Annotated in this window: 53 protein-coding genes, 1 tRNA gene and 1 pseudogene (1 of these 55 cut by a window edge); 21 read left to right on the forward strand and 34 right to left on the reverse strand. The window is 61.8% G+C overall.

The window, feature by feature from the left end; translation table 11 throughout:
• From FW789_RS09915 to FW789_RS09945, 7 genes are all read left to right on the forward strand, one after another.
• Positions 1-1,575, forward strand: the 3' portion of a protein-coding gene (locus FW789_RS09915) for an ABC transporter substrate-binding protein (protein WP_446431389.1). 18 nt of this gene lie to the left of the window's left edge; only the last 1,575 of its 1,593 coding nucleotides appear in the window; its start codon lies beyond the left edge, outside the window; it ends in the stop codon at positions 1,573-1,575.
• 110 nt (positions 1,576-1,685) lie between these two features.
• Positions 1,686-3,062, forward strand: a complete 1,377-nt coding sequence (locus FW789_RS09920) for an OprD family porin (RefSeq protein ID WP_103436137.1) — start codon at positions 1,686-1,688, stop codon at positions 3,060-3,062.
• 70 nt (positions 3,063-3,132) lie between these two features.
• On the forward strand, positions 3,133-4,731 hold the full coding sequence (locus FW789_RS09925) for an ABC transporter substrate-binding protein (protein WP_446431390.1): 1,599 nt from the start codon (positions 3,133-3,135) through the stop codon (positions 4,729-4,731).
• A 101-nt stretch (positions 4,732-4,832) separates the two neighbouring features.
• On the forward strand, positions 4,833-5,843 hold the full coding sequence (locus FW789_RS09930) for an ABC transporter permease subunit (RefSeq protein WP_186697447.1): 1,011 nt from the start codon (positions 4,833-4,835) through the stop codon (positions 5,841-5,843).
• A gap of 9 nt (positions 5,844-5,852) precedes the next feature.
• Positions 5,853-6,779, forward strand: coding sequence for an ABC transporter permease subunit (locus FW789_RS09935; RefSeq protein WP_181108495.1), 927 nt, complete (start codon positions 5,853-5,855; stop codon positions 6,777-6,779).
• 10 nt (positions 6,780-6,789) lie between these two features.
• Positions 6,790-7,758, forward strand: coding sequence for an ABC transporter ATP-binding protein (locus FW789_RS09940; RefSeq protein ID WP_207072434.1), 969 nt, complete (start codon positions 6,790-6,792; stop codon positions 7,756-7,758).
• Complete coding sequence (locus FW789_RS09945) at positions 7,758-8,726, forward strand: peptide ABC transporter ATP-binding protein (protein WP_101316745.1); 969 nt, start codon at positions 7,758-7,760, stop codon at positions 8,724-8,726. The genes FW789_RS09940 and FW789_RS09945 overlap by 1 nt, the downstream gene beginning before the upstream one ends.
• A 236-nt stretch (positions 8,727-8,962) precedes the next feature.
• On the opposite strand, the gene FW789_RS09950 is transcribed toward FW789_RS09945, so the two are convergent.
• The gene (locus FW789_RS09950; RefSeq protein ID WP_101316743.1) at positions 8,963-9,907 is read right to left on the reverse strand and encodes a hypothetical protein; all 945 of its coding nucleotides are present in this window, start codon (positions 9,905-9,907) and stop codon (positions 8,963-8,965) included.
• 234 nt (positions 9,908-10,141) lie between these two features.
• Between FW789_RS09950 and FW789_RS09955 the strand changes: the two genes are divergently transcribed.
• From FW789_RS09955 to FW789_RS09970, 4 genes are all read left to right on the forward strand, one after another.
• Positions 10,142-10,951, forward strand: coding sequence for an AraC family transcriptional regulator (locus FW789_RS09955; RefSeq protein WP_103436132.1), 810 nt, complete (start codon positions 10,142-10,144; stop codon positions 10,949-10,951).
• A gap of 63 nt (positions 10,952-11,014) precedes the next feature.
• On the forward strand, positions 11,015-12,421 hold the full coding sequence (locus tag FW789_RS09960; protein WP_103438703.1) for an NAD(P)/FAD-dependent oxidoreductase: 1,407 nt from the start codon (positions 11,015-11,017) through the stop codon (positions 12,419-12,421).
• Between the two features lie 33 nt (positions 12,422-12,454).
• Positions 12,455-12,796, forward strand: coding sequence for a cupin domain-containing protein (locus tag FW789_RS09965; RefSeq protein WP_103436131.1), 342 nt, complete (start codon positions 12,455-12,457; stop codon positions 12,794-12,796).
• 57 nt (positions 12,797-12,853) lie between these two features.
• A complete protein-coding gene (locus tag FW789_RS09970; protein WP_186697445.1) occupies positions 12,854-13,933 on the forward strand; it encodes a polyamine ABC transporter substrate-binding protein in 1,080 nt (359 codons plus the stop codon).
• 38 nt (positions 13,934-13,971) lie between these two features.
• On the opposite strand, the gene FW789_RS09975 is transcribed toward FW789_RS09970, so the two are convergent.
• Together FW789_RS09975 and FW789_RS09980 are read right to left on the reverse strand one after the other, a co-directional pair.
• Entirely contained in the window at positions 13,972-15,555 is a 1,584-nt protein-coding gene (locus FW789_RS09975; RefSeq protein WP_103436129.1) for a peptide chain release factor 3, read from the reverse strand.
• A 165-nt stretch (positions 15,556-15,720) separates the two neighbouring features.
• Positions 15,721-16,296, reverse strand: a complete 576-nt coding sequence (locus FW789_RS09980) for a hypothetical protein (RefSeq protein WP_146047317.1) — start codon at positions 16,294-16,296, stop codon at positions 15,721-15,723.
• A 396-nt stretch (positions 16,297-16,692) separates the two neighbouring features.
• Between FW789_RS09980 and FW789_RS09985 the strand changes: the two genes are divergently transcribed.
• From FW789_RS09985 to FW789_RS10005, 5 genes are all read left to right on the forward strand, one after another.
• Positions 16,693-17,379, forward strand: a complete 687-nt coding sequence (locus FW789_RS09985; protein ID WP_189691561.1) for an ABC transporter permease — start codon at positions 16,693-16,695, stop codon at positions 17,377-17,379.
• A 13-nt stretch (positions 17,380-17,392) separates the two neighbouring features.
• Positions 17,393-18,319 carry a glycine betaine ABC transporter substrate-binding protein gene (locus FW789_RS09990; RefSeq protein WP_207072430.1) on the forward strand — a complete coding sequence of 309 codons (927 nt, stop codon included), beginning with the start codon at positions 17,393-17,395 and terminating at the stop codon, positions 18,317-18,319.
• Positions 18,316-18,969, forward strand: coding sequence for an ABC transporter permease (locus FW789_RS09995; RefSeq protein ID WP_101316729.1), 654 nt, complete (start codon positions 18,316-18,318; stop codon positions 18,967-18,969). The genes FW789_RS09990 and FW789_RS09995 overlap by 4 nt, the downstream gene beginning before the upstream one ends.
• On the forward strand, positions 18,966-20,123 hold the full coding sequence (locus FW789_RS10000) for an osmoprotectant ABC transporter ATP-binding protein OsmV (RefSeq protein ID WP_101316727.1): 1,158 nt from the start codon (positions 18,966-18,968) through the stop codon (positions 20,121-20,123). Before FW789_RS09995 ends, FW789_RS10000 begins: the two co-directional genes overlap by 4 nt.
• 573 nt (positions 20,124-20,696) lie before the next feature.
• Positions 20,697-21,860, forward strand: a complete 1,164-nt coding sequence (locus tag FW789_RS10005) for a type III PLP-dependent enzyme (protein WP_101316725.1) — start codon at positions 20,697-20,699, stop codon at positions 21,858-21,860.
• 52 nt (positions 21,861-21,912) lie between these two features.
• Here the strand turns inward: FW789_RS10005 and FW789_RS10010 are convergent, their stop codons facing one another.
• Both FW789_RS10010 and FW789_RS10015 read right to left on the reverse strand, forming a co-directional pair.
• The gene (locus FW789_RS10010) at positions 21,913-22,665 is read right to left on the reverse strand and encodes a tetratricopeptide repeat protein (RefSeq protein WP_103436125.1); all 753 of its coding nucleotides are present in this window, start codon (positions 22,663-22,665) and stop codon (positions 21,913-21,915) included.
• A gap of 2 nt (positions 22,666-22,667) precedes the next feature.
• A complete protein-coding gene (locus FW789_RS10015) occupies positions 22,668-23,348 on the reverse strand; it encodes a Fe2+-dependent dioxygenase (protein ID WP_186697442.1) in 681 nt (226 codons plus the stop codon).
• Positions 23,349-23,567: 219 nt separating this feature from the next.
• Between FW789_RS10015 and FW789_RS10020 the strand changes: the two genes are divergently transcribed.
• Both FW789_RS10020 and FW789_RS10025 read left to right on the forward strand, forming a co-directional pair.
• Positions 23,568-25,862 (forward strand): TonB-dependent receptor, encoded by a 2,295-nt coding sequence (locus FW789_RS10020; RefSeq protein ID WP_446431391.1) that lies wholly within the window; start codon positions 23,568-23,570, stop codon positions 25,860-25,862.
• Between the two features lie 103 nt (positions 25,863-25,965).
• The gene (locus FW789_RS10025) at positions 25,966-28,521 is read left to right on the forward strand and encodes a PepSY domain-containing protein (RefSeq protein WP_446431392.1); all 2,556 of its coding nucleotides are present in this window, start codon (positions 25,966-25,968) and stop codon (positions 28,519-28,521) included.
• A 42-nt stretch (positions 28,522-28,563) separates the two neighbouring features.
• Here the strand turns inward: FW789_RS10025 and FW789_RS10030 are convergent, their stop codons facing one another.
• From FW789_RS10030 to trmJ, 21 genes are all read right to left on the reverse strand, one after another.
• Positions 28,564-29,355: an amidohydrolase gene (locus FW789_RS10030; protein WP_103436122.1), complete on the reverse strand. Its 792-nt coding sequence runs from the start codon at positions 29,353-29,355 to the stop codon at positions 28,564-28,566.
• Positions 29,343-30,491 (reverse strand): pyridoxal phosphate-dependent aminotransferase, encoded by a 1,149-nt coding sequence (locus tag FW789_RS10035; protein WP_446431393.1) that lies wholly within the window; start codon positions 30,489-30,491, stop codon positions 29,343-29,345. Before FW789_RS10035 ends, FW789_RS10030 begins: the two co-directional genes overlap by 13 nt.
• A gap of 137 nt (positions 30,492-30,628) precedes the next feature.
• Positions 30,629-32,092, reverse strand: a complete 1,464-nt coding sequence (der, locus tag FW789_RS10040) for a ribosome biogenesis GTPase Der (protein ID WP_103436120.1) — start codon at positions 32,090-32,092, stop codon at positions 30,629-30,631.
• 115 nt (positions 32,093-32,207) lie between these two features.
• The gene (gene bamB / locus FW789_RS10045; protein WP_207072425.1) at positions 32,208-33,350 is read right to left on the reverse strand and encodes an outer membrane protein assembly factor BamB; all 1,143 of its coding nucleotides are present in this window, start codon (positions 33,348-33,350) and stop codon (positions 32,208-32,210) included.
• Position 33,351: 1 nt separating this feature from the next.
• Positions 33,352-33,993 (reverse strand): tetratricopeptide repeat protein, encoded by a 642-nt coding sequence (locus FW789_RS10050; protein ID WP_186697432.1) that lies wholly within the window; start codon positions 33,991-33,993, stop codon positions 33,352-33,354.
• A gap of 39 nt (positions 33,994-34,032) precedes the next feature.
• A complete protein-coding gene (hisS, locus tag FW789_RS10055; protein ID WP_446431394.1) occupies positions 34,033-35,322 on the reverse strand; it encodes a histidine--tRNA ligase in 1,290 nt (429 codons plus the stop codon).
• A gap of 24 nt (positions 35,323-35,346) precedes the next feature.
• Positions 35,347-36,456, reverse strand: coding sequence for a flavodoxin-dependent (E)-4-hydroxy-3-methylbut-2-enyl-diphosphate synthase (gene ispG / locus FW789_RS10060; RefSeq protein ID WP_446431395.1), 1,110 nt, complete (start codon positions 36,454-36,456; stop codon positions 35,347-35,349).
• Between the two features lie 3 nt (positions 36,457-36,459).
• Positions 36,460-37,485, reverse strand: a complete 1,026-nt coding sequence (locus FW789_RS10065; RefSeq protein ID WP_446431396.1) for a RodZ domain-containing protein — start codon at positions 37,483-37,485, stop codon at positions 36,460-36,462.
• Positions 37,485-38,243 carry a type IV pilus biogenesis/stability protein PilW gene (gene pilW, locus FW789_RS10070; RefSeq protein ID WP_103436115.1) on the reverse strand — a complete coding sequence of 253 codons (759 nt, stop codon included), beginning with the start codon at positions 38,241-38,243 and terminating at the stop codon, positions 37,485-37,487. Before pilW ends, FW789_RS10065 begins: the two co-directional genes overlap by 1 nt.
• A 14-nt stretch (positions 38,244-38,257) precedes the next feature.
• Positions 38,258-39,403: a 23S rRNA (adenine(2503)-C(2))-methyltransferase RlmN gene (gene rlmN, locus FW789_RS10075; protein WP_446431397.1), complete on the reverse strand. Its 1,146-nt coding sequence runs from the start codon at positions 39,401-39,403 to the stop codon at positions 38,258-38,260.
• A 28-nt stretch (positions 39,404-39,431) separates the two neighbouring features.
• The gene (gene ndk / locus FW789_RS10080) at positions 39,432-39,857 is read right to left on the reverse strand and encodes a nucleoside-diphosphate kinase (protein WP_101316696.1); all 426 of its coding nucleotides are present in this window, start codon (positions 39,855-39,857) and stop codon (positions 39,432-39,434) included.
• Positions 39,858-39,945: 88 nt separating this feature from the next.
• Positions 39,946-40,146, reverse strand: a complete 201-nt coding sequence (gene iscX, locus FW789_RS10085; RefSeq protein ID WP_101316694.1) for a Fe-S cluster assembly protein IscX — start codon at positions 40,144-40,146, stop codon at positions 39,946-39,948.
• Positions 40,147-40,161: 15 nt separating this feature from the next.
• Positions 40,162-40,503, reverse strand: coding sequence for an ISC system 2Fe-2S type ferredoxin (gene fdx / locus FW789_RS10090; protein ID WP_101316692.1), 342 nt, complete (start codon positions 40,501-40,503; stop codon positions 40,162-40,164).
• Positions 40,504-40,506: 3 nt separating this feature from the next.
• Complete coding sequence (hscA, locus tag FW789_RS10095; RefSeq protein ID WP_446431398.1) at positions 40,507-42,369, reverse strand: Fe-S protein assembly chaperone HscA; 1,863 nt, start codon at positions 42,367-42,369, stop codon at positions 40,507-40,509.
• Positions 42,370-42,410: 41 nt separating this feature from the next.
• Entirely contained in the window at positions 42,411-42,923 is a 513-nt protein-coding gene (gene hscB / locus FW789_RS10100; RefSeq protein ID WP_103436113.1) for a co-chaperone HscB, read from the reverse strand.
• A gap of 8 nt (positions 42,924-42,931) precedes the next feature.
• Entirely contained in the window at positions 42,932-43,255 is a 324-nt protein-coding gene (iscA, locus tag FW789_RS10105; protein ID WP_101316686.1) for an iron-sulfur cluster assembly protein IscA, read from the reverse strand.
• A 29-nt stretch (positions 43,256-43,284) separates the two neighbouring features.
• The gene (iscU, locus tag FW789_RS10110) at positions 43,285-43,671 is read right to left on the reverse strand and encodes a Fe-S cluster assembly scaffold IscU (RefSeq protein WP_027619655.1); all 387 of its coding nucleotides are present in this window, start codon (positions 43,669-43,671) and stop codon (positions 43,285-43,287) included.
• A gap of 46 nt (positions 43,672-43,717) precedes the next feature.
• Positions 43,718-44,932, reverse strand: coding sequence for an IscS subfamily cysteine desulfurase (locus FW789_RS10115; protein WP_103436112.1), 1,215 nt, complete (start codon positions 44,930-44,932; stop codon positions 43,718-43,720).
• Positions 44,933-44,974: 42 nt separating this feature from the next.
• Positions 44,975-45,466, reverse strand: a complete 492-nt coding sequence (iscR, locus tag FW789_RS10120) for a Fe-S cluster assembly transcriptional regulator IscR (protein WP_101316682.1) — start codon at positions 45,464-45,466, stop codon at positions 44,975-44,977.
• A 170-nt stretch (positions 45,467-45,636) separates the two neighbouring features.
• Entirely contained in the window at positions 45,637-46,440 is an 804-nt protein-coding gene (cysE, locus tag FW789_RS10125) for a serine O-acetyltransferase (RefSeq protein ID WP_103436111.1), read from the reverse strand.
• Between the two features lie 3 nt (positions 46,441-46,443).
• Positions 46,444-47,199 (reverse strand): tRNA (cytosine(32)/uridine(32)-2'-O)-methyltransferase TrmJ, encoded by a 756-nt coding sequence (gene trmJ / locus FW789_RS10130; protein ID WP_103436110.1) that lies wholly within the window; start codon positions 47,197-47,199, stop codon positions 46,444-46,446.
• A gap of 150 nt (positions 47,200-47,349) precedes the next feature.
• Here trmJ and suhB point away from each other — a divergent pair, with 150 nt between their 5' ends.
• Entirely contained in the window at positions 47,350-48,168 is an 819-nt protein-coding gene (gene suhB / locus FW789_RS10135; protein ID WP_101316676.1) for a type III secretion system regulator SuhB, read from the forward strand.
• A gap of 96 nt (positions 48,169-48,264) precedes the next feature.
• Here the strand turns inward: suhB and FW789_RS10140 are convergent, their stop codons facing one another.
• From FW789_RS10140 to queA, 6 genes are all read right to left on the reverse strand, one after another.
• Complete coding sequence (locus FW789_RS10140) at positions 48,265-48,813, reverse strand: glycine zipper 2TM domain-containing protein (RefSeq protein WP_103438701.1); 549 nt, start codon at positions 48,811-48,813, stop codon at positions 48,265-48,267.
• A gap of 120 nt (positions 48,814-48,933) precedes the next feature.
• A complete protein-coding gene (gene secF, locus FW789_RS10145; protein WP_103436109.1) occupies positions 48,934-49,842 on the reverse strand; it encodes a protein translocase subunit SecF in 909 nt (302 codons plus the stop codon).
• A gap of 10 nt (positions 49,843-49,852) precedes the next feature.
• Positions 49,853-51,715, reverse strand: coding sequence for a protein translocase subunit SecD (gene secD / locus FW789_RS10150; RefSeq protein WP_103436108.1), 1,863 nt, complete (start codon positions 51,713-51,715; stop codon positions 49,853-49,855).
• 65 nt (positions 51,716-51,780) lie between these two features.
• Complete coding sequence (gene yajC, locus FW789_RS10155) at positions 51,781-52,116, reverse strand: preprotein translocase subunit YajC (protein WP_103436107.1); 336 nt, start codon at positions 52,114-52,116, stop codon at positions 51,781-51,783.
• Between the two features lie 56 nt (positions 52,117-52,172).
• Entirely contained in the window at positions 52,173-53,288 is a 1,116-nt protein-coding gene (tgt, locus tag FW789_RS10160) for a tRNA guanosine(34) transglycosylase Tgt (RefSeq protein WP_446431405.1), read from the reverse strand.
• Between the two features lie 14 nt (positions 53,289-53,302).
• Positions 53,303-54,352 (reverse strand): tRNA preQ1(34) S-adenosylmethionine ribosyltransferase-isomerase QueA, encoded by a 1,050-nt coding sequence (gene queA, locus FW789_RS10165; RefSeq protein ID WP_186697424.1) that lies wholly within the window; start codon positions 54,350-54,352, stop codon positions 53,303-53,305.
• A 108-nt stretch (positions 54,353-54,460) separates the two neighbouring features.
• Here queA and FW789_RS10170 point away from each other — a divergent pair.
• Positions 54,461-54,545, forward strand: a tRNA-Leu gene (locus FW789_RS10170).
• A 124-nt stretch (positions 54,546-54,669) separates the two neighbouring features.
• On the opposite strand, the gene FW789_RS10175 is transcribed toward FW789_RS10170, so the two are convergent.
• Entirely contained in the window at positions 54,670-55,617 is a 948-nt protein-coding gene (locus tag FW789_RS10175) for a LysR substrate-binding domain-containing protein (RefSeq protein WP_446431399.1), read from the reverse strand.
• Between the two features lie 106 nt (positions 55,618-55,723).
• Between FW789_RS10175 and FW789_RS10180 the strand changes: the two genes are divergently transcribed.
• Positions 55,724-56,776 (forward strand): Gfo/Idh/MocA family protein, encoded by a 1,053-nt coding sequence (locus FW789_RS10180; RefSeq protein ID WP_446431400.1) that lies wholly within the window; start codon positions 55,724-55,726, stop codon positions 56,774-56,776.
• Positions 56,777-56,854: 78 nt separating this feature from the next.
• Here FW789_RS10180 and FW789_RS10185 read toward each other — a convergent pair.
• Positions 56,855-57,244, reverse strand: a pseudogene (locus tag FW789_RS10185) (surface lipoprotein assembly modifier); the annotation flags it as partial.
• Positions 57,245-57,368: the final 124 nt, after the last annotated feature.

Here is a 57,368-nt window from a genome sequence, read left to right on the forward strand (position 1 = left end):
TATTCGGTTGTATTAGGCCTGGGCCTGCTGACCCAGGCATCGCTCAGCCATGGCAACAGCCTGGTGTTCTGTTCCGAGGGCAGCCCGGCCGGCTTTGACACCGCCCAGTACACCAGCGCCACCGACAATGACGCCGCCGAACCGATCTACAACCGCCTGGTCGAGTTCGAGCGCAGCGGCACCGCAGTGCAACCAGCGCTGGCCGAAAGCTGGCAGGTCAGCGACGACGGCCTGCATTACTCCTTCAAGTTGCGTGCGGGGGTGAAATTCCACAGCAGCTCAACCTTCAAGCCAAGCCGCGACTTCAACGCCGATGACGTGCTGTTCACCTTCCAGCGCATGCTCGACCGTCAGCACCGCTTCCGCCTGGCGTACCCCAGCGAGTTTCCCTACTTCGTCAGCATGGGCCTGGACAAGAACATCGCCAGGATCGAAAGCAACGATCCGCTGAGCGTCAGCTTCACCCTGAATAGCGTCGATGCAGCGTTCATCCAGAACATCGCCATGAGCTTCGCCTCGATCCTCTCCGCCGAGTATGCCGAGCAGCTGCTCGCCACCGGCCGCCCGACCGACATCAACCGCAAGCCCATCGGCACCGGGCCGTTTGTGTTCAGCAAGTATCAGAAAGACTCGCAGATCCGCTACAAGCGCAACGCGCAATACTGGGCGCCTGAGCAAGTGCAGCTGGACAACCTGATCTTTTCGATCAACGTCGACCCGTCGGTGCGAATGCAAAAGCTGCGGCGTAACGAATGCCAGGTGACCCTGAATCCAAGGCCTGCCGACCTGCCGATGCTCAGCACTGACGACAACCTGCAGGTGTTGAGCATGCCGGGCTTCAATCTCGGCTATATCGCCTACAACACCCAGCACGCGCCGTTTGACCAGTTGCAGGTGCGCCAGGCCATGGACATGGCGGTCAACAAGCAGGCGATCCTGCAGGCGGTTTACCAGGACGCCGGGCAACTGGCCGTCAATGCCATGCCGCCGACGCAATGGTCCTACGACACCAGCATCAAGGACGCACTCTACGACCCGGCCAAGGCCAAGCGCCTACTAGACGAGGCTGGGGTCAAGCCCGGCACCGAAATCACCCTCTGGGCCATGCCCGTGCAGCGCCCTTACAACCCCAACGCCAAGTTGATGGCAGAGATGCTCCAGGCCGACTGGAACAAGCTCGGCTTCAAGGTGCGCATCGTCAGCTACGAGTGGGGTGAATACGTCAAGCGGATGAAAAGTGGCGAGCATGACGTCGCCCTGATCGGTTGGACCGGCGATAACGGCGACCCCGATAACTGGCTGGGCACGCTTTACAGCTGCGCCGCCATCGGCAGCAACAACTACTCGCGCTGGTGCGATCGCGAGTACGACCAACTGGTCCAGCAGGCCAAACAGGTCACCGACCCCGCCCAGCGCAGCGCGCTGTATCAACAGGCCCAGCAGCGCCTCAAGCAGCAGGTACCAATTACCCCGGTAGCCCATTCGACGGTCAATCAGCCGCTCAGCACTCGGGTCCAGGGCTTCAAGGTCAGCCCATTTGGCCGCAACGACTTCACTGGCGTCAGCGTCGACTGAGCCGCTGCGCCCGCCCTCTTCGCGGACACCCCGCGTCCTCCGGCAACACCGCAACCACCCGCGCTCACAAGGCGCGGCGATAACTAAAAAAATACAATGGAGCTGTAGTCATGAAACTACCCGTAACCACTGCACTGGCACTGTCGCTAGGTGCGTTCTGCACGGCCGCCCAGGCCGACACGCTCGGCGATGAGTTCTTCACCCTGAAGCTCAGGCCCAGTGCCCAAGCCGAGGCCAGCGGCTTTTTCGACGGCCAAAGCGTCACCGGCAGCACCCGCAACTGGTATGCCCGCGAACGCGCAGCACGCGCGCCGTTGTGGAAGTACAGCAAAAGCGACGGCAGCCGCCACGACACGCATAGCCGCAGCAACTGGCTGCAGGGCAGCATCCTCAACTACAGCTCAGGCTTCACCCAAGGCACTGTCGGCTTCGCCGCAGAAGTGGCGGCCTACAACGCTGTAGCCCTGGAGCGCGACCGCCGCTCGGTGGCCGGCCCCAACAACCGTACCCTGACCCACAGCAATGGCGACCCGCTCGACCAGTGGAGCAAAGCCGGCCTGGCCAATATCAAGGCGCGCATTTCCAACACCACCCTGACCGCGGGCCGCCAGTCGCTCGACACACCGATGCTGGCCAGCATCGGCAACCGTGCTCTGCCCTCGAGCTTTCAAGGCGTCAGCCTGCACAGCGCCGAATTCGACAAGCTCTCGTTCGACTTCGCCAGCTTCGACCGAGTCTCACCACGTACCGAACAAAGCTTGAGCAAGTTCCGCAGCGAGTATGGCGCTGCTGGCCTGGAAACCGACCGCGCCAGAACCGTCGGCCTCAACTATCAGCCGCTGCCCAACCTGAGCGCCAGCCTGTACGCGGCCAAAGTGGATGACTTCTGGAACCAGTACTACTTCGGCGCCAACCATGTGCTGGGAGACAGCGCAAGCCTGAGTCTGACCAGCGCCCTGCACTACTACAAAACAGAGGACGAAGGCCGCAAGAAGCTCGGTAAAATCGATAACGACACCTACAGCCTGTCGCTGGGCCTGACTCATCAGGCGCACAGCCTGACGGCGTCCTGGCAGCAGGTCATGGGCAACGAGTATTTCGACTACCTGCATGAAACCAACGGCATCTACCTGGCCAACTCATTACTCTCGGACTTCAACGGCCCCAACGAGAAATCGCTGCAGCTGGCCTATGTTCTGAACATGGCTTATTACGGAGTGCCCGGGCTCAAGTTCAATCTGTACAACGCCCGCGGCTGGGGCATCGACGGCACCCACTACCGCGGTACGGCCTATGACGTGCGCGGTCTGGACGGCGAGACCCACTACGAGTGGGGTGTCGGCAGCAGCTATGTGCTGCAGAGCGGCCCGTTGAAAGACACCAGCATCCGCGCTACCTATACCACCCACCGGGCCAGCAAGGCGCAGTCCGACGGCAGCCTGGATGAACTGCGCATCGTCACCACCATCCCTTTCAACATCCTTTGACCGTTGCCGCCGCGGCTCGCTGAGGCCGGCCGTGGCGGCTACGCTGGATCATTCATAGCAGGGAGGTTGCATGACATCTCTATCCCTACGCGCTGCCCTGGCAGCCCTGTTGACCCTCGCCGCAGCGGCAAACGTGGCGGCCAAGCCGCTGGTGGTGTGCACCGAGGCCAGCCCGGAAGGCTTCGACATCGTCCAGTACACCACCGCAGTGACTGCCGACGCTTCGGCCGAGACCGTGTTCAACCGTCTGGTCGACTTCAAACCCGGCACCACCGATATCCAGCCAGCGCTGGCCGAGCGTTGGGAGATCAGTGCCGATGCCCTGACCTACACCTTCCACTTGCGCCCAGGAGTCAAATTCCACAGCACCGATTACTTCACGCCGACCCGCGACTTCAACGCCGATGACGTGCTCTGGAGTTTTCGCCGCCAACTCGATCCGAACCATCCCTGGCACAACAAGACCAGTGTCGGTTATCCGTACTTCGAAAGCATGGCGTTCAGCAAACTGATCAAGTCGGTCGAGAAGACCGATCAGCTCACCGTGGTCTTTACCCTCAATCGGCCGGAAGCGCCGTTCCTGCGTGACATGGCCATGGCCTTCACCTCGATCTACTCCGCCGAATATGGCGATCAACTGCTCAAGGCCGGCACCCCCAACCTGCTCAACAGCAGGCCGATCGGCACCGGGCCGTTCATCTTCCAGCGTTATCGCAAGGATGCTCAGGTGCGCTACAAGGCTAACCCGGAGTATTTTCGTGGCAAGCCGGCGGCCGACCCGCTGATCTTCGTGATCGCCACTGATAACAATGTGCGGATACAGAAACTGCGCGCCAACGAATGCCAGGTCGCGCTGTATCCCAAGCCTGATGATGTGCCTTTGATCAAGCAGGACAAACGCCTGAAGGTGGCAGAGCTGGAAGCGCTGGTCACCGGCTACATTGCCATGAATACCCAGCGCAAATACCTCAGCGATGTGCGCGTGCGCCGCGCGATAAATCTGGCCTTCGACCGCCAGGCGCATGTTGACCAGCTGTTCGGCAAAGGCAACGCGCTTATGGCGGTCAACCCTTATCCGCCAAGCATGCCCGGCTTCAATACCGACAACCACAACCCACCTCGCGATCTGGACAAGGCCCGCGCGTTGCTGGCAGAGGCAGGTGTGCCGCCCGGCACCGTGCTCACCCTGTTCACGCGCAACGGCGGCGGCCCGACCAACCCCAACCCGCGCTTGTCTGCCGAGATGCTCCAGGCCGACCTCGCCCAGATCGGCATCAAGCTGGAGATCCGTGTGATGGAGTGGGCCGAGATGCTGCGCCGAGCGAAAAATGGCGAGGCCGACCTGGTCTCTACAGGCTGGGGCAGCGACAACGGCGACCCGGACAACTTCCTCACTCCGCTGCTCAGCTGCGATGCGGCCAAAAGCGGCGAGAACTATGCACGCTGGTGCAACTCTGAGTTTCAGGCACTGATCAGTCAGGCGCGCACCGTGATCGACGAAGATCAACGGGCAAACCTCTATTTCAAGGCCTTGGCGGTGTACGATGGCGACCAACCCTGGATCAGCATGGCCCATCCGAAAATGTTCACGGCCATGCGTGCGAATGTGGAGGGTTACCAGCTCAACCCTCTGACCAACAATAACTTCGCCACAACCCGGCTGGAGTAGCACGACAACAATGACCGCTGGCAGCCTGCACGGGAGCCGGCGGCGCAATCCGGACCAGCCGCCCCGATGGCGGGCTGGCCGGCTGATGAGGTACACCAAGCATGTTGAGTTTTATTGCCCGACGTCTGGGCCTGCTGATTCCGACGTTCTTCGGTATCACCCTGCTGACCTTTGCCCTGATTCGCCTGATCCCCGGCGACCCGGTCGAAGTGATGATGGGCGAACGCCGGGTCGACCCTGAAATGCACGCCCAGGCCATGGAGCGCCTGGGCCTGAACAAGCCGCTGCCGGTGCAGTACCTGGACTACATCGGCCAGCTCGCCCAGGGCGACCTGGGTGAATCGCTGCGTTCTCGCGAAAGCGTCTGGAGCGAGTTCACCACGCTGTTCCCGGCAACCCTCGAACTGGCCCTGGCGGCGCTGTTCTTCGCCGGCGTCGTCGGTTTGCTCGCCGGGGTGATCGCCGCCCTCAAGCGCGGTTCGCTGTTCGATCACGGGGTGATGGGGCTTTCTCTGGCCGGCTACTCGATGCCGATCTTCTGGTGGGGCCTGATCCTGATCATGTTGTTCTCGGTGAGCCTTGGCTGGACGCCGGTATCCGGGCGCATCGACCCCTTGCTGGATATTGAGCCGCGGACCGGCTTCATGCTCATAGATAGCCTGCTCAGTGACGAAGAAGGCGCGTTCAAGGATGCGCTCATGCACCTGATTCTGCCGGCCATCGTGCTTGGCACTATTCCACTGGCGGTGATCGCCCGCATGACCCGCTCGTCGATGCTCGAAGTGCTGCGCGAGGACTACATCCGTACCGCCCGCGCCAAGGGCCTGTCGCCAGCGCGGGTGGTGTTCGTGCATGGCCTGCGCAATGCGCTGATCCCGGTGCTGACGGTGTTCGGCCTGCAGGTCGGCGCGTTGCTGGCAGGCGCGGTCCTGACCGAAACCATCTTTTCCTGGCCGGGCATCGGCAAATGGCTGATCGAAGCCATCGGCGCCCGTGACTATCCCGTGGTCCAGAACGGCATCCTGCTGATCGCCTGCCTGGTCATTCTGGTCAATTTCGTCGTGGACATTCTCTACGGCCTGGCCAATCCACGTATCCGTCACCAGCGCTGAGGCCCCGTCATGAGCAGTAATACACGCAACACCGTGACCGCGCCCAGCCCGGTCGATCAAAGCCTGCTGTACCCGTCACCGTACAAGGAATTCTGGCAAGCGTTCGCGCGCAACAAGGGCGCGGTCGCAGGCCTGGCATTCATGACCCTGGTGGTGTTTTGCGCGCTGTTCGCGCCATGGGTTGCACCGCACAGCCCGAGCGAGCAGTACCGCGACTTCCTGCTGACCCCGCCGGTGTGGCTCGAAGGCGGTACCTGGCAGTTCATCCTCGGCACCGACGAGCTTGGCCGTGACCTGCTGTCGCGGCTGATCCAGGGCGCGCGCCTGTCGCTGCTGATCGGCCTGTCGTCGGTGGTGATTTCGCTGATCCCGGGCGTGCTGTTCGGCCTTTTGGCCGGGTTCTTCCCGCGGATTCTCGGGCCGTCGATCATGCGCCTGATGGACGTGATGCTGGCCCTGCCTTCGCTGCTGCTGGCAGTGGCCATCGTCGCGATTCTCGGCCCTGGCCTGATCAATACCGTGATCGCCATCGCCATCGTTTCGCTGCCGGCCTACGTACGCCTGACCCGCGCCGCGGTGATGGGCGAACTCAACCGCGACTACGTCACCGCTGCCCGCCTGGCCGGCGCCAGCCTGCCGCGGCTGATGTTCGTCACCGTGCTGCCGAACTGCATGGCGCCGCTGATCGTGCAGGCGACCTTGAGTTTTTCCTCAGCCATCCTCGATGCCGCAGCACTGGGCTTTCTTGGCTTGGGTGTGCAACCGCCAACGCCTGAGTGGGGCACCATGCTGGCCTCGGCCCGCGACTACATCGAACGCGCCTGGTGGGTGGTGAGCCTGCCCGGTTTGACCATATTGCTCAGTGTGCTGGCAATCAACCTGATGGGCGACGGACTGCGCGATGCGCTGGACCCGAAACTCAAGAACGCCGCCTGAGGACCACGCCATGTCACTATTGCAGATCAACAACCTCAATGTGCGCTTCGGCGATGCCTCGGCAGTGCCGGTGGTGGATGGCCTGGACCTGGCGGTCGATGCCGGCGAGATCGTCGCCATCGTCGGCGAGTCCGGTTCGGGCAAGTCGGTGACCATGATGGCCCTGATGGGCTTGATCGACGCCCCCGGCTGGATCACCGCAGACACCATGAGCTTCGCCGGCACCGACATGCTCAAGCTCAGTGGCCGGCAGCGGCGCAAGATCGTCGGCAAGGATATCGCGATGATCTTTCAGGACCCGATGACCGCGCTCAATCCCAGCTACACGGTCGGCTTCCAGATCGAAGAAGTACTGCGCCAGCACCTTGGACTGAAAGGCAAAGCGGCCCGACAACGGGCCCTGGAGCTGCTCGAAAAAGTCGAGATTCCGGCTGCCGAAAGCCGCTTGCAGGCCTACCCGCACCAACTTTCCGGCGGCATGAGCCAGCGTGTGGCGATTGCCATGGCCATCGCCGGTGAGCCCAAGCTGCTGATTGCCGACGAGCCGACCACGGCGCTGGATGTGACCATTCAGGCGCAGATCATGGAGCTGCTGGTCAACCTGCAGCAGGAGCGCAACATGGCGCTGATCCTGATCACCCATGACCTCGCCGTGGTGGCCGAAACCGCCAAGCGGGTCTGCGTGATGTATGCCGGTCAGGCCGTTGAAGTTGGTCAGGTGCCTGAACTGTTCGACGTGCCCGCGCATCCCTACAGCGAAGCCTTGCTGGCGGCTATTCCCGAGCACAGCATCGGTGCCGAACGCTTGGCCACCCTGCCCGGCATCGTCCCCGGCCGCTATGACCGGCCGCAGGGCTGCCTGTTGTCGCCGCGCTGCCCGTATGTGCGCGACAACTGCCGCAGCCAGCGACCAGCGCTAGAGCCCAAGAGCCAGAGCCTGGCACGCTGCTTCTATCCACTGAACCAGGAGGTGGCGTGATGACTGCCGTACTCAGCGCACGTGACCTTACCCGCCATTACCAGGTGTCTCGCGGCCTGTTCAAGGGCCATGCCCTGGTGCGGGCACTCAATGGCGTGTCGTTCGAGCTCGAAGCGGGCCAAACCCTCGCGGTGGTCGGCGAGTCGGGTTGCGGCAAGTCGACCCTGGCCCGCGCCCTGACCTTGATCGAAGAACCCACTGCCGGCTCGCTGCAGATCGCCGGCACCGAAGTCACTGGCGCCAGCAAGGAGCAGCGCAAGCAACTGCGCCGTGATGTACAGATGGTGTTCCAGAGCCCGTATGCCTCGCTCAATCCGCGGCAGAAGATTGGCGACCAGTTGGCCGAGCCATTGCTGATCAACACCTCGCTGAGCAAGCAAGAGCGCCGCGAGAGGGTCCAGGCAATGATGCAGCAGGTGGGTTTGCGACCGGAGCATTACCAGCGTTATCCGCACATGTTCTCGGGTGGCCAGCGCCAGCGCATTGCCTTGGCCCGGGCGATGATGCTGCAGCCCAAGGTGCTGGTGGCGGATGAACCAACATCGGCGCTGGATGTGTCAATCCAGGCCCAGGTGCTGAACCTGTTCATGGACCTGCAGAAAGAATTCAACACCGCTTACGTGTTCATCTCGCACAACCTGGCGGTAGTGCGGCATGTAGCTGATCAGGTGTTGGTGATGTATCTGGGCAGGCCTGCGGAGATGGGGCCGAAGGCGGATATCTATGACAAGCCGCTGCACCCTTATACCCAGGCGTTGTTGTCAGCGACGCCGGCGATTCATCCAGACCCGTTGAAGCCGAAGATTCGCATTGTGGGGGAGCTGCCCAATCCGTTGAATCCGCCAGATGGCTGTGCCTTTCACAAGCGTTGCCCGTATGCCACGGAGCGGTGCAGCAAGGAAGTGCCAGCGTTTCGGCAGGTGGGCACGCGGCAGGTGGCGTGTCATTACGCGGAGCAGTTTCTTTAGATAGCTGGGGGCTGCTTCGCAGCCCATCGCGACACAAGGCCGCTCTACAGGGACCGCGCATATCCTGAGGATGGCGCGGTCGGTGTAGGAGCGGCCTAGTGTCGCGAAAGGGCCGCAAAGCGGCCCCGGTTTTATCAGTGCATGAAGATCGCGATCAAAATGATCACAGGGATCGGTACCCCAATCATCCAAAGCAGAATCGAGCGCATGGTAGTTCTCCTGGTCAGTTCAGTTGATTAGCGAATCGGCGCGCTGTTGGTGTGAACGGTACGGCGACCGACATAAGCCGCGTCGTCGACGTCGATCCAGCGAGCCTGATCACGCTGACGGCCACCAAACAGGGCAGCAAGGCAAGCGAAGAACGCGCCGCAAAGCAGGCCGATGAAGGTCCACAGAGCGGTCCAGGCAGCGACCTTGGCGGCGGTATCAGCGGCTTCTTGAGCAGCTACCTTGGCTTTCTGTGCATCCTGCTGCACTTCGGTATAGATCTGATCGACGCGAGCTTCGGCCTCGGCCTGAGTCAGGCGAGTACGCTGAGCGACCAATTGCGCCAGGTAGGTACGGTCATCAGCAGACAGAGCACCATCGTTGGCTACGGCACGGGCAACGATGCGACCGGCAACTGCCGTGGCAGCGTCGTCTGTTACAGGCGCTGGGCCTTCGCTGCGGAACAGGTTGTCGATGTAATAGCCCATTGGGTCAGCATCGGTCTTGCCAACTACTGCGGTCGCAGCGGTAGCGGCGCCGCCCACTGCAGCTGCACCGGCCTGCGCGCCAGCGCTGAGGACGTTGCCGAGCATGCTGACGATCAGCACTGCAGTTACCAGAGTCGCCACGGCCCAGGCCAGGAAGCCATGCGCGGTGTCGCGGAAGTACACTTCATCAGCATGCAGATTGGCCCACTTTACCCGCAGGCGACCGGCAATATAGCCACCGGCGCCCGAAGCAATAATCTGCGTCAGCAGCAGCCAGATGATGGTCGAGATACCCAGCGCCTTGGCACTGGCGCCCTCATGAGCCCATGGCGAAGTTGCAGCGAAGCCCAGGCCCGCGCCCAGGATCATCAGGATCAATGAAAGGGCCGCAGCAGCAGCGGCACCGGCGAAGATCGCCGCCCAGGATACGCCCGAATGGTTCGAGGCATCGGCGACAGTGGGTGATAGCTCGGCAGTGGTAATCATGTGGCAGCGCCTTTTGTAGTTAGCAACGGTTCCGTTTGCTTGCACTTGCACTGGTGCAGACACTGTGCCAATTGCGACAAAAAATTACATTTATATAAATCAAAGAGTTACAAAAAAACGTATAGGGAGGATCGTGCATAAAACCCGAATGACCATATACCGCTCAGGGTTTCTGCAATGGGGCCTCGGCAACGCGCACTTGCCCGGCGCTGAGCGGCCCGGCACCATCACCCCATGACATCGATTACCCTGCCCGACGGCCCCGCCCAGACGCCCGTTACAGCCGACACCGTGCTGCGCTATCACCTATGCTGGAAACACCGCGACCTCGATGGGGTGATGGCCCTCTATCACTCCGACGTCGAGTACCACGACTTCTTTCAGAACCGTGTAATGGGCCATGCCGAGCTGCGCGAATACGTACGCGTCTGCCTGCCCCGTGAAGCAGGCGAAGACATCATTCACAGTGACCGCATCAGGGTCGACGGCTGCACCGCCTTCATCCAGTACGAGGTCACGGTGCAGGGCGGCGATGGCCTGACTGCGTTTCACTCCAGTGAGGCGATCACCGTCAAGGACGGCTTGATCTGGCGGGTCAACGAATACGCCACACTGGTCCGTCAGGGCAGCAAGAGCATCAGCAACGGCGGCCTGCGCCCTGCCACCAGCCGGCTGGGCCTGTCACCGCGTCAGCTGAGCACCATGGCTCAGGATCTTGAGCATTACTTTCAGCGCCAGCGGCCCTACCTGGACCCTGAGCTGGACTTGCAACAAGTGGCCAAGGACAGCGGCTACAGCCGCAATCAGATTTCCTATCTGCTTAATCAGGTGCTCGGCCAGAGCTTCTATCGCTACGTCAACCAGGCGCGTCTGCAGCACCTGCTGGCCGGGCTCGACGGCAGCAGCGGCGGTGCCACCATGGATGCGCTGGCGTTCGGCGCCGGTTTCAACTCACTGTCGGCGTTCTACAAGGCGTTTCGCGAGCACACCGGGCTGTCGCCCAAGGCTTACGTAAAACAACTTTCGCTGCGTGCACGCACGTAAGACAGCCGCCGCCAGCGCAACCTAGGATCAGCCACAGACCTTACCGATGTGGAGCTGCACCTGATGCAACCCTGGCGCACGATCAGCCTTTGGATGGACCAGCTCGACGAGCCCCTCGACGCCCGCCCGGCCCTGGCCAAGGACCTCGATGTCGACGTGTGCATCATCGGCGCTGGCTACACCGGCCTGTGGACCGCTTATTACCTGAAACAGCAGGCGCCGCAGTTGAGCATTGCCATTGTCGAAGCCAACATCGCCGGCTTCGGTGCCTCCGGGCGCAACGGCGGCTGGCTGATGGGCAACCTGCTGGGCGAAGACCGCCTGCTCGCTACCCTGTCGCCGCAGCTGCGCCGCGCCAGTATCGACCTGCTGCATGGCATCCCTGACGAAGTGCACAACGTGCTGCAGCATGAGGGCATCGACTGCGACTACCGCAAAGGCGGCGTACTGTACTGCGCAGCGCGGTATCCGGAGCAGGAGCGCAGCCTGCGTGCCCACCTCGACGACCTCTACCGCCAGGGCATGAACGAAGACGACTACCGCTGGCTGCGTCCTGAACAACTGGATGCACAGCTGCGCGTTAGCAGCCCTTACGGGGCGATCTTCAGCCCGCACACCGCCACCATCCAGCCGGCCAAACTGGTGCGCGGCCTGGCCCGGGCGGTCGAGCGCATGGGCGTGACCATTTACGAGAACAGCCCTGCGCTTGATCTGCAGCCTGGCATGGTGCGCACGCCCCATGCCAACGTCCGCGCTCATTGGCTGGTGCCGGCCGTGGAGGGTTACGCAGCCAGCCTGCCGCCGCTAGGCAAGCACCAATTGCCGGTGCAGAGCCTGCTGGTCGCCACCGAGCCGTTGCCGGAGTCGACCTGGGAGCAGATCGGCCTGAACCAGGGGCAGGCCTTCAGCGAGAACAGCCGCCAGGTCACCTACGGCCAGCGCACCGCCGACAACCGCCTGGTGTTCGGTGCGCGTGGTGGCTATCGCTTTGGCGGCCGCCTGCGCGAAGACTTCAACCTCAAGGACCACGAGATCGAGCTGCGCCGCTATCTGTTAGGCGAGCTGTTCCCGCAGCTGAAAAACGCCCGTATTACCCATTCCTGGGGCGGCAACCTGGGCATGGCCAGGCGCTTCCGCCCGCACATGCTGTGTGATCGTCAGCGCGGCATCGCCCTCGCCGGCGGCTACGGCGGCGAAGGTGTAGGCGCGACCAACCTGGGCGGGCGCACCCTGGCGGCGCTGATTCTTGGCCAGCACAACCAGCTGACCGCACAGCCCTGGGTACACGACAACTGCCCGCTGACGAGCCTGGCGAGCTGGCCGCCCGAGCCCTGCCGCTGGCTGGGCTACAACGCGATCATCCGCAGCTTCGTCCATGAAGACCGCACCCTCGCCAACCCCGCCAGCGCCCCCTGGCGCCGGCGCCTGGCCAGCGGTGTGGCCGACTTCATGGAAGGCTTCATGCACTGACTTGCCCTTTTCTCAACACAGGATTCACTGGTCATGAGCATCACCCAGTTCAAACACACCGACAGCGCCGTACTCGAGGAATCCAACCCGGTCGCCGTGCCGCTCGGTGAGCCAGTCGCCGTGACGTCGGTGACCAGCGTCGAACGCAGCGATGGGGTCGAAACCGGTATCTGGGAGTGCACCCCAGGGCGCTGGCGCCGGCAGATCGTGCAGCAGGAGTTCTGCCACTTCATCAAGGGCCGCTGCACCTTCACCCCTGATGGAGGCGAACCGCTACTCATAGAAGCCGGAGACGCACTGATGCTACCGGCCAACAGCACCGGAATCTGGGACATCGAAGAAACCGTGCGCAAGACCTATGTATTGATTTTCTGATCGCTGATCGCCTCTGCCGTCCTTCGATAACAACACACAAAGCAAGGTACCCCGGACATGCGCACGCTTCTAATCGCTCCCCTGATGCTCGCCGCTTGTGTCAGCAACGCCGCCGAGTCGGTAAAGATCTACAACTGGTCGAGCTACATCGCCCCCGATACCCTGAAGAACTTCCAGCAGGCCAGCGGCATCGTCCCGACCTATGACGTGTTCGACAGCAACGAGACCCTCGACGGCAAGCTGATGACCGGCAACTCCGGCTATGACGTGGTGTTCCCGTCGAACCACTTCATGGCCCGGCAGATCCAGGGCAAGGCCCTGAAGAAGCTCGACAAGAGCCAACTGCCCAACTGGCAGAACCTCAATCCGGTGCTGCTCAAGGCGCTGGAGGTCAACGATCCGGGCAACCAGTATGGCTTCCCCTACCTGTGGGGCAGCACCGGCATCGGCTACAACATCGACAAGGTCAAGGCGGTGCTCGGCGACAACGCGCCGGTCGATTCCTGGGACCTGATCTTCAAGCCCGAGTACATGAGCAAGCTCAAGAGCTGCGGTGTGGCGGTGCTCGACAACGGCCCCGAGCTGCTGCCGATTGCCCTGCACTACCTCGGCCTGCCGCACCACAGCCAGGATCCGAAGGACTACGAGAAAGCCAAAGAACTGCTGATGAAGGTGCGCCCGTACATCAGCTACTTCCACTCATCCAAGTACACCGGCGACCTGGCCAATGGCGACGTGTGCGTGGTGGTCGGCTTCTCCGGCGATGTGCTGCAGGCGAAGAACCGCGCCGAAGAAGCCAAGAACGGCGTCAGGGTTGGCTATTCGATCCCCAAGGAAGGTGCGCCGATGTGGTTCGACATGGTCGCTATGCCAGCCGATGCGCCCGACGAGAAGCAGGCCTACGCCTACATGAACTACCTGTTGCAGCCTGAGGTGATGGCCAACATCAGTAACCATGTGCAGTACGCCAATGGCAATCTCAAGGCCGACACGCTGGTCGACCCTGCACTTAAAAGCAACACGATGATCTACCCGAGCGACGATGTGATGGGCAAGCTGTACGCACTGGAGGCGATGCCCGCCAAGATCGACCGCATTCGCACTCGCCTGTGGACCAGTATCAAAGCCGGTAACTGAACAGCATTGGGGCCGCAGATGCGGCCCCAATAATGAGATCAGTGATGTTCCCGCGTGGCGCGGAATTTCACGTCCGGCCAGCGCTCTTCCATCAGCGCCAGGTTGACCCGAGTCGGGGCGAGGTAGGTCAGGTGACCGCCGCCATCGACGGCAAGGTTCTCCACAGCCTTGGTCTCGAATTCCTCGAGCTTCTTCTTGTCATCGCAGCTGATCCAGCGCGCCGACCAGACCGTGATCGGCTCGTAGCCGCACTCGACCTTGTACTCTTCCTTCAAGCGGCTGGCGACCACGTCGAACTGCAGCACACCGACCGCACCGAGGATGATGTCGTTGCTGCGCAGCGGGAAGAACACCTGGGTCGCGCCTTCTTCGGCGAGCTGCTGCAGGCCCTGGCGCAGCTGCTTGGACTTGAGCGGGTCTTTCAGCCGCACGCGGCGGAACAATTCCGGGGCGAAGTGCGGGATGCCGGTGAAGCCTAGGCTTTCGCCTTCGCTGAAGGTGTCGCCGATCTGGATGGTGCCGTGGTTGTGCAGGCCGATGATGTCGCCGGCAAAGGCTTCTTCCAGTTGCTCACGCTCGGAGGAGAAGAAGGTCAGGGCGTCGCCGATGCGTACGTCCTTGCCGGTGCGCACGTGACGCATCTTCATGCCCTTTTCGTACTTGCCCGAACAGATGCGCATGAAGGCGATGCGGTCGCGGTGTTTCGGGTCCATGTTGGCCTGGATCTTGAACACGAAGCCGGTGAATTTCTCTTCGACCGGCTCGACGGTCCGCTCGTTGGCTACGCGCGCCAGCGGGCGTGGCGCCCAGTCGACCACAGCATCGAGCACATGGTCGACACCGAAGTTGCCCAGCGCGGTACCGAAGAACACCGGGGTCAGTTGGCCGTTGAGGAACTCTTCCTGGTTGAACTCGTGGCAGGCGCCTTGTACCAGCTCCAGTTGCTCAAGGAAGCGATCGTACTCGTCACCCAGGTGCGCGCGGGCTTCATCGGAGTCGAGTTTCTCGATGATCTTGACCTCGGTGCGCTCGTGACCATGGCCTGGGGTGTAGACGATGATGTAGTCGCCGGCCAGATGGTAAACGCCCTTGAAGTCGCGATAGCAACCGATCGGCCAGGTGATTGGCGCGGCCTTGATCTTGAGTACCGCTTCGATCTCGTCGAGCAGCTCGATAGGGTCGCGGATATCGCGGTCGAGTTTGTTGATGAAGCTGACGATTGGCGTGTCACGCAGACGGCAGACGTCCATCAGGGCGATGGTGCGTGGCTCGACGCCTTTACCACCGTCGAGCACCATCAGGGCCGAGTCGACTGCGGTCAGGGTGCGGTAGGTGTCTTCCGAGAAGTCTTCGTGGCCCGGGGTGTCGAGCAGGTTGATCATGTGTTCGCGGTAAGGGAACTGCATGACCGAGGTGGTGATGGAGATACCGCGTTGCTTCTCCATTTCCATCCAGTCGGAGGTGGCGTGGCGGTCGGACTTGCGCGACTTCACGGTACCGGCGACGGCAATGGCCTTGCCCATCAGCAAGAGTTTCTCGGTGATGGTGGTCTTACCGGCGTCGGGGTGGGAAATGATTGCGAAAGTGCGGCGCTTCGCGACTTCGGCGGCCTGGTTGGTCATGGGAAATCGCCTGAATGGGGATCGAAAAAGGGGCGATATTGTACCTGAACTTGGCGGCCAAGCCAAAAGGCCTGCTGACGAGAGCGAACCCGCCCAAAGCATGCCGATCTATCGCTACCTACTAAGCGAGGGCTGCGCCCTGTCAGCCAAAGCGCCGCGGAGCCTTTACTGATCGTCCATCAACTCCTCGCCGATATGCAGCACTTCAAGCCGTACATCCAGCACCTCACCTTTGCTGGTATTCACATAGGCAAACCAGTGATCGGCGACATGCTCGGGCTCCATGGCGCGCAGAGCAAGATTGGAGCGGGTCCAGATCTGCCCGTCGAGCTGCTGGCCTGCCTCGACAATCGAGGTCATGCTGGCCTGGTTACCGTCCTCTTGCCGAGTGATGAACTTCCACAACCTGGCATCTTCAGGCACCTGTGGGTACAAGCCTGGATAACCGTTGTGATTGAAGTCCAGGTGACGATTGCTGGATTGGAAGTCGCGGCCGGTGCGCCGGCTCCAGGACTGGATATCGTAGTACGGCCGTCCCCTGGACTCGTCAAACAGGCATCGGAACCAGAACAGATGCGGCTCGCGTAACGTCAAGGACGTGACGATCATCCAGTCATCCGCAGCGCGGGCAGCCTGCCCTTCGCGCTCTGCCAGTTTGGCGCAATCAAAATAGCCTTCACGCCCAGGCGTGACGCACTGGATGGTGGCGATAAATGACCGATCGTAGCTGTGATTCAACATGATAAAAGCCGCCTTATTGGTAATTTGCATGAGTGCACGACCGCTCGTCGGAGTTGGCCGCGCGCCTTGATTCAATAGGGCTACAGAGCAAAAGTGCATCTGGAAACAAGGGCTTGCGAAGAATAATTGGCTGGCCAAATGCCGCCTCAGATGGGAACCTTTGCGTCCCCGGAGACGTCCACCCCCCGCTGACCATTGCAGTTTGGGGCTGGTAATACCTGCATTTTCGAGCCCGACGGGGCTTGGCTCATGGCATGTCCGCGCAGCTTCGCTGAGCGCCACGCTGCTACTCGCGATCACTCTGCCCGCCGCCTGCACTGGCCGCGCTGCGCAGCACTGTTCGCCGACGACAAGAAAAGGAGTCCACCTGTGGCTAGACGCTACGGAAAAGGGCTGATGGGATGGGCCACCGCGCTTGTCATCCTGGCCCTGCTGATCCACTGGATCGGCCTCGACACGATCGCGCGTTATCGCGACGATCTGTGGTTTTACCTGCAAGCGCACCTTGTGCTGGTGCTGGCTTCGATGGCGGCGGCGTTGGCCGTGGGCATCCCCGCCGGGATTGCCTTGAGTCGACCGCACCGGGTCGACAAAGCCGAGCGCTTCATGCAGTTCTTCAACGTAGGCAACACCATCCCTCCCCTGGCCGTACTGGCCATCGCCCTGAGTGTTCTGGGCATCGGCGCAGGCCCGGCGATCTTCGCGCTGTTTCTCGCCTCCCTGCTGCCGATCGTGCGCAACACCTACGAAGGCCTGAAAAACGTCCCCGCCTCACTCAAGGAAGCCGCTACCGGCATCGGCATGACTCCGCGCCAGCAACTCTGGCAAGTCGAACTGCCCAACGCCGTGCCGATCATTGTCGGCGGCGTGCGGGTTGCTCTGGCGCTGAATGTCGGCACCGCGCCGCTGGCGTTTCTGATCGGCGCCAACAGCCTTGGCAGCCTGATCTTCCCTGCCATTGCCTTGAACAATCAGCCACAGCTACTGCTCGGCGCGGCCTGCACGGCGGCGTTGGCGTTGTTGCTGGATGTGCTGGTGAGTTTCTCCAGCAAGCGCTGGCTGGAACGCGGCCTGGCTCAATAAGTAGAGGGAACCCATGAGAAAAACCATCGCCTTGTTGCTTGGCGCGGGCCTGCTGTTGGCAGGATTTGCCCAAGCGGCGGAAAAACCGCTGATTCGCATCGGTGCCCGGGTGTTCACCGAGCAGACGGTACTCGCCGAAATCACCGCGCAATACCTGCGCGCCAATGGCTTTGCCGTGCGCGTGACCGGCGGCCTGGGCAGCAGCCTGGCGCGCCAGGCGCAAGAGACCGGCCAGCTCGATTTGATGTGGGAATACACCGGTGTGTCGCTGGTCTCGTACAACCATATCGAAGAGCGTATGCCCAGTGCCGAAGCGACCTACGCCAAGGTCAAACAGCTGGACGCGAAAAAGGACCTGATCTGGCTGACCCCGTCGCGGTTCAGCAACACCTACGCCTTGGCCCTGCCCAGCAAGGTCGCCGAAGAGTATCCGCAGGTGCGCAACATCAGCCAGCTCAATCAGGTGCTGCGTGATGAGCACAAGCGCAAGCATCTGGTCGCGCTGGACACCGAGTTCGCCAATCGCCCGGATGGCCTGGTGGGCCTGAAAGAGCTGTACGACCTGCAGGTCGGCCGCGCCAACATCCGCCAGATGGACGCCGGCCTGGTCTATACCGCGCTGCGCAACGATCAGGTGTTTGCCGGCCTGGTGTACACCACAGATGGTCGCCTCAACGCGTTCAATCTGACCTTGCTGGAAGACGACAAGCACTATTTCCCCGATTACACCGCTGCGCCGGTGGTACGTAAAGCGGTGCTCGACGCCAACCCGCAATTGGCCACCCTGCTCAAGCCGCTGGCCGAGCAACTGGACGACGAGACCATGCGCCAGCTCAATGCCAAGGTCGACGTCGAACACCAGAGCCCGTCGGTGGTTGCCGCTGCATTCCTGCGTGAGCATCCGCTGCCCGGCACTGCCGACAAAGAGGTACAGCCATGAGCCTGTTCGATACCTTTGCCCACCTCGACTGGGCGCTGGTGCTGCAGCTGACCTGGCAGCACATCACCCTGGTCGGCATCGCGGTCAGCCTGGCGATTGTCTTCGGCGTGCCGCTGGGCATTCTGATGACACGCTTCCCGGTCCTGGCCGGCCCGCTGCAGGCCAGCGCCACGGTGCTGCTGACCATTCCCTCGATTGCCTTGTTCGGCCTGCTGCTGCCGTTCTACTCCAAGTTCGGCCAGGGCCTGGGCCCATTGCCGGCGATCACGGCGGTGTTCCTTTATTCACTGCTGCCGATCCTGCGCAACACCTACCTGGCCTTGACCAACGTCGAACCGGGCATCCGTGAAGCCGCCCGCGGTATCGGCATGACCTTCGGCCAGCGCCTGCGCATGGTCGAGCTGCCGATCGCCGTGCCGGTGATCCTCGCCGGGGTGCGCACCGCCGTGGTGATGAACATCGGCGTAATGACCATCGCCGCGACCATCGGCGCCGGTGGCCTGGGTGTACTTATTCTGACTTCCATCAGCCGCAGCGACATGTCGATGCTGCTGGTCGGCGCGGTGCTGGTGAGCCTGCTGGCGATTGTCGCCGACCTGCTCCTGCAAGCCCTGCAACGTGCCCTGACTCCACGAGGACTGCGCTCATGATCGAATTGAAGAACCTCAGCAAGACCTTCCATGCCAACGGCAAGGACGTCAAAGCCGTCGACTCGGTCAACCTGACCGTCAACGAAGGCGAAATCTGCGTGTTCCTCGGCCCGTCGGGCTGCGGCAAGAGCACCACCTTGAAGATGATCAACCGCCTGATCACACCGACCTCAGGCCAGGTGTTCATCAACGGCGAGGACACCACCGGGCTGGACGAAGTCAGCCTGCGCCGCAGTATCGGCTATGTGATTCAGCAGATCGGTCTGTTCCCCAACATGACCATCGAAGAGAACATCACCGTAGTGCCGCGCCTGCTCGGCTGGGACAAGCAGCGCTGCCACGACCGCGCGCGCGAACTGATGAGCATGATCAAGCTTGAACCCAAGCAGTACTTGCAGCGTTACCCCCGCGAGTTGTCCGGTGGCCAGCAACAGCGCATCGGCGTGATCCGCGCACTGGCCGCCGATGCGCCGGTGCTGCTGATGGATGAACCGTTCGGCGCGGTTGACCCGATCAACCGCGAGATGATCCAGAACGAGTTCTTCGAGATGCAGCGGGCGCTGAACAAGACCGTGATCATGGTCAGCCACGACATCGACGAAGCGATCAAGCTGGGTGACAAGATCGCTATCTTCCGCGCGGGCAAGCTGCTCCAGCTGGATCATCCGGATACCCTGCTGGCGCACCCGGTGGACGACTTCGTCAGCAACTTCGTCGGCCAGGACAGCACCCTCAAGCGGCTGCTGCTGGTGCGCGCCGAGGACGCCGCCGACAACGCGCCGTCGGTCAGCCCGGAAACACCAGTGGCCGATGCGCTGGAGCTGCTCGACGAGCACGACCGCCGCTACGTGGTGGTGACCGACGCGGCGAACAAGGCGCTGGGCTATGTGCGCCGCCGCGACATGCATCGGCAACAGGGCACGTGTGCTGACTTCCTGCGTCAGTTCAACGCCACCGCTTCGCACGATGAGCACCTGCGCATCCTGTTGTCGCGGATGTACGAGTTCAACCGGGCGTGGTTGCCGGTGCTGGACGCCGAGCAGGTGTTCCTTGGCGAGGTTACCCAGGAGTCGATTGCCGCCTACCTGAGTTCGGGGCGCTCTCGCGGTGCCAAGACCAGCATCGTCTCCCCGGCCGAGACGGTGGCCTCCTGAATCAACGGGGGCGTCTGTGAGCGGGCGCCCCCGCTGTAGTAACAAAAAATTTATGCTTTTTTTGGCCACTCGCAGGCGCTGACTGTGTGGCCATAAATGTGAACACTCCCTGCCTCGACGGGTGACCCAGCGAACCACTGACCAACGGTTTACAGAGCTTACTTGTGGGTTCTTGCAGTGAAATATCACCGACCTGCAATGAACACAGCTTTTCAGGGGTTCGCCGCCAGATCCCTGCCTGTTCCACAATTATTTACGTTTGAGCCTGCTCAGGAACATCTGTCGGTAATACGAGTCGGTTATTCCAGTAACTGCTCGTCGATCCGCGACGAACAGGTGGGGATTGCCTGTTGATCTTGCCTGGTTCACGCCCTAAAGTGCGCGCCGAACGTCCATGCTGGAAACGATCCATCCGGCTCAAGTACTGACGACGAGACAGCAGGCGCAACCATACGGTTGGCCTTTTTGCTTTCGGCGACATGCCTTGGGAAGTAGGCGAACCAAAGTGGGGATACGGAGGGCGTTCAGTTTGCAGCCACTTTCTTTTTCAGTTTGCCCATGGAGTCCTTGAGCATGTCGATCCAAGTCGAAGATTATTTCGCACGTGACACCTTCCAGAAGATGAAGGCGTTCGCCGACAAGCAGGAAACCCCGTTTGTGGTCATCGATACGCAGATGATCAGCAAGGCCTATGACGACCTGCGCGCCGGTTTCGAGTTCGCCAAGGTCTACTACGCAGTCAAGGCCAACCCAGCGGTCGAGATCATCGACCTGCTCAAGGACAAAGGCTCGAACTTCGACATCGCCTCGATCTACGAGCTGGACAAGGTCATGAACCAGGGCGTCAGCCCGGACCGCATCAGCTACGGCAACACCATCAAGAAGTCCAAGGACATCCGCTACTTCTTCGACAAGGGCGTGCGCCTGTACGCGACCGACTCCGAGGCCGACCTGCGCAACATCGCCAAGGCTGCGCCGGGTTCCAAGGTCTACGTGCGCATTCTCACCGAAGGCTCGACCACTGCCGACTGGCCGCTGTCGCGCAAGTTCGGCTGCCAGACCGACATGGCCATGGACCTGCTGATCCTTGCCCGTGACCTGGGCCTGGTACCTTACGGCATCTCCTTCCACGTCGGTTCGCAGCAGCGCGATATCAGCGTCTGGGACGCGGCCATCGCCAAGGTCAAAGTGATCTTCGAGCGCCTGAAGGAAGAAGACGGCATCGTTCTCAAGCTGATCAACATGGGTGGCGGCTTCCCGGCCAACTACATCACCCGGACCAACAGCCTGGAGACCTACGCTGAAGAAATCATCCGCTTCCTCAAGGAAGATTTCGGCGACGACCTGCCGGAAATCATCCTCGAGCCGGGCCGTTCGCTGATTGCCAACGCCGGTATTCTGGTCAGCGAAGTGGTGTTGGTTGCACGCAAGTCGCGTACCGCGGTCGAGCGCTGGGTGTACACCGACGTGGGCAAGTTCTCCGGCCTGATCGAAACCATGGACGAGTCGATCAAGTTCCCGATCTGGACCGAGAAGAAAGGCGAGATGGAAGAAGTGGTGATCGCAGGCCCTACCTGTGACAGCGCCGACATCATGTACGAGCACTACAAGTACGGCCTGCCGCTGAACCTGGCCATCGGTGACCGCCTGTACTGGCTGTCGACCGGCGCCTACACCACCAGCTACAGCGCAGTGGAGTTCAATGGTTTCCCGCCGTTGAAAGCTTACTACCTGTAAATCATAAACGGGGCCGCAAGGCCCCGTTTATGTATGTAAACGCAGCGCTTCGCTAGCCCCGCTCACGCTGGCGCAGCTCCTGCGCAAACTCTGCCGCCTCCTCAGCCAGCAACCGTCCAGCACCTTGCAGGGTCAGCACTGCACTGCGCAGGAAGTTGACGTTGCCTTGCACCCGCGCATGCGCCAGCCAAGGCCGCGCCTCGCCCAACTGGCCACGCTCGATCAGCACCATGGCCAGGCTGAACATGCCGCGAAAATCACCACCCTCGGCCGAGCGCCGATACCAGCGAAACGCCCGCGCCGGGCTGGCAGGGCCGGCGATGCCTTGTTCCAGGTAACGCCCATAGAGGTTCATCGATTTGGCGTGGCCCAGATGTGCAGCCTTCTCGTAGCAGGCCAGCGCCAGCTTCTGGTCAAGCTCGACACCGCGCCCGGTGGCCAACAGGTTGCCCAGGTTGTACCAGCCCCAATCCAGTCCCTGCGCGGCTGCGCGCTGGTACTGCACTGCTGCGCCAGGCAGGTCGGCCGGCCCGCCCCAGGCGTGCTCCAAGCAGCGCCCAAGCATGTTGTGCGCCATGCCGCTGCCGGCGCGGGTGGCAATGCTGAACCATCGCCGCGCCAGCTGCGGATCACGCTCGATGCCGCGGCCATCGAGCAGGATCTGGCCCAGCAACAACTGCGCCTCACTGACGCCCTGCCCGGCCGCTGCCAGGATCGCTTGGGCGGCCTTACCGGGGCTGGCTTCGAGCATGGCTCGCAGCGCTGTGACATCCACGATCTCATCGCGGCGTAACGGATAGGACATGTTCAGACCTCTGCCCAGCGCCGCAGCAAGTTGTGATAGGTGCCAGTCAGTTGCAGCAGTGAAGGGTGATCGGGCAGGTCAGCACTGAGCTGCTGAATGGCATTGTCCATCTCGAACAGCAGCGCCCGCTGGCTGTCTTCACGGACCAGGCTCTGAGTCCAGAAGAACGCCGCGTAGCGCTCACCGCGAGTGACCGGGTTGACCTTGTGCAGACTGGTGCCGGGGTACAGCACCATGTGGCCTGCGGCCAGCTTGATCTGCTGCGGGCCATAGGTGTCCTGAATCACCAGTTCGCCGCCGTCATAGCTGTCCGGATCGCTGAGAAACAGCGTCGCTGACAGGTCGGTGCGCACTCGCTCGGCGCTACCCTTGGGCTGGCGCAGGGCATTGTCGATGTGGAAGCCGAAATTGCCACCCTCGCGATAACAGTTGATCAACGGCGGGAACACCTTGTGTGGCAGGGCCGCTGACATGAACTGCGGGGTCTGCCAAAGACGCTCGATGAGGGCGCTGCCGATTTCCTTGGCCAATGGATGCGCCTCTGGTAGCTGCAGGTTGTGTTTGGCCTTGGCCGATTGGTGGCCTGCGGTGACCTTGCCATCGGCCCAATCTGCCTGCGCCAGCGCTTCACGGATCCGCAAGAGTTCATCGGCGGCGAACAGGCTAGGGATGTGCAGCAGCATGGAAATGGACCGGGTCGGGACTAGGGCGCCAATGATATTGATTCCCTTTTACTCACGGCAAGCCCTTTCACCAGGCCCTAACGAATGAGACCGGAGAAAATGCAGGGTTAAATTGTAAAGAATGTAAATTTGTACCGAATGGTAATATTTCTCAATTGTGACTTACAATTGCTTACATTACTCTTCGCGGCCTTCACACCTTGGGGAAGGTCATAAAAAATGCGCCACGTGCCGTCTGCTGTAAGTTCACCACGCCTGCTCGCCTCAGCCATTGGCGTTGCCATCAGTGCTTCGTCTGCCTATGCCGCAGAGCCCGCAGCCATCACGCTCGACGCGACCAGCGTCAACGGCAAGGCAGAACAGGCCGCAACCGAGTACAAGGTCGACAAAGCCTCGTCGCCCAAGTACACCGCGCCGCTGGTGGACACCCCGCGCTCGGTAACCGTGATCCCGCAGCAGGTGATCAAGGAAACCAACGCGCTGAGCTTGCAAGACGCCCTGCGCACCGTCCCAGGGATTACCTTCGGTGCCGGCGAAGGCGGCAACCCCCAAGGCGACCGGCCGTTCATCCGCGGCTTCGATGCCCAGGGTGATACCTACCTGGACGGCGTGCGCGACACTGGCGCGCAAACCCGGGAAATCTTCGCTGTTGAATCGGTGGAAGTGGCCAAAGGGCCGAACACGGCTGTTGGCGGGCGTGGCGCCGCCGGCGGCACCATCAACCTGGTGAGCAAGCGCGCGCACCTGGGCAACTCGCTGGACGGTGCCTGGACCTGGGGCAGTGACCAGACCCAGCGCTACACCCTGGATGGCAACTACCAATTCAGCGACAGTGTCGCCGGGCGGCTCAACCTGATGACTCACGAGAGCAACGTCGCCGGACGCGACAAGGTCAATTACGACCGCTGGGGGATTGCCCCGTCGCTGGCGTTCGGCCTGGGCACGCCAACCCGGGTCAACCTTGACTACTACCACCTGGAAAGCGACGACCTGCCGGACTCGGGGATCCCCTATTCGATCCCGACCGCGGGCAGCAGCGCGCGCACCTCGGCCCACCCGAGCAAACCGGATGACGGTGGCGACAGCGACAACTTCTACGGCCTGACCGGGCGTGATTTTCGCAAGAGCCGGGTCGACATCGCCACCTTCGCGATCGAGCATGACCTGACCGACGCGCTGACCATCAAGAACACCCTGCGTCATGGCAACAGCATGCAGGACTACATCCTCACGCAGCCCGACGACAGCAAGGGCAACGTCAACAACGGCAGCGTCTGGCGCCGCGCCAACACCCGAGTTGGCAACACCGCTACCACAACCAACCAAACCGATCTGTTTGGCGAGTTCTACCTGGGCGGCATGAAGAACAGCTTCTCCACCGGCATTGAGCTGAGCCGGGAAGAAAGCCAGCGTTCGTCTTACAACGTCAATACCAACACCGGCGGCGCAACAGCATCTACCTGCACCCCGGGCCTGATCGGCCCTAACAGCGGCTACAACTGCACCTCCCTGAGCAATCCCAACCCGGACGATCCGTGGAACGGCGCCATCGCGCGCAACTATGCTGGCACTGACACCAAGAGCAACACCCGCGCGCTGTATGTGTTCGACACGCTTGAGCTGACGCCACAGTGGCTGCTCAACATGGGCCTGCGCTATGACCACTTCGACACCCAGTACCGCGGCTATACCGCCTCTGGCGCTACCGCCGTCAACAGCAAGGGCGTTGCATCCAAGGGCAGTGACACCAGCGAGTTCATCACTGGCCAACTGGGCCTGGTGTGGAAGCCCGCCGAGAACGGCAGCATCTACGTTTCCTACGCCACCTCGGCAACCCCACCCGGCGCGCAGTTGGGCGAAGGCTCCGAAGGCAACCCGCTGGGCAACACCACCGACCGCGCCGGCAACCTGTTGGCCAGCGACATGGAGCCGGAAGAAACCACCAACTACGAACTCGGTACCAAGTGGGATCTGCTCGACGAGCGCCTGTCGCTGACCGCCGCTGTATTCCGCACCGAGAAGGAAAACGCCCGCGTTCAGGTCAACACCACCACCTACGAAAACATCGGCGAGACCCGCGTGCAGGGCGTCGAACTATCGGCCAGTGGCAAGCTCACCGACAAATGGCAGGTGTTCGCCGGTTACACCTACATGCAGGCCCGCCAGATCGACGGCGGTGCGCTGGGTGCGGTCAACGACGGCAATCAATTGCCGAACACGCCGAACAACAGTGCCAGCCTGTGGACCACCTATGCCCTTACGCCAAAGCTGACGGTGGGTGGCGGCGCCTTCTACATGGATGAGGTATACGGCAACATCGCCAACACCACCATGGTCGACAGTTATGTGCGCTATGACGCGATGGCTGCGTACAAGCTGAGCAAGAACGTCGATCTGCAGTTGAACGTACAAAACCTCACCAACGAGGTGTACTACGACAAGGCGTTTTCTACTCACTTCGCCAACCAGGCAGCCGGACGCACAGCGTTGCTGACCACCAGCTTCCATTTCTGACGCAGCAATCGCCAAGCCCCGCTCACGCCAGTGAGCGGGGCTTTCGCGTAGCAAGGCATAATGCCCGCCGGTTGAGTTTGCGCGGCAAGACAAGGTGATCGACGTGCTGAAAAAGTCGCTGTTTCAATTGCACTGGTTGTTTGGCATCACGGCCGGGCTGGTCTTGGCATTGATGGGTACCACCGGGGCGATCTGGTCGTTTCAGGAAGAACTGCTGCGCCTGTTCAATGCCGATGTGCTCAAGGTGCAGGTGCGCGCCGAAGGCGTGCTGCCACCGGCAGAGCTGGTGCGGCGGGTCGAAGCGGCGCACGGCGACAAGGTCGCGATGCTGCGGGTCGACACCCGCGAGGGCAATGCCGCACGGATCTTCTTCACCGCACCACCCGGTCAGCGCCGCGGTGAGATGCGCTATGCCGACCCTTACACCGGCGAGATCAAGGGCGAGGTCGCCGGCCAAGGCTTCTTCGACCTGATGCTCAGCCTGCACCGGTTTCTCGCCATGGGCGAAAGCGGCCGGCAGATCACCGGTGCCTGCACCCTGATGCTGATCTTCTTCTGCCTGTCAGGCCTGTATCTACGCTGGCCCCGCAAAGCGCTGAACTGGCGCACCTGGCTGACCCTGGACTGGGCGAAGAAGGGCCGTGCGTTCAATTGGGACCTGCACGCCGTGTTCGGCACCTGGTGCCTGCTGTTCTATCTGCTGTTTGCCTTGACCGGTCTGTCATGGTCGTACGAATGGTACAGCCGAGGGCTGAACAAGCTGCTCGGCGACGCCCCGGCTGCGGGCCAGCAGCACGAGCGTGGCGAAGGCGGTGGCCGCCGTAACCCGCAGTCGGTCAACCAAAAGGCCCCGCCGCTGCGGGTCGACTACGACGCCATCTGGAGCAACCTGCAGGCTGCGGCCGGACCCGGCCTGGCTGGCTACAACCTGCGCCTGCCGCCGGTTGGCGGGCAGCCGGCGACGCTGTTCTATCTGCTGGACGATGCCGATCACGAACGCGCCTTTGACACCGTCACCCTCGACCCGGCTACCGGCACGTTCACGCGCATCGAGCGTTATGCAGACAAGTCGCTCAGTGCTCAGCTGCTGCAAAGCATCTATGCCCTGCACGTGGGTAGCTATTTCGGCTTGCCCGGGCGGATCATCGTTACCATCGCCAGCCTGTGCATGCCGCTGTTCTTCATCACCGGCTGGCTGCTGTACCTCGACCGCCGGCGCAAGAAACGCCAGATCCGCGCGGCCCGTGGCAGTGTCGACAGCACCACGTCGGCAGGTGACAGCTGGTTGATTGGTTTTGCCAGCCAGAGCGGCCTTGCCGAGCAATTGGCCTGGCAGAGCGCCGGCCAGCTCCAGGCGGCAGGCCTGTCGGTGCAAGTACGCACCTTGGCCGAGCTGGGTGAAGATGACCTGCGCCAGGCACGCCGGGCGCTGTTTGTAGTCAGCACCTTTGGCGACGGCGAGGCACCCGACAGCGCCCGTGGTTTCGAGCGCAAGATACTCGGCCAGGCATGGCCGCTGGAGCATCTGGACTATGCCCTGCTCGCCTTGGGTGACCGCCAGTATCAGCATTTCTGTGGCTTTGCCCGGCGCTTGCAGGCATGGCTTGCCGAGCGCGGCGCCAGCACTGCATTCAGCCCGATCGAAGTTGACAACGCCGACCCAGCCGCGCTCCAGCACTGGCAGCAGCAACTCGCGCAGTTGACCGGCGCCAGCGTCGTCAGCGCCTGGCAACCGGCCGCTTTCAGCAACTGGACCCTGACCGCGCGTACGCTGCTCAACCCCGGCAGCCAAGGCCAGCCGGTGTACCTGCTTGACCTGCAATCCGAACAGGCTGTGCGCTGGGACGCGGGTGATCTGGTGGAGGTACTGCCGCGCAACGCCCCCGCCCAGGTTCAAGCGTTTATCCAAGGCCTGGGCCTGAGTCTGGATACCCCAGTGCAACTTGAAGGTTCGCGCGAAACCCTGGGACAGGCACTGGGCAGTCGGCAACTGCCGGTCAGCCGTGAGCATCTGGTCGGCCTGCACGCGCAGGCGGTTATCGATGCGCTGGTGCCGATCGGCACGCGTGAATACTCGATCGCATCGATTGCCAGCGATGGCGTGCTGCAGCTGATCGTCCGCCAGCATCGGCACACTGACGGCAGCCTTGGCCTGGGCTCAGGCTGGCTTACTGAGGTGCTGCCTCTGCAAGGCTCGCCGAGCCTGCGCCTGCGCCGCAACAGCAGCTTCCACCTGCCAGTGGCCCCAGCACCGATGCTGCTGATCGGCAACGGCACCGGGCTGGCCGGGCTGCGCAGCTTGCTCAAGGCACGCATCAGCGAAGGTGAACAGCGCAACTGGCTACTGTTCGGTGAGCGCAATCGCGCCAGCGATCTGCTCTGCGCCGATGAACTGCAAGGCTGGCTGGCGCGCGGTGAGCTGCGCAAGCTGGACCTGGCGTTCTCGCGTGATCAGGCTGAAAAAGTCTATGTCCAGGACTTGCTGCTGGCGCAGGCCGACGAGGTGCGCCGCTGGGTCGCCGACGGCGCCTGCATCTATGTTTGCGGCAGCCTGCAGGGCATGGCCGCGGCAGTCGACGCGGCGCTCAGGGGCATCCTCGGCGAGGCCATGCTGCAACAGCTGGTCGAAGACGGTCGCTACCGACGCGACGTGTACTGAGTCGGTCGAACGGCCGGGGCACTATGCCCCGGCCGGCAACGCTCAATGCAGGTCGAAGGTATCGGCATCCAGGTTGGCCGGGAAACGGCTGCGGTACGCCGCCAGTTCCGCCGCGCGCAGCTCGACGGTGAATACGCCATCCGCTTCGCCGGCACTGAGCAGGCTCTCGCCCTGGAAATCCAGCACCTGGCTGTCGCCTGAGTAGGCAAAGCCTTTGCCGTCGGTGCCGACCCGGTTGACCGCCGCCACGAAGCACAGGTTCTCGATCGCCCGCGCCGGCAACAGCCGGTTCCAGTGCAGCCGCCGCGCTGCCGGCCAGTTGGCGGTGTACAGCAGCAGATCAGTGTCATGGGCATCGCGGCTCCAGACCGGGAAGCGCAGGTCGTAGCAGATCAATGGGCGGATCCGCCACCCCTTCAGCTCGAACTGCACCTGGCGCTCGCCCGGGGTGTAGTGCTTGTGCTCGCCGGCCATACGGAACAAGTGGCGCTTGTCGTAGTGCAGGATTTCACCGTCCGGGCGCGCCCACAGCAGCCGGTTACGGTGGCTGCCGTCAGCGGCCTGGATGATCACGCTGCCGGTGATCACTGCGTTGAGCTTCTTTGCCTGGGCCTTGAGCCACTTGGCGGTCGGGCCGTTCTCGGGCTCGGCGAGGCGCTCGGACTCCATCGAAAAACCGGTGGTGAACATCTCTGGCAAAATCACCAGGTCAGGGCTGCCGACTTGCTTGAGCAACTCTTCGAAATGGGCGTAGTTGGCCTCGCGGTCATGCCAGGCCAGCGTGGTCTGCACCATGGCAATTTTCAGGTTGGGCAGTGCGGTCAGATCGCGCATAGTTTCTCCGCTGCCTGCAGCAGCGTCTCCTCTCGTTTGGCAAAGCACAGGCGGATCAAGCGTTGCTGCGGGACTGGCGTCTGGTAGAACACCGACACCGGAATACTCGCCACGCCATGCTCGCGGGTCAGCCACAGGGCCATGTCGAGATCGTTCAGATCAGGGCGGATGGCGCTGTAGTCGACCAACTGGAAGTAGGTGCCTGGGGTACGCTTGAAGCTGAAGCGTGAGCCTTGCAACAGATCACAGAACAGATCGCGCTTGGCCTGATAGAAGCCCGGCAATTGCTCGATGTGCTCAGGCTGTTCGGCCATGAAGTCTGCCAGCGCGCACTGCAACGGCGTGACTGCGCAGAAGTTGACGTACTGGTGTACCTTGCGCAGCTCGGCGCTCAATTGCGGCGGCGCGATCACGTAGCCGGTCTTCCAACCAGTGACGTGGTAGGTCTTACCGAACGAGCTGATGACGAAGGCGCGCTGATAGAGCTGTTCATGAGCCAGCACGCTGGCATGCGCCACGCCGTCGTAGATCAGGTGTTCGTACACTTCATCGCTGACCAGGTAGATATCGCGGTCGGCAATCAATGCCGCCAGCTGGTCGAGATCGGCACGGCTGATCAATGCTCCGCTGGGGTTGTGCGGCGAATTGAGCACGACCATGCGCGTGCGCGGCGTGAGGGCATCGCTGAAGCGTTGCCAGTCGATGGCAAAATCGTCGTTGCTCAGCGGCACATGCACGCAGCGCCCGCCGGCCAACTCTACCGAAGGCTCGTAGCTGTCGTAGCACGGGTCGAAAACGATTACCTCGTCGCCCGGATTGATCACTGCCTGGATCGCGCAGAAGATCGCCTCGGTGGCGCCTGGGGTGATGGTGATTTCCTGCTCGACATCCACGCTAACGCCATACAGCCGAGCCACCTTCGCAGCCACTTGCTGGCGCAGGGCCGGCAGACCGGTCATGGGCGCGTATTGATTGTGCCCGGCGGCCACGTGCCGGCCTACGGCATCCAGCAGCGCCTGCGGGCCGTTGAAGTCAGGGAAGCCTTGGGACAGGTTGAGCGCGCCGGTTTGCACGGCCAGCTGCGACATGGTGGTAAAGATGGTCGTGCCGACGTTCGGCAGTTTGCTGCGGATCATGAAGCCCTCTTTCCTGGGGGTATCCGGCACGGACTGGAGTCCGAGCATAGCGGATTGAGCAATCAGGAAAAAGGTTGAAACAATGCACTGATGCAACAGGGGCCGCGCAGCAGCCCCGGTGCAGGGTCAGGCCAGAATCAGCGCTTGTCTTTGCGCTTCTTCTCGGCCTTCTTGTGGTGAGACATCAAGCGTCGCTTCTTGTTGACCTGGCGGTCGGTGAGGGTGTTCTTGTTACCCTCGTACGGGTTCTCGCCGCCTTTGTACTCGATGCGGATCGGCGTACCGACCAGCTTGAGCACGCGACGGTAAGTGTTCTCCAGGTAGCGCGAGTACGAGCGTGGAATCTTCTCGGTCTGGTTACCGTGGATCACGATGATTGGCGGGTTGGCGCCACCCAGGTGAGCGTAACGCAGCTTGATCCGGCGGCCATTGACCAGCGGCGGCTGGTGGTCGCCGATAGCGTCTTCCAGAATCTGCGTCAGGCGGCTGGTCGGCCAGCGGGTGACCGCCGACTTGAACGCGGCCTGCACCGACTTGTACAGGTTGCCCACGCCGGTGCCGTGCAGCGCCGAGATGAAGTGAATGTCGGCGAAGTCGACAAAGAACAACCGGCGCTCGAGCTCGGTCTTGACGTAGTCGCGCTCGCCCGGCTGCATGCCATCCCACTTGTTCAGGGCGATGACGATGGCGCGGCCGGCTTCAAGGGCAAAGCCGAGCAGGTTGAGGTCGTGGTCGACCACACCTTCGCGGGCGTCCATGACAAAGATCACCACGTTGGCGTCTTTGATCGCCTGCAGGGTTTTCACCACCGAGAACTTTTCGACTTCCTCGTGGATCTTGCCGCGCTTGCGCACCCCGGCGGTGTCGATGAAGGTGTACTTGTCACCATCACGCTCGAACGGGATGTAGATACTGTCGCGAGTGGTGCCTGGCTCGTCATAGACCACCACGCGCTCTTCACCGAGCATGCGGTTGACCAGGGTCGACTTGCCCACGTTGGGGCGGCCGATGATGGCGATTTTGATGCCGTCTTTTTCGCTCGGGCCTGGAATCCGAACGGCCTCTTCGCCTTCGGCAACTTCCTGGTCGAGCGCGTCTTCTTCCTGATCGCGCGGGATGTGCCCGAGCAGCTCTTCCATCAGGGCGTTGATACCGCGGCCCTGGGAGCCGGCGACCGGAATCGCGTTGCCCATGCCCAGCGGCGAGAACTCCGCACGTGCCAGGTCAGGATCGATGTGGTCGATCTTGTTGGCGACCAGCACCGCAGACTTGTTCCGCTTGCGCAGGTGGTCAGCGATCATCTGGTCAGCAGCGGTCATGCCGGCACGGGCATCCACCAGGAACAGCACGTAGTCGGCCTCTTCGATGGCCATCAGCGACTGCTCGGCCATCTTCTCGTCCATGCCCACTTCGTCACCGGTGATACCGCCGGTGTCGATCAGGATGTACGAACGGCCCTGCCACATGGCATCGCCGTACTGGCGGTCACGGGTCAGGCCCGAGAGGTCGCCGACAATGGCGTCGCGGGTTTTGGTCAAGCGGTTGAACATGGTGGACTTGCCGACGTTCGGCCGCCCCACCAGGGCGATTACGGGAACCATACGGCTCTCCACTCTTGAATTCTTGAAAATGCAAAGGCCGCTGCAGAGCAGCGGCCGGAGTTCGCGCGGCGCATCATGCGCCACTGCTCGAAGCCTCACGGCTTCAAGCTTAGCCTCAGCGGATGGTCAATGCCTCGAGCTTGCCGCTGTTGCCGAAGACATAAATGGTGTCGCCGACCACCAAGGGGCGGGCGCGCAGGCCATCACTGTCAATACGCTCACGGCCAACGAAGCGACCATCGACCTGGCTCAGCAGGTGCAGGTAGCCTTCGAAGTCACCGACTGCGACGTAGCTGGAGAACACTTCAGGGGCGCTCAGCTGACGGCGCGCCATGGAATCGTTGCTCCACAGTGCGCTCGACGAACGCTCATCGACGCCTTCAACGGTGCCGGAAGCTTCGCTGACGTAGACGTTGCCAAAGCCCTGGGCGACACCGACGTAGCTGGACGCATCACGCTGCCACAGCACGCGGCCGCTTTCCAGGTCCAGACCGGCAACCCGGCCCTGATAGGTACCGACGTACAGGGTACCACCAGACAGCAGCAAACCGCCGTCGATATCGACGACGCGTTCGAGTTCGGAGCGACCTTGCGGGATCGCGACGCGGCTTTCCCAGACCGGCACGCCGTTCTGGATGTCGACAGCAACAACCTTGCCGGTCGACAGGCCGGCAACGGCCATGCGGTTGGTCACGATCGGTGCGCCAGTGCCACGCAGAGTCAGTACCGCTGGAGTGCTTTCGTAGATCCAGCGACGGTCGCCGGTCGCGGCGTCCAGACCAATCAGACGATCGTCCTGAGTCTGCACCACCACCACGTCACCGTTGTTGGCCGGCGGCGCCAGCACCTCGCTGGTCACGCGGGAGCGCCAGCGCTCCTCACCGGTGCTGCTGTCCAGGGCGATCACTTCACCCTTTAGGGTGCCGAGCATGACCAGGCCATAGCCGACGCCGACTGCGCCGGAGACCGGCAGGTCGAGGTCCTGTTTCCAGACGATGTCGCCGGTGTTGCGATCGAGCGCGAAGACTTCGCCGTTGACGTCGGAAGCGTAGATGCGGTCGTTTTCGATGGCCGGCACCAGGGTATTGTAGGTCTCACCCTGACCGTCACCGATCGAACGGCTCCACTGCTTTTTCAGCACGACTTCTTCGGTGAACTTGGTCAGCTCGGCCGGAGGCAGTTCCTTCTTGCTGTTGCTGCTGCAACCCACGACCAGTACGGCCAGGCTCAGCACTGCTGCTTGTTTCCAACCGATCACGTCAAGCGTCCCCTTTGGCCAGGTCATCCAGCTTCAGTTGCAGGCCACCGACCGCTGCTTCATCAGACAACGCGGCCTTGGCTTTTTCGTATGCGCTATGGGCATCGCCAGCGCGGCCCAACTGTACCAGCAGATCGCCTTTGAGCTCTTCGCGGCTGGCCTGGAACGCCTTGTCAGCGTCGCCATTGAGCAGCTTCAGTGCTTCGTCAGCCTTATCCTGAGCAGCCAACACACGGGCCAGACGCTGGCGTGCGATCTCGCCCAGGGTGGCATCGGCAGGTTTTGCCAGCACGCTGTTGAGTTCGCTGGCTGCGTCGTCCAGCTTGCCGCTGTCAACCGCGACCTTGGCCACGAACAGGCTGCCGTACTGGGCGTAGGCGGTGCCGCCAAACTCGCTCTTGAGCTTGCCAGCCAACTCGGCAACCTTGCTTGCATCAGGCTCGCCGGTCGGCGTCAGGGCCGTTTCCAGCAGGTTCTGGTACAGCACCGAAGCGCCTTGTGACTGATTGCTCTGGTACTTGTGCCAGGTCTGCCAGCCAGCTACCAAAGCAGCAGCCAACAGGGCGCCGGTCAGCAGCGGCTTGCCGTTGCGATCCCACCAGTCCTTGGCCGCGCTCAGGCCATCATCATCGGTACTCGACACCCCAATACTCCTATTCAGCAAATTCGGCTGTTGACTGCTTCACGCGTTCGCGAGGGCAGCTTGCAGGTGCTCGGCCAGAGCATCCCAGGCTATGTTCTGTTGTTCGCCCTGGCCACGCAGGGGTTTGAAACCTACCACTTGTTGCGCCAGTTCGTCGTCCCCCATGATCAGGGCAAACAACGCCCCGCTCTTGTCGGCCTTCTTGAACTGGCTCTTGAAACTGCCGCCACCGGCGTTGACCGCCAGGCGCAGGCCCGGTACCTGGTCACGCAACCGCTCGGACAGGCCCAGACCGGCCAGCTCGGCCTGCTCGCCAAAGGCGCACAGGTAAACGTCGATCTGGCGACTGATCGACTCCGGGACCTTGCCCAGGGTGTCCAGCAGCAATATCAACCGCTCGATGCCCATGGCAAAGCCAACGCCAGTAGTCGGCTTGCCGCCCATCTGCTCGACCAGACCGTCGTAACGACCACCAGCACATACGGTGCCTTGGGCGCCGAGCTTGTCGGTGACCCACTCGAACACGGTCTTGCTGTAGTAGTCGAGGCCACGCACCAACTTGGTGTTGATCACGAAGGGGATGCCGGCAGCGTTCAGGCGAGCCTTGAGGCCCTCGAAGTGCACACGGGATTCTTCGTCCAGATAATCTTCCAGCTTCGGCGCGCCGACCAGCACGGCCTGGGTGCCCTGATCCTTGCTGTCGAGAATGCGCAGCGGGTTGCTCTTGAGCCGACGCTGGCTGTCTTCATCAAGCTGCTCAAGGCGCGCCGAGAGAAACTCGACCAGCGCGTCGCGATAGCGTGCACGGGCTTCGCTGGTGCCAAGGCTATTCAGCTCGAGCTTGACCGCGTCCTGAATGCCCAACTGGCCCCACAGGCGCCAGGTCAGCATGATCAGCTCGGCATCAATGTCCGGGCCATCCAGGTTGAACACCTCGACGCCGATCTGGTGGAACTGGCGATAGCGGCCTTTTTGTGGGCGCTCGTGGCGGAACATCTGCCCGATGTACCAGAGTTTCTGCACTTGGCCGTTGCCGGTGATGCCATGCTCGAGCACGGCGCGCACGCAGGCAGCGGTACCCTCGGGACGCAGCGTCAGCGAATCGCCGTTACGGTCCTCGAAGGTGTACATCTCTTTTTCGACGATGTCGGTGACTTCACCGATCGAGCGTTTGAACAGCTCGGTGAATTCGACGATCGGCGTGCGGATCTGGCTGTAACCGTAGCCGTCCAGCAAACTGGCGACCGTGCCTTCGAAGTAACGCCACACTGGCGACTGGTCAGGCAGGATGTCGTTCATGCCACGAATGGCTTGCAGCGATTTGCTCACGAAAAGTCCTTTCGAATCTGTGTATCAGCCGCGGGCGATCAGCGCCGCGTCGGCTTCGACCTTTTCGGCCGCTTTCTGGCGAATGAGCTTTTCCAGCTCCTCGACCAGGTTGTCGTTGTTCAGTTTCTGCGCAGGCTTGCCGTCGATGTAGATCAGGTTCGGCGTGCCGCCCGTCAAGCCAACATGGGCTTCCTTGGCTTCACCCGGGCCGTTGACCACACAACCGATCACGGCGACGTCCAGCGGGACCAGCAGGTCTTCGAGGCGCCCTTCGAGTTCGTTCATGGTCTTGACCACATCGAAGTTCTGCCGCGAACAGCTCGGGCAGGCGATGAAGTTGATCCCACGCGAGCGCAGGCGCAGCGACTTGAGGATGTCGTAGCCGACTTTGACTTCTTCGACCGGGTCGGCGGCGAGAGAGATCCGGATCGTGTCGCCGATGCCTTCGGCCAGCAGCATACCGAGGCCGACCGCAGATTTCACCGTCCCCGAACGCAAACCACCGGCTTCGGTGATGCCCAGGTGCAGCGGCTGGATGATCTGCTTGGAAAGCAGACGGTAGGCTTCAACGGCCATGAACACGTCGGACGCCTTGACGCTGACCTTGAAGTCCTGGAAATCCAGGCGATCGAGGTGCTCGACATGGCGCAGGGCCGACTCGACCAGCGCTGCTGGGGTCGGTTCGCCGTACTTCTTCTGCAGGTCTTTTTCCAGCGAGCCGGCATTGACCCCGATGCGGATCGGAATATTACGATCGCGCGCAGCATCGACCACCGCGCGCACGCGGTCTTCACGGCCGATGTTGCCTGGGTTGATGCGCAGGCAATCAACGCCCAGCTCAGCCACGCGCAGGGCGATCTTGTAGTCGAAATGGATGTCGGCCACCAGCGGCACGCTGACTTGCTGCTTGATCCGGCCGAAAGCCTCGGCGGCGTCCATATCCGGGACCGATACACGGACAATGTCGACACCGGCATCGACCAGGCGCTGGATCTGCCCGACCGTGGCTGCGACATCATTGGTGTCGGTATTGGTCATGCTCTGCACCGCGATAGGCGCATCACCGCCCACCGGCACATTGCCAACCCAGATCTTGCGGGTTTCGCGACGCTTGATTGGAGATTCGCCGTGCATGAGTTACTGCCCCAACTTCAGGCGAGCGGTTTCGCCACTGGTGAACGGTGCAACATCAACGGCCTGGCCGTTGTAGCTGATCTGAGCGGCACGGGCGAAGCCCAGGCGTACCGCGAACGGTGGTGTGCCGGTGACTTCAAGGCTGTCGCCCTTGCGCTTGGTGGCGTTGACCAGCAGCTTGCCGTTGGCATCGGTGACCTGAGTCCAGCAGTCTGCCGAGAACTGGATCGCGACACGGCCACTGCCGGCGGGGACTGGCGCTGCTGCGACAGGTGCGCTGGGGGCTGTGGCGGCAACGGCTGGTGCGCTGACCGGCGCAGCTGGCGCAGGTGCAGTCGGTGCGGTGGCGGCATTATTGGTCGCGGCCGGGGTCACCGGGGCGGCGGCAGTGCTCTCGGCGACCGCCGGGCTTGCCGGAATGGCTTCTTCGTTGGCCGAGCCACTGCTCTCGCCAGTGGCAGCCTGTTCCAATGGCAGCGGCGCACTCTGGCCTTGCTGGGCTTCGCTGACAGCCTGGTCTTCTGGCTCATCCAGCGGGTGAATCTGGGTGGTGCCGTCGGCGCTCTCGACTTCGACGTGCTCCAGGGCGATTTTGCCAAGGTCGCTGTTGCGCAGGCTGCTTTGGTCCTTCCAGAGGAAGAAGCCGCCACCTACTACTGTTACCAGCAGAACAAGGCTGACAACGCGCATGACGTTGTGCGACAGGCGCACCGGTTCTTCGATTCGTCCCAGCGAGTGCACCTGGCTGCCTTGCGCGTGGGTGCCGGTGACCTGGTCAAAGGCGGCGACCAGAGGCGCCTGGTCCATGTCCATCAGCTTGGCATAGGCACGGATGTAACCACGGGCAAAGGTGTGCCCTGGCAGCTTGTCGAAGGCGCCGGATTCGAGATTGTTCAGCGAGCTCAGGGTCAGGTTGAGCTTGCGGGCTACCTCGGCCTGCGTCCAGTCGCGGTTTTCGCGGGCCTGGCGCAAGGTCTCACCGGGGTGCTGGTGAGTCGCTGCTGCTACTTCGGGATGCGCGGCTTTCATCATTGCTCCGACAGGTATTGCTGATATTCCGGCGTACCGGGATAAAGTCGTTGTAGTTGCTGGCCCAGCTCGGCCACCGTTGCCGGTTGCTCGAACACCCGCGCCAGGCGGCTGCCCATCAGCAGGCTGCGAGCATCCGGGGCGCTCAATTGGCTGAAACGATCGTAGTAATCCCGGGCTGGCACATAATGCCTGTTTTCGTAGGACAACTCAGCCATTTCGAACAACGCTCGCGGTTGTCGTGGGTTCAGCTGCAAAGCCTTGTGTAGATGCGCCTGGGCATCATCGCGGCGACCTTGCCTGAGAACCGTCAGGCCAAGGTTTTCAAAGACGCGCGAGCGCTCAGGATACAGGGTATCGGCAGCAGCCAGGCGAAACACTGACTCGGCTTCGGCAAAACGTTCCTGAGCATATAGGAAACTGCCATAGTTGTTGCGAATCCGGGTGTCATCCGGACTTTGCGCCAGCGCCTTGTGGAAATGCTCGGTGGCCAGCGTCGGCTCGCCCTCGGCCTGGAACACCAGCGCGAGCGCGGCATGCGCATCGGCATCACGGCTGTTCAGGGCAAGTGCCTTGACCAGCGGCGCCTTGGCCTGCTCGGTCAGACCTTGCTGCAAATAGCCCAGTCCCAACTGCACATACGCCCTGCCCGCCTCGGCCCGCCCCTGTTGGGTGGCCAAAGGGTCATTGCTGCCGCCCGAAACGCAGCCGGCCAGCAGCAACAGGGTCAGCAGCGACAGCGCTGCGCGCAGGATCATCGCTGCCGGCCCGCTCAGTGACGCGCAGCGTTGTCGGCGATCTGCACGTCGTCATTGAGCTGACGCACAGCGATGTAACGCTCGCTGCGGCGGGTACGGTCCATGACCTGACCAACCAGCTGCCCACAAGCGGCGTCGATATCCTCACCACGGGTGGTACGGGTGGTGACATTGTAACCACCGTGGTGGAGCAGGTCCTGGAAGCGGCGGATTGCATTGTTGCTCGGCCGCTCGTAACCGGAGTGCGGGAACGGATTGAACGGGATCAGGTTGATCTTGCACGGGATATCGCGCAGCAGCTCGATCATCTGCTTGGCATGCTCGGGCTGATCGTTGACGTCCTTGAGCAGGGTGTATTCGACGGTCAGTACACGCTTGCCACCGAGGGTGGCCATGTAGCCCATGCACGACTCGAGCAGCACCTTGAGCGGGTACTTCTTGTTGATTGGCACCAGCTTGTTACGCAGCTCGTCGTTCGGCGCGTGCAGCGACAGTGCCAGGGAAACGTCGATGTGCTTGGCCAGCTCGTCGATCATCGGCACTACGCCTGAGGTCGACAGGGTGACGCGACGCTTGGAAATGCCATAGCCCAGATCGTCCATCATGATCTTCATGGCGGCAATGACATTATCGAAATTGAGCAACGGCTCGCCCATGCCCATCATCACCACGTTGGTAATCGCGCGGTCGACTTTGGCCGGGATGGTGCCGAAGGATTTGTTCGCAAGCCACACCTGACCGATGACTTCGGCGGCGGTGAGGTTGCTGTTGAAGCCTTGCTTGCCTGTGGAGCAGAAACTGCAGTCCAGGGCGCAGCCCGCCTGCGACGATACACACAAGGTGCCACGGTCGTCGGTCGGGATGTAGACGGTTTCGACGCAGCTGCCGGAGGCAACGCGGATCACCCATTTGCGGGTGCCGTCGGCGGAAATGTCTTCACTGACCACTTCCGGTGGCCGAATCTCGGCAACAGCCTCGAGCTTTTCGCGCAAGACCTTGCCGACATTGGTCATGGCGGCGAAATCATCGACACCAAAATGGTGAATCCATTTCATTACTTGACCGGCACGGAAGCGCTTCTCGCCAATGGAGTCGAAGAATTGTTCCATTTCCGGCTGGGTCAGACCCAACAGGTTGATTTTGCCAGTAGATGTCGTCATGGATTCACCCTCACCCGTAAGCTTTCGCTTAGCGAGCGGTTACCTCGGTAGCTGCGAAGAAGTAAGCGATTTCGCGAGCGGCAGCAGCTTCGGAGTCCGAACCGTGAACGGCGTTGGCGTCGATCGATTCAGCGAAGTCAGCACGGATGGTGCCGGCAGCAGCTTCTTTAGGGTTGGTAGCGCCCATCAGCTCACGGTTCAGAGCGATGGCGTTTTCGCCTTCCAGAACCTGAACAACAACTGGGCCGGAGATCATGAAGGCAACCAGATCACCGAAGAAACCGCGCTCGCTGTGCTCAGCGTAGAAGCCTTCGGCTTCGGCTTTGGACAGTTGCTTGAGTTTCGAAGCGACGATTTTCAGACCAGCTTCTTCGAAGCGCGAAGTGATCTTGCCGATGACGTTTTTGGCAACTGCGTCAGGCTTGATGATCGAGAAAGTACGTTGAACAGCCATGGTAACTCCAGAAAATTGAGTATTACGAAAAATTAAACCCGCGAATTATACGCGGGTTCCAGGGGAATGCCTAACCTGCAGGTGACGCTCAGTCGGCTTCTTCGATCCAGGCCCCCTGGATCGCCTCAAGCACCTTCTCTCCGCCGCGTGTCGGATCGTCGCTGAACTCTGGCAGAGCCACTACCCAGCGGTGCAGATCGAGGAAATTCACATAACGAGGATCAACCTCCGGCTTGCTTTCTGCAAGCTGGATGGCGATCTCAAGTACATCAACCCATTTCAGACTCATGCCAGCCTCCAGGCTTCAGTGCGGCGCTTCGGCGGCGTGGTTGAGCGAATACTTGGGGATTTCGATGGTCAGGTCGGTATCACCGACGACCACCTGGCAACCCAACCGGGACTGCGCTTCCAGGCCCCAGGCCTTGTCCAGCATGTCTTCTTCGAGCTCGTCGGCTTCGTCGAGCGAGTCAAAGCCCTTGCGCACGATGCAGTGGCAGGTGGTGCAGGCCTTGACCCCGCCGCAGGCGCTTTCCATCTCGATGTGATGGTCGTGGGCCAGCTCCAGGATGTTGGTCCCGGTTGCGACTTCCACGGTCAGCCCTTCGGGGCAAAACTTCTCATGCGGCAGGAATGTCACCAGCGGCATCGATTACTCCTCGATCTCATTCAGGTTGCGCCCGGCCAGTGCGGCTTTGACCGTCGAATCAAGGCGACGGGCGGCAAATGCATCGGTCACCTGCGACAGACGCTTGGTCTGTTGCTCGATGGCAGGGCCATCGGTGCCGGCCAGCAAATCACGTAGTTGTTGCATCTGGAAGCCAATGGCTTCGCGCTCTTCGGCGCTCAGCAGGCGCTCACCGTCGGCGTCAAGCGCACCCTGCACCGCTTCGAGCAGGCGTTCGCCGTCGACCTGGTGCTCGCGCAACTGGCGGGCCTGCTTGTCGGTGCCGGCGTGCTCGAACGAATCCTTGAGCATGCGGGCGATTTCACCGTCGGTCAGGCCGTACGACGGCTTGACCTGAATGCTTGCTTCCACGCCCGAGCCCAGTTCGCGCGCAGCGACGCTGAGCAGGCCATCGGCGTCGACCTGGAAGGTCACGCGGATCTTCGCCGAGCCGGCGACCATCGGCGGAATCCCACGCAGTTCGAAGCGCGCCAGCGAGCGGCAGTCGCTGATAAGTTCGCGCTCACCCTGCAGGACGTGGATCATCATGGCCGTCTGGCCATCTTTGTAGGTGGTGAATTCCTGAGCGCGGGCCACCGGGATCGTGGTGTTGCGCGGGATCACCTTTTCCATCAGGCCGCCCATGGTCTCCAGACCGAGCGACAGCGGGATCACGTCGAGCAACAGCAACTCGCCACCTTCGCGGCGGTTGCCGGCGAGGGTATCGGCCTGGATCGCGGCGCCAATGGCGACTACCTGATCAGGGTCGATCGAGGTCAGCGGAGCACGGCCGAAGAGGCCACCGACGGCTTCACGCACACGCGGTACGCGAGTCGAACCACCGACCATTACCACTGCAACCACTTCTTCGAGCTCGACCCCACTGTCACGCACGGCGCGGCGGCAGGCCTTGAGGCTACGGGCGATCATCGGCTCGATCATCGCTTCGAAGTCTGCCCGGCTCAACTCACCCTGCCAGTCACCGTGGGCAACGCGCACGCTGGAGGCATCGGTCAGGGCTTCCTTGGCCGCGCAAGCGGTCTGCAACAGTTGACGCTGAGTCGCTGGATCCAGATCAGCCGACAAACCGGCCTGCTCAATGATCCAGCTGGCAATCGCGTGATCGAAGTCGTCACCACCCAGGGCGGTATCGCCACCGGTGGCCAGCACTTCGAAGACGCCCGCAGTCAGGCGCAGGATGGAGATATCGAAGGTACCGCCGCCCAGGTCGAAGATCGCCACCAGGCCTTCAGCGTTCTGGTCCAGGCCATAGGCCACGGCCGCAGCAGTCGGCTCGTTGAGCAGGCGCAACACGTTCAGCCCGGCAAGCTTGGCGGCGTCTTTGGTCGCCTGGCGCTGAGCATCGTCGAAGTAGGCCGGGACCGTGATGACCGCACCGACCAGGTCGCCGCCGAGGGTTTCCTCGGCGCGCTGACGCAGCACCTTGAGGATGTCGGCAGACACTTCGACCGGGCTTTTCGGGCCTTGTACGGTTTCGATGAACGGCATGTGCGACTCGCCACCGACAAAACGGTATGGCAGTTGCTCGCCGAGCTGCTTGACGTCGGCCAGGCCGCGTCCCATCAGACGCTTGACCGAAAGGATGCTGTTGAACGGGTCGCTTGGCGCTGCTTCGCGCGCAGCCTGGCCGACTTCGACAGCCGCCTCCAGGTAGCGCACAGCCGATGGCAGGATGACCTGCCCCTCGGCATCGGGCAGCGGTTCGCTGCGGCCGCTGCGCACGGCAGCAACCAGAGAATTGGTAGTACCCAGGTCAATCCCTACCGCCAGGCGGCGCTGGTGCGGCTGGGGGCTTTGACCGGGTTCGGCGATCTGCAGTAGGGCCATGCTTATCTAGCTACCTTAGGCGTTGTCACGGCAACACCGGGTTAATCGTCGAGGCGCTCTTCGAGCTGGCGCACTTCCTGGGCGAGCTTGTCGAGAAACTGCATGCGGCGCATCAGGCGCTCGGCCTGTTCACGCTGCGCAGCATCATCCCAGCAGGCGGCGAATTCCTCGAACAGCGTATCTTGCGCGAGCTTGAGGCGCTTCTTGAATACCGCGACACCGTCGAGGTCGGTCAGCTCTTCAAGTTCTTCACGCAGCTCCATCTGCTGCAACAGGAAGGCCGGATCATGTACGGTGACTTCCTGCGGCACTTCGTGGCCACTGATGGCCAGCAGATAGCGCGCCCGACGGGGGGCGCTGCGCAAGGTCTGATAGGCGTCGTTCAACGCTGCCGAGTTTTCCAGGGCGACACGCTGCTCGCGCTCGGAAGCATCGGCGAAGCGGTCCGGATGGACCTCACGGGCAAGTTCGCGGTAACGAACGGCCAGTTGCTCGAGGTCCAGGCGAAAGCCCGGCTGCAGATTGAACAGGGCAAAATGACAAGGAGTACCCACATCAAGCCTCAAACATTGAAGCTTTCGCCGCAGCCACATTCACCGCGCACGTTGGGGTTGTTGAACTTGAAGCCTTCGTTCAACCCTTCCTTGACGAAATCGAGCTCGGTGCCGTCGAGGTAAACCAGGCTTTTCGGGTCAATGATGACCTTCACGCCGTGGTTCTCGAAGACCTCGTCTTCGCCTGCCACTTCGTCGACGAACTCCAGCACGTAGGCCAGGCCCGAGCAACCGGTGGTGCGTACGGCCAGGCGAATGCCTTCACCCTTGCCACGCCCGTCGAGGGAGCGCCGCACGTGGTTGGCGGCGGCTTCTGTCATGCTGATAGCCATCGGAACTCCTTAGCGTCCAGTCAAACGACTCAGATCAAGCCTTTTTTCTGCTTGTAATCGCGTACGGCCGCCTTGATGGCGTCCTCGGCGAGTACCGAGCAGTGGATCTTGACCGGTGGCAGCGCCAGCTCTTCAGCCAGCTGGGTGTTCTTGATGGTCTCGGCTTCGTCCAGGGTCTTGCCCTTCATCCACTCGGTGGCGAGGGAGCTGGAAGCGATAGCCGAACCGCAGCCATAGGTCTTGAACTTGGCGTCTTCGATAACGCCCTGCTCGTTGACCTTGATCTGCAGACGCATCACGTCACCGCAGGCCGGCGCGCCGACCATGCCGGTACCGACGTCCGGGTCTTCAGCGTCCATCTTGCCGACGTTGCGCGGGTTTTCGTAGTGGTCGATGACTTTTTCACTGTATGCCATGGTGCAATTCCTTCCTCATCAGGTAGCCGCTCTTGCCGGCGACTGCTTAGTGGGCGGCCCACTCGATCTTGGAGATATCGACGCCGTCTTTGTACATGTCCCACAGCGGCGAAAGTTCGCGCAGCTTGGTGACAGCCTTGCAGACTTCCTGCGCGGCGTAGTCGACTTCTTCTTCGCTGGTGAAGCGGCCGAAGGAGAAGCGGATCGAACTGTGTGCCAGCTCGTCGTTGCGGCCCAGGGCGCGCAGTACGTACGACGGTTCGAGCGAAGCGGAGGTGCAGGCCGAACCGGACGATACCGCGATGTCCTTGAGGGCCATCAGTAGCGACTCGCCTTCAACGTAGTTGAAGCTCAGGTTCAGATTGTGCGGCACGCGCGCAGTCTGGCTGCCGTTGACGTACAGCTCTTCGAGGTTGGAAACCTGCTTGAAGAAGCGATCGCTCAGCGCCTTGATGCGGGCGTTTTCGCTGGCCATCTCCTGCTTGGCGATGGCAAATGCCTCACCCATGCCGACGATCTGGTGCGTAGGCAGGGTGCCGGAACGCATGCCGCGCTCGTGACCACCGCCGTGAATGATTGCCTCCAGACGCACGCGTGGCTTGCGGCTGACGTACAGCGCGCCGATACCTTTAGGGCCGTAGGCCTTGTGCGCGGAGAACGACATCAGGTCGACCTTGAGCTTCTGCACGTCGATCTCGACCTTGCCGGCCGATTGTGCAGCGTCAACATGGAACAGCACGCCGCGGGCACGGGTCAGTTCACCGATTGCAGCGATGTCGTTAATCGAGCCAACTTCGTTGTTGACGTGCATCAGCGAGACCAGAACGGTGTCATCGCGCAGCACCGCTTCAACCATGCCCGGGGTAACGATGCCGTCTTCGCCTGGCTCAAGATAGGTCACTTCAAAACCTTCGCGCTCGAGCTGGCGAGCGGTATCGAGCACGGCTTTGTGCTCGATTTTGGAGGTGATGATGTGCTTACCCTTGGTCTGATAGAAGTGCGCAACGCCTTTGATCGCGAGGTTGTCGGACTCGGTGGCACCGCTGGTCCAGACAATTTCACGCGGATCGGCGTTGATCAGCTCAGCCACCTGGCGACGGCCGTTTTCGACCGCTTCTTCAGCGCGCCAGCCAAACACGTGGGAGCGCGACGCCGGGTTACCAAAGTTGCCGTCGACCAGCAGGCATTCGGCCATCTTCTGGGCAACGCGTGGGTCGACCGGCGTGGTCGCGGAGTAATCGAGGTAGATCGGCAACTTCATTGAATATCTCCTATCAGGCGGTGGCGTCGCTCGTGACCAATGTCAGTCGACGGCGGACGTCTCAATCTTGTCCAGCTGGGCGGATCGACCTGCAACACGGCGCAGGTCCTGGCGATGAGCGACTTCTTGCACCTCACGGCGCTTGACGAGGTCGGCCAGGCTGATGCCACTGAGGAATTCATGGATCTGCTGACTGAGGTCACACCACAGGTGGTGGGTCAGGCAGGTATCACCGGCATGGCAGTCACCCAGGCCCTGGCAACGGGTAGCGTCGACCGATTCGTTGACCGCGTCGACGACCTGGGCAACCTGGATGGTTTCCATGCCGCGCGACAGCTGATAGCCGCCGCCTGGACCGCGCACGCTGGAAACCAGGCTGCTGCGGCGCAGCTTGGCGAACAGCTGCTCCAGATAAGAGAGGGAGATGCCCTGGCGCTCGGAAATATCGGCCAGTGACACCGGCCCATGCTGCGCGTGCAACGCCAGGTCAAGCATGGCGGTCACTGCGTATCGGCCTTTGGTAGTCAGTCGCATGGCGTATGGGTACCACGGGAGTTACAGAATGTGAGCAAGTATGCGATTCCCGAGCATTTAAGTCAACTATTAGACCTACTGCTTTAGTCGGGTTTGCACTCGAAGGGCGGGCGCGAGTGTAGCAGACACTGGCCGCGAGCACACGCCCACGGCTAGCGCCATCGTCGCTGTCAATGTGGCTGGGTGTCGCTCTGCGCCTGCTGCCTTGCCTCGACCGGAGCGACTTCAACGAAATCTTCTTCGGGCAGTGCCGGCAGCGCCTTGCCGTGATAGTCGCTACCCAGCTTGGTCAACGCGCCGCACATGCCCTGCAGACGCTCGTCGACCGCTTGCAGGTGGTCGAGCATCTGGCCAATGGCGCGGGCGACCGGGTCAGGCATGTCGCCACTGACGCCATAGGCATCGAAACCGATCTTCTCGGCCATGGCCTTGCGCTTGGCTTCGACTTCGGAGTCTTCCTGCGCCTTGACGATAATGCGACCGGGGATACCCACTGCGGTGGCGCCTGGCGGAACCTCCTTGGTGACCACAGCATTGGAGCCGATTTTGGCTCCGGCGCCGACAGTGAATGGGCCGAGCACCTTGGCGCCGGCACCGACCACCACGCCATTGCCCAGGGTCGGGTGGCGCTTGCCGGCGTTCCAGCTGGTACCACCGAGGGTCACGCCCTGGTAGAGGGTAACGTCGTCACCGATCTCGGCGGTCTCACCAATGACGATCCCCATGCCGTGATCAATGAAGAAGCGTCGACCGATGGTCGCGCCCGGGTGGATTTCGATGCCAGTCATCCAGCGGCCGAAGTTCGACACCAGCCGCGCCAGCCACTTCAGATCACGCGTCCAGAGGGCGTGGCCAAGGCGGTGCAGCCAGATCGCGTGCATGCCGGGATAGCAGGTCAGTACTTCAAAAGCGTTACGCGCCGCAGGGTCACGATGGAATACGCTTTGGATATCTTCACGCAGACGTTCGAACATTGCTCAATCCTTCCGCTTATGCGACTCACCCCGAGCAACCTTCTGAGTCTCGGTGAGGATGCCGCGTAAAATGCTCATTTCCGTACGCTCTACCGAACTGCGACCGTACAGACGACGCAGGCGCGCCATCAGGTGCTTGGGTTTGTCCGGATCGAGGAAGGCGATGTCCACCAGGGTTTTCTCCAGGTGGTCGTAGAAACGCTCCATCTCGTCCAGGGTCGCCAGTTCGACGGCATCGGCCTTGTCATTGATCGACGGCTCGCCCTGCGCGGCCAGCCAGGCCATCCGCACCTCATAGCCAAGCACCTGCACGGCGGCGGCCAGATTGAGCGAGCTGAAGTCAGGGTTCGAGGGAATGTGCACATGGAAGTGACATCGCTGCAATTCGTCGTTGGTCAGCCCGGCATGCTCGCGACCGAACACCAGGGCGATTTCGTCACCCATGGTGGCACGCTCGACCGACTTGGCGCCGCACTCGCGCGGATCCAGCATCGGCCACGGCAGGCTGCGGTCGCGGGCACTGGTGCCGATCGCGAGACTGCAGCCAACCAGCGCCTCTTCCAGCGAGTCGACCACCAGCGCGCCACTGAGCACGTCGTCTGCGCCAGAAGCTCGGGCGCTGGCGTCAGCTGCCGGAAACTCCTGCGGCTGGACCAGCACCAGGCGCGACAAGCCCATGTTTTTCATGGCACGCGCAGCGCCGCCGATGTTGCCGGGGTGGCTGGTATTGACCAGAACAACACGAATATTTTGCAGCACGGTGGGTGCTCTCAAAGGCAGATATCAGGGCGGTCGATCTTACAGAACCGACGGACGTTACGCCATGAAAGCAAATGCGGCGCTGCCGTTGTCAAAAAACTCTGCTAAAATGGCCGGCTTTCTTCTTTAACATCTCCAGGTGAACCGCCCATGCAGCCTATGCTGACTATCGCCCTGCGCGCTGCTCGCAGCGCCAGTGAACTGATTTTCCGCTCCATCGAACGCCTGGACACCATCAAGGTGGACGAAAAGGACGCCAAGGACTACGTGTCCGAGGTTGACCGCGCTGCCGAGCAGAAAATCGTCGATGCTCTGCGCAAGGCCTACCCGAACCACTCGATCCAGGGTGAAGAGACCGGCTTCCACGCTGGCTCAGGTGAAGAAGGCAAAGACTACCTGTGGATCATCGACCCGCTCGATGGCACCACCAACTTCCTGCGTGGCATTCCGCACTTTGCAGTGAGCATCGCCTGCAAATACCGCGGCCGCCTGGAGCACGCAGTGGTACTGGATCCGGTTCGCCAGGAAGAGTTCACCGCCAGCCGTGGCCGTGGCGCCCAGATCAACGGTCGCCGCCTACGCGTCAGCTCGCGTACCAGCCTTGAAGGCGCCCTGCTGGGTACCGGCTTCCCGTTCCGCGACAACCAGATGGCCGACCTCGACAATTACCTGGGCATGATCCGCGCCCTTACTGGCCAGACTGCCGGCATCCGCCGCGCCGGCTCTGCCAGCCTTGACCTGGCCTATGTAGCGGCCGGTCGTTTCGATGCGTTCTGGGAGTCGGGCCTGTCCGAGTGGGACATGGCTGCAGGCGTACTGCTGGTGCAGGAGGCTGGCGGTCTGGTCAGCGACTTCAACGGTGGCCACGAATTCCTCGAGAAAGGCCACATCGTTGCTGGCAACATCAAGTGCTTCAAAGCCGTGCTGACTGCCATCCAGCCGCACGTGCCACAATCGCTGAAGCGCTAAGCGCCGGTCAGCCACAAAAAAGCACCCCCCGGGGTGCTTTTTTGTGTCCGCAAGAACCGCGCCGCTCATCGTAGGGGCCAGTGATCCTGCGCAGGCTTACTGCCCGTTCTGGGCCTGACTCAGCACCAGCTTGCCATTCTCGTCCAGCGGAATGGTCGAACCTGGCTCGTGGTCCATCTTCACTTTGCCGACCTTGTCGCCAATCGAATAGGTGACGTTGTAGCCAACCACTTTCTCGCTCAGGTCATGCACGGTGTTACAGCGGGTCTGGGTGGTAGTGTAGGTGTCACGCTCTTGCATGCCTTCCTGCACCTTGTTACCGGCGTAGCCGCCGCCGACCGCACCGGCCACGGTGGCAATCTTCTTGCCGGTGCCGCCACCGATCTGGTTGCCGAGCAAGCCACCCGCCAATGCACCGACCACGGTACCGGCGATCTGATGTTGATCCTTGACCGGCGCCTGGCGCGTCACGGTCACGTCCTTGCACACTTCACGTGGAGTCTTGACCTGCTGCTTGATCGGCTGCACGTCGGTCACCTCGGCGACCTCTGGGCCTTTGTTCACCAAGCTGTAGGTCGCCATTGCGCCTGCGGCAGTTACACCGACGGCACCGAGCACCGCACCCACCAGCATTGATTTATTCACGTGAACCTCCTGATCGTACCAGCGGGCCATAACCCGCGCTTGTCCCAGCCTTGGAGCAAAAAAAAAGCCGCGAGTTCAACATTCGCGGCTCTCTTGGGGCCAAACGGCGACGGCTTGCGGTTATGGACGCTCGTCCACACCCTCGGCCTTGACCGGTGGAATCAGGTCTTCGCTGTTCAGGTTCAGCCAGATCAATACCACGTTGGCGATGTAGATCGACGAGTAGGTACCGGCCATGACCCCGATGAACAGAGCCAGGGAGAAGCCGAACAGGTTGTCACCCCCGAAGATCAACAGGGCGGCGATCGCCAGCAAGGTCGAAACCGAAGTGGCGACAGTGCGCAGCAGGGTCTGCGTGGTCGAGACGTTGATGTTCTCGATCAGCGAGGCCTTGCGCATCACGCGGAAGTTTTCCCGCACGCGGTCGAATACCACAATGGTGTCGTTCAGCGAGTAACCGATGATGGCCAGCACTGCCGCCAGCACCGTCAAATCGAAGGTGATCTGGAAGAACGACAGGATACCCACGGTCACGACCACGTCGTGGATCAGCGAGATGATCGCGCCGACGGCGAATTTCCACTGGAAGCGGAAGGCTAGGTAGATGAGTACCCCGCCCAGCGCCAGCAGCATGCCCAGTCCGCCCTGGTCACGCAGTTCTTCACCTACCTGCGGGCCGACGAACTCGACCCGCTTGAGGGTTGCCGGGTTGTCACCGCCGACTTTCTGCAGCGCTGCAGCAACCTTGCTGCCCAGTTGCGGGTCGTCGCCCGGCATGCGCACCAGCAGGTCGGTAGTCGCACCGAAGCTCTGCACGATGGCGTCCTCGAAGCCCGACTGAGCGAGCTCGGCGCGGACCAGCTTGAGGTCTGCCGGACGCTCGTAGGTGAGCTCGATAAGCGTACCGCCGGTGAAGTCCAGACCGAAGTTCAAACCCTTCTGCCACCAGCTGAACAACGCCAGGATGGTCAGCAGGACAGTGACGGCGAACGCAACGTTGCGCACGCCCATGAAGTTGATGGTTTTCATGGTTATTCCCTCAAACCCACAGCTTCTTGATGTCACGCCCGCCGCAGGTCAGGTTGACCATTGCGCGGGTCACCATGACGGCGGTGAACATCGAGGTGAAAATCCCGAGGGACATGGTTACCGCGAAGCCTTTGACCGGCCCGGTGCCCATCGCGAAGAGGATACCGCCGACCAGCAGGCTGGTCAGGTTGGCGTCGATGATCGCGGTGTAGGCACGGCTGAAGCCTTCGTGGATGGCGCGCTGCACCGACATGCCGTTTTTCAGCTCCTCGCGAATCCGCGAGAAGATCAGCACGTTGGCGTCAACCGCCATACCCATGGTCAGCACGATACCGGCGATGCCTGGCAGGGTCAGGGTGGCACCCAGCAGGGACATCAAGGCCAGCAGCAGGATCATGTTGCCGGTCAGGGCAACGGTCGCGATCACGCCAAAACCACGGTAGATGGCGATGATGAAGATGGACACGAACAGCATGCCCCACAGCGATGCTTCGACACCTTTGGTGATGTTGTCGGCACCCAGGCTTGGACCAATGGTGCGCTCTTCAGCGAAGTACATCGGCGCAGCCAGCCCACCGGCACGCAGCAGCAGGGCCAGTTCGGACGATTCACCCTGGCCATTGAGGCCGGTGATGCGGAACTGGCTGCCCAGTGGCGATTGAATGGTCGCCAGGCTGATGATCTTTTTCTCTTCCTGGAAGCTCTGTACGGCAACTTCCTTCTCGACGCCGTCGACGGTCTGCTTGACGTAGCGGGTGATCGGCTTCTGCTCGATGAAGATTACTGCCATGCTGCGGCCGACGTTGCTGCGGGTCGCGCGGCTCATCAACTCGCCGCCATGGCCATCGAGGCGGATGTTGACCTGTGGCCGGCCTTGCTCGTCGAAGCTGGCTTGGGCGTCGGTGACCTGGTCACCGGTGATGATCAAACCACGCTCGACCGGCGCCGAACGGCCGCCGTCACGGAATTCGAAGACCTCGGTGGTGGCCTTGGAGGCACCTGGTTCGGCACCGAAGCGGAACTCGAGGTTGGCGGTCTTGCCGAGGATGCGCTTGGCTTCGGCAGTGTCCTGCACGCCTGGCAGCTCGACCACGATACGGTTGGCGCCCTGACGCTGCACCAGCGGCTCGGCCACACCCAGTTCGTTGACCCGGTTACGCACGGTGGTCAGGTTTTGCTTGATCGAGTATTCGCGGATCTCGGCAACCTTGGCCGGGGTCAGCGCCAGACGCAGCACAGCGAGCTCGTTGCGCTCGGTGGTGGTCAGGTCAAAATCGGTGAAGCTCTTGCGAATCAGGGCACGGGCCTGTTCGCGGGTGGCGTCGTCAGAGAAGCCCAGCACAATGCCGCCATCCTGCTGAGGCAGGCTGCGGTAGCGGATGCGCTCTTTGCGCAACAGGGTCTTCACTTCGCCTTCGTAGACCTTCATGCGCGCGCTCATGGCCTTGTCCATGTCCACTTCGAGCAGGAAGTGCACACCACCGGACAGGTCCAGACCGAGCTTCATCGGGCTTGCACCCAGGTTACGCAGCCACTGCGGAGTGGTCTGAGCCAGGTTCAGGGCCACGACGTAATCATCGCCCAGGGCCTTGCGCACCACATCCTTGGCTGGCAGTTGGTCTTCCTGGTCGGTCAGGCGTACCAAGCCACTGCCCTTCTCGCCCAGGCTAGTGCCCTTCACGGTGATACCCGCTTCGGTCAGCGCCTTGTTGACGCGATCGAGGTCGGCCTGGTTGACCTGCAGCGCCGAGCTGGCACCACTGATCTGTACAGCCGGATCATCCGGATAGAGGTTGGGAGCGGAATAAATGAAACCGATCGCAAGTACCAGCACGATCAGTGCGTATTTCCACAGAGGGTATTTGTTCAGCATCACGCCGCCCGTTCAAGACGCGGGGCGCTTTGCGCGCCCCGACTGGAAAAAGTAAAACCGGTACCTCAGATAGCCTTGAGCGTACCTTTAGGCAGGGTCGCAGCCACGGCGCCCTTCTGGAACTTCATCTCGACGGTGTCGGACACTTCCAGTACCACGAAGTCATCGGAAACCTTGACGATCTTGCCGGCGATGCCGCCGTTGGTGACAACTTCGTCACCTTTCTGCAAGTTGCCCAGCAGGTTCTTCTGCTCTTTGGCGCGCTTGGCCTGTGGACGCCAGATCATCAGGTAGAAGATGACCAGGAAGCCGACCAGGAAAATCCACTCGAAACCACCACCCATAGGGCCGGCGGCAGGGGCTGCGGCGTCCGCGTAGGCGGCGGGGATCAAAAAGCTCATGTGACACTCCAGTTGTTATGTTGCAACGTGTTGGGTTGGCAAACGGTTACAGTCAGTCAGTCCAAAGGCGGCACAGCAAGCCCGCGTTTGGCATAGAAGGCGTCGACAAAGGCGGTCAATTTACCTTGTTGAATAGCCTCGCGTAAACCGGCCATCAGGCGCTGGTAATGACGCAAGTTATGGATTGTATTCAACATGCTGCTCAACATTTCGCCGCACTTGTCCAGATGGTGCAGATAGGCGCGCGAGAAGTTGCTGCAGGTATAGCAATCGCAGGTCGGATCCAGCGGCGAATCATCATGGCGATGGAACGCGTTGCGGATCTTGATCACCCCGGTGTCGATGAACAGATGGCCGTTGCGCGCATTGCGCGTCGGCATCACGCAGTCGAACATGTCGACGCCGCGGCGCACACCCTCCACAAGATCCTCCGGTTTGCCTACCCCCATAAGGTAACGAGGTTTGTCAGCGGGCATCATCGCCGGCAGGTAATCGAGCACCTTGATCATCTCGTGCTTCGGCTCACCGACCGACAAGCCGCCGATCGCCAGGCCGTCGAAGTCGATGTTGACCAGCGCCTCCAGCGAGCGTTCGCGCAAGTCTTGATACATGCCGCCCTGAACGATGCCGAACAGCGCCGCAGTGTTGTCGGCGTGGGCGTCCTTGGAGCGCTGCGCCCAGCGCAGCGACAGCTCCATCGAGGTGCGCGCGACGTCATGCTCGGCCGGGTACGGCGTGCATTCGTCGAAGATCATCACGATGTCCGAGCCCAGATCACGCTGGACCTGCATCGACTCTTCCGGGCCCATGAAGACCTTGGAGCCATCGACTGGCGAGGCGAAGGTCACGCCCTCTTCCTTGATCTTGCGCATGGCGCCAAGGCTGAACACCTGGAAGCCACCGGAGTCGGTCAGAATCGGGCCTTTCCACTGCATGAAATCGTGCAGGCCGTTGTGCTTCTTGATCACCTCGGTGCCCGGGCGCAGCCACAGGTGGAAGGTGTTGCCAAGAATGATCTCGGCGCCGGTGGCCTCGATGTCACGCGGCAGCATGCCTTTGACCGTGCCATAGGTGCCCACCGGCATGAACGCCGGGGTCTCGACCGTGCCTCGGGGGAAGGTCAGGCGGCCACGACGGGCCTTGCCGTCGGTGGCCAGCAGTTCGAAGGACATACGACAGGTGCGACTCATGCTTGATCCTCGGGGCCGCGCGGCGCCGGATTGCGGGTGATGAACATCGCATCACCGTAACTGAAGAAGCGGTAGCCATGCTCGACCGCAGCGGCATAGGCCGCCATGGTTTCGGGGTAACCGGCGAAGGCCGAGACCAGCATCAGCAGCGTGGACTCCGGCAGGTGGAAGTTGGTGACCAGGGCATCGACCACATGGAACGGCCGGCCCGGGTAGATAAAGATATCGGTGTCGCCGCTGAACGCCTTGAGCTGGCCATCACGTGCGGCACTCTCCAGCGAGCGCACGCTGGTGGTGCCGACGGCAACCACTCGGCCGCCACGCGCACGGCACGCGGCCACGGCATCGACTACCTCCTGGCTGACTTCGAGCCATTCCTTGTGCATATGGTGGTCTTCGATCTTGTCGACCCGCACCGGCTGGAAGGTGCCGGCACCCACATGCAAGGTAACGAACGCACTCTCGACGCCCTTGGCTGCGATTTTCTCGAGCAGCGGCTGGTCGAAGTGCAGGCCTGCGGTTGGCGCGGCGACGGCACCTGCGCGCTCGGCATAAACAGTCTGATAGCGCTCGCGGTCGGCGCCCTCGTCCGGGCGATCGATATACGGCGGCAGCGGCATATGGCCGACGCGATCGAGCAGCGGCAGCACCTCTTCGTTGAAGCGCAGCTCGAACAGCGTGTCATGGCGGGCGACCATCTCGGCCTCGCCGCCGCCGTCGATGAGCAACTGTGTACCGACCTTGGGCGCCTTGCTTGCACGCACATGGGCCAGCACCCGGTGGCTGTCGAGCACGCGCTCGACCAGCACTTCGAGCTTGCCGCCCGAGGCTTTTTGGCCAAACAACCGCGCCGGGATCACCCGGGTGTTGTTGAACACCATCAGGTCACCCGGGCGCAGGTGTTCGAGCAGATCGGTGAATTGCTGATGAGCCAGCGCGCCGCTCGGTCCATCAAGAACCAGCAGTCGGCTGCCATGGCGCTCGGCCAGTGGGTGGCGGGCGATCAGGGAATCGGGGAGTTCGAAGGAAAAATCGGCGACGCGCATGATTGTGTTCGGTTCGACAGGGCCGCGAAGTTTAGCCCAAGCTGTGAAAATTCTCCATGAAAGCCGATTGACCGACCCGCGGAGCCTCTCTATACTGCCGCCCCACAAGCCCTGATGGCGGAATTGGTAGACGCGGCGGATTCAAAATCCGTTTTCGAAAGGAGTGGGAGTTCGAGTCTCCCTCGGGGCACCAAACGCAACACATAGACGCCTTACCAGCGTCTACGCAACATCCCAAAGGCCCGCTGATTGCGGGCTTTTTAGTTTCTATAGTTTGAACGCTTTCTTCAGCAAAGCAGTGCTCTTTGATGTGGTGCTCAGTCAGTTATGCCCTCAAGCGCATAAGCACCAGCCGTCAACTGCTCAGTCAGAAACTCAAGGCACACTTTGATTTTTTCCGACTGCGAAGCACGGATCGTGGTGACCGCGGAAATATCCGCAACCTGATGCCAAGCAGGCAGCAGTCGCATGAGCTTGCCCTGCGCAAAACTGGGGGCGACGTCCCATGTGGAGGCCATGATGATGCCCAGCCCTTCATGCGCCCACTCGCGCACGATGTCGCTGTTGTTCGATGCCATGGGCCCGGTCACCTTGACGCTCTCCATGCCACCTGGCCCCTCTAGACGCCACAAACCAAAGCTACTGTCCCTGTCGCGCAGCAGCAGGCAGTGGTGCTGTGCCAGATCAGCCAGCGAAGCGGGATGGCCTCGCTCGGCGACATAGCTCGGGGCGGCGCACAGAATCCTCTGGCTGCTGGCGATCTTGTGGGCAATCAGATGCTGCTCGGTCACCTCCCCTACTCGAATATCGATATCGAACTGTTCACCGATGAGGTCCGTGCGCCTGTCCATCAACTCGATCCAGACCTCGAGTTTTGGGTAGCGCTTGCGCAGCAGGCCGAGGATGGGTGCCACGTGGAAACGGCCCAGTCGTTGACTGGTGCTGATCCGCAGCAGGCCTTTGGGCTCTACCCGGTCTCCATGGGACGTCTCCAGCATGCCGTGGACGTTTTCCAGAATCTGTTTGGCCCAGACCAGCATCGCCTCGCCTTCACGGGTGATGGTGACGCGGCGCGTCGTACGGTTGAACAGCTTGCAGTTGAGGCTTTGCTCAAGTGTCGCGATGCGCTTGCTGACGTGCGCTGGCGAGATACCCAACTCAGCCCCTGCGCTGACGAAGCTCGAACAGCGGGCGATCGCAGTGAAGAGCAAAAGGTCACGCAGAAACGGGTCATTGTTCAGTAATTGAGAATTCTGATATTCCATCTGAGCCCATTATGACCTTCGCCGGCGATAGTAGGCTGGATCCTAACAGCACCTGATGAGCCTGCGCTGCTCCTCAGGCACACAAAAACAACTGTGAAGATCAATCATGTCCAGAATCAGAATTGCGGTGGCCGGCGTCGGCATGATCGGTCGCCGCCATATCGAACTTGTCCAAGCGAGCCTGTCTTGTGAACTGGTTGCCGTTGTTGATCCGGTGAGGATCCCGGAAGATTACCTGACCGCTCTGGGCGTTCCTCAATATGCTGATCTGGCGGCCTTGTTCGACAACGTCAAACCGGACGGCGTGATCCTTGCCACGCCCAATGCTCTGCATGTTGCGCAGGCGTTGCAATGCGTCGACGCGGGGGTTGCCGCCTTGATCGAAAAACCCGTCGCCCACAGCGTTGCAGAAGGTCAGCGTCTGCTCGCTGCGGCAACCGCAAAGGGTGCGCGCTTACTGGTCGGGCACCATCGAGCACACAGCCCTGTGCTGGCCAAGGCACGGGAGATCATCGGCGAAGGCGTGCTCGGCGACATTGTTGCCGTGCAGGGCAGCGCGCTGTTCTACAAACCGGATGATTACTTCGACGCGGCCGTGTGGCGGCGCCAGGAAGGTGGCGGCCCGATCCTGATCAACATGATTCACGAGATCGGCAACTTGCGCTCGCTGTGCGGAGAGATCGTTGCCGTCCAGGCCATGCAGTCGAGTGCCGCGCGTAACTTTCCGGTCGAAGACACAGTGTGTATCGGCCTGCGCTTTGCCAACGGAGCCCTGGGCTCGTTTCTGCTATCGGACTCTGCGGGGTGTGCCCGCAGTTGGGAGCAGACGTCCCAGGAGAATGCGAGCTACGCCTCCTGCGCCGATGAAGATTGCTATGTAATCAGCGGCAAGAACGGGTCGCTTGCAGTGCCGACAATGCGCCTCAAATACTATGCCCGCGCTGAAGAGCGCTCATGGTTCAAGCCTTTTCAAACGGCGACCGCCGGTGTTGAACGTCGGGATCCACTGGAGCTTCAGCTCGAGCATTTCTGCCGGATCATCCAGGGACTTGAAGCGCCGCTGGTCACGGTGCGCGATGGCCTGAGGAATCTGATCATCACTGAGGCCATTGCCGAAGCGGCGAAGACTGGAGCGGTCGTCAGCACAGCCCCTGTCTGAACGACTACAAGCTGGGGTATGCAGCCACTCGCCACGCAGGCCCCAAGCGCTGTACATGGCGTCGCTGCCAATGGTGCTGAACTCGTATGAAGGCCCAATCGCATACTGATTGCTGGCGTCGTGATAGCTATAGCCAGCGTTGCTGATCAGCGTGCTCTCGTTGTACATGCTCTCTTTTTCGTAGGCCTGGCCGTACAGCAGTGAGCGTACGAACATGCCGTGATGACCGCTGATGGCCATGCGTTTGTTCAGCGTGGCTTCGAAATCCTGGCCGTGGGCAGACGCTGCCTTGGGCAGCGAGCGCTTGACCACAATGGTCTCTTCAGCTGTGACGTAGCGGTAGGTGACAACACTTCCGGAAGATTGGTTGAGGTTGTCACTCCAGGTCGGACCGATGGCCAGCGAGCCTTGCCAGTCTTCGCGGTGATCAAGGGCCTGGATGAAACTGTCGACGGTCTTGCCCCACACCCATGGCCTACGCGTCTGACGGGCTGAGGCCGGTGCTGATCTGCTGAAATGCCTGCACCGCCTCGCGATCCTTGCGGTTTTCGAACTGCACCCGCGCCAGCTCCAACCGGCCGGGAAGAAATGT

This window comes from Pseudomonas sp. 1121_17 (genome assembly GCF_052850745.1).

Excerpts from the sequence above, each read along its gene's own strand:
- FW789_RS09920 (WP_103436137.1), top strand. The coding sequence starts at position 1,686 with ATGAAACTACCCGTAACCACTGCACTGGCACTGTCGCTAGGTGCGTTC.
- FW789_RS09925 (WP_446431390.1), top strand. The coding sequence starts at position 3,133 with ATGACATCTCTATCCCTACGCGCTGCCCTGGCAGCCCTGTTGACCCTC.
- FW789_RS09930 (WP_186697447.1), top strand. The coding sequence starts at position 4,833 with ATGTTGAGTTTTATTGCCCGACGTCTGGGCCTGCTGATTCCGACGTTC.
- FW789_RS09935 (WP_181108495.1), top strand. The coding sequence starts at position 5,853 with ATGAGCAGTAATACACGCAACACCGTGACCGCGCCCAGCCCGGTCGAT.
- FW789_RS09940 (WP_207072434.1), top strand. The coding sequence starts at position 6,790 with ATGTCACTATTGCAGATCAACAACCTCAATGTGCGCTTCGGCGATGCC.
- FW789_RS09945 (WP_101316745.1), top strand. The coding sequence starts at position 7,758 with ATGACTGCCGTACTCAGCGCACGTGACCTTACCCGCCATTACCAGGTG.
- FW789_RS09950 (WP_101316743.1), bottom strand. The coding sequence starts at position 9,907 with ATGATTACCACTGCCGAGCTATCACCCACTGTCGCCGATGCCTCGAAC.
- FW789_RS09955 (WP_103436132.1), top strand. The coding sequence starts at position 10,142 with ATGACATCGATTACCCTGCCCGACGGCCCCGCCCAGACGCCCGTTACA.
- FW789_RS09960 (WP_103438703.1), top strand. The coding sequence starts at position 11,015 with ATGCAACCCTGGCGCACGATCAGCCTTTGGATGGACCAGCTCGACGAG.
- FW789_RS09965 (WP_103436131.1), top strand. The coding sequence starts at position 12,455 with ATGAGCATCACCCAGTTCAAACACACCGACAGCGCCGTACTCGAGGAA.
- FW789_RS09970 (WP_186697445.1), top strand. The coding sequence starts at position 12,854 with ATGCGCACGCTTCTAATCGCTCCCCTGATGCTCGCCGCTTGTGTCAGC.
- FW789_RS09975 (WP_103436129.1), bottom strand. The coding sequence starts at position 15,555 with ATGACCAACCAGGCCGCCGAAGTCGCGAAGCGCCGCACTTTCGCAATC.
- FW789_RS09980 (WP_146047317.1), bottom strand. The coding sequence starts at position 16,296 with ATGTTGAATCACAGCTACGATCGGTCATTTATCGCCACCATCCAGTGC.
- FW789_RS09985 (WP_189691561.1), top strand. The coding sequence starts at position 16,693 with ATGGGATGGGCCACCGCGCTTGTCATCCTGGCCCTGCTGATCCACTGG.
- FW789_RS09990 (WP_207072430.1), top strand. The coding sequence starts at position 17,393 with ATGAGAAAAACCATCGCCTTGTTGCTTGGCGCGGGCCTGCTGTTGGCA.
- FW789_RS09995 (WP_101316729.1), top strand. The coding sequence starts at position 18,316 with ATGAGCCTGTTCGATACCTTTGCCCACCTCGACTGGGCGCTGGTGCTG.
- FW789_RS10000 (WP_101316727.1), top strand. The coding sequence starts at position 18,966 with ATGATCGAATTGAAGAACCTCAGCAAGACCTTCCATGCCAACGGCAAG.
- FW789_RS10005 (WP_101316725.1), top strand. The coding sequence starts at position 20,697 with ATGTCGATCCAAGTCGAAGATTATTTCGCACGTGACACCTTCCAGAAG.
- FW789_RS10010 (WP_103436125.1), bottom strand. The coding sequence starts at position 22,665 with ATGTCCTATCCGTTACGCCGCGATGAGATCGTGGATGTCACAGCGCTG.
- FW789_RS10015 (WP_186697442.1), bottom strand. The coding sequence starts at position 23,348 with ATGCTGCTGCACATCCCTAGCCTGTTCGCCGCCGATGAACTCTTGCGG.
- FW789_RS10020 (WP_446431391.1), top strand. The coding sequence starts at position 23,568 with ATGCGCCACGTGCCGTCTGCTGTAAGTTCACCACGCCTGCTCGCCTCA.
- FW789_RS10030 (WP_103436122.1), bottom strand. The coding sequence starts at position 29,355 with ATGCGCGATCTGACCGCACTGCCCAACCTGAAAATTGCCATGGTGCAG.
- FW789_RS10035 (WP_446431393.1), bottom strand. The coding sequence starts at position 30,491 with ATGATCCGCAGCAAACTGCCGAACGTCGGCACGACCATCTTTACCACC.
- der (WP_103436120.1), bottom strand. The coding sequence starts at position 32,092 with ATGGTTCCCGTAATCGCCCTGGTGGGGCGGCCGAACGTCGGCAAGTCC.
- ispG (WP_446431395.1), bottom strand. The coding sequence starts at position 36,456 with ATGCACGGCGAATCTCCAATCAAGCGTCGCGAAACCCGCAAGATCTGG.
- FW789_RS10065 (WP_446431396.1), bottom strand. The coding sequence starts at position 37,485 with ATGAAAGCCGCGCATCCCGAAGTAGCAGCAGCGACTCACCAGCACCCC.
- pilW (WP_103436115.1), bottom strand. The coding sequence starts at position 38,243 with ATGATCCTGCGCGCAGCGCTGTCGCTGCTGACCCTGTTGCTGCTGGCC.
- rlmN (WP_446431397.1), bottom strand. The coding sequence starts at position 39,403 with ATGACGACATCTACTGGCAAAATCAACCTGTTGGGTCTGACCCAGCCG.
- ndk (WP_101316696.1), bottom strand. The coding sequence starts at position 39,857 with ATGGCTGTTCAACGTACTTTCTCGATCATCAAGCCTGACGCAGTTGCC.
- iscX (WP_101316694.1), bottom strand. The coding sequence starts at position 40,146 with ATGAGTCTGAAATGGGTTGATGTACTTGAGATCGCCATCCAGCTTGCA.
- fdx (WP_101316692.1), bottom strand. The coding sequence starts at position 40,503 with ATGCCGCTGGTGACATTCCTGCCGCATGAGAAGTTTTGCCCCGAAGGG.
- hscA (WP_446431398.1), bottom strand. The coding sequence starts at position 42,369 with ATGGCCCTACTGCAGATCGCCGAACCCGGTCAAAGCCCCCAGCCGCAC.
- iscA (WP_101316686.1), bottom strand. The coding sequence starts at position 43,255 with ATGGCTATCAGCATGACAGAAGCCGCCGCCAACCACGTGCGGCGCTCC.
- iscU (WP_027619655.1), bottom strand. The coding sequence starts at position 43,671 with ATGGCATACAGTGAAAAAGTCATCGACCACTACGAAAACCCGCGCAAC.
- FW789_RS10115 (WP_103436112.1), bottom strand. The coding sequence starts at position 44,932 with ATGAAGTTGCCGATCTACCTCGATTACTCCGCGACCACGCCGGTCGAC.
- iscR (WP_101316682.1), bottom strand. The coding sequence starts at position 45,466 with ATGCGACTGACTACCAAAGGCCGATACGCAGTGACCGCCATGCTTGAC.
- cysE (WP_103436111.1), bottom strand. The coding sequence starts at position 46,440 with ATGTTCGAACGTCTGCGTGAAGATATCCAAAGCGTATTCCATCGTGAC.
- suhB (WP_101316676.1), top strand. The coding sequence starts at position 47,350 with ATGCAGCCTATGCTGACTATCGCCCTGCGCGCTGCTCGCAGCGCCAGT.
- secF (WP_103436109.1), bottom strand. The coding sequence starts at position 49,842 with ATGAAAACCATCAACTTCATGGGCGTGCGCAACGTTGCGTTCGCCGTC.
- secD (WP_103436108.1), bottom strand. The coding sequence starts at position 51,715 with ATGCTGAACAAATACCCTCTGTGGAAATACGCACTGATCGTGCTGGTA.
- yajC (WP_103436107.1), bottom strand. The coding sequence starts at position 52,116 with ATGAGCTTTTTGATCCCCGCCGCCTACGCGGACGCCGCAGCCCCTGCC.
- tgt (WP_446431405.1), bottom strand. The coding sequence starts at position 53,288 with ATGTCCTTCGAACTGCTGGCCACCGACGGCAAGGCCCGTCGTGGCCGC.
- queA (WP_186697424.1), bottom strand. The coding sequence starts at position 54,352 with ATGCGCGTCGCCGATTTTTCCTTCGAACTCCCCGATTCCCTGATCGCC.
- FW789_RS10175 (WP_446431399.1), bottom strand. The coding sequence starts at position 55,617 with ATGGAATATCAGAATTCTCAATTACTGAACAATGACCCGTTTCTGCGT.
- FW789_RS10180 (WP_446431400.1), top strand. The coding sequence starts at position 55,724 with ATGTCCAGAATCAGAATTGCGGTGGCCGGCGTCGGCATGATCGGTCGC.